This window comes from Pareuzebyella sediminis, from assembly GCF_008367235.1.
GTDB lineage: Bacteria > Bacteroidota > Bacteroidia > Flavobacteriales > Flavobacteriaceae > Pareuzebyella > Pareuzebyella sediminis.
On the sequence record NZ_VTZS01000006.1, the window covers coordinates 230,687 to 288,357 of the forward strand.

Annotated in this window: 51 protein-coding genes (1 of these 51 cut by a window edge); 18 read left to right on the forward strand and 33 right to left on the reverse strand. The window is 41.6% G+C overall.

Annotated elements, in window-relative coordinates; genetic code table 11:
* Positions 1 to 329, reverse strand: the 5' portion of a protein-coding gene (locus F2B13_RS18825) for a hypothetical protein (RefSeq protein WP_149275202.1). It extends 7 nt beyond the left edge of the window; 329 of the gene's 336 nt are visible here — the first part of the coding sequence; its start codon is at positions 327 to 329; the stop codon falls past the left edge of the window.
* A 199-nt stretch (positions 330 to 528) separates the two neighbouring features.
* Complete coding sequence (locus tag F2B13_RS18830) at positions 529 to 990, reverse strand: Lrp/AsnC family transcriptional regulator (protein ID WP_149275201.1); 462 nt, start codon at positions 988 to 990, stop codon at positions 529 to 531.
* 561 nt (positions 991 to 1,551) lie between these two features.
* On the opposite strand from F2B13_RS18830, the gene F2B13_RS18835 reads away from it, so the two are divergent.
* From F2B13_RS18835 to F2B13_RS18850, 4 genes are all read left to right on the forward strand, one after another.
* The gene (locus tag F2B13_RS18835; RefSeq protein WP_149275200.1) at positions 1,552 to 4,497 is read left to right on the forward strand and encodes a TonB-dependent receptor; all 2,946 of its coding nucleotides are present in this window, start codon (positions 1,552 to 1,554) and stop codon (positions 4,495 to 4,497) included.
* 29 nt (positions 4,498 to 4,526) lie between these two features.
* The gene (locus tag F2B13_RS18840; protein ID WP_149275199.1) at positions 4,527 to 5,030 is read left to right on the forward strand and encodes a hypothetical protein; all 504 of its coding nucleotides are present in this window, start codon (positions 4,527 to 4,529) and stop codon (positions 5,028 to 5,030) included.
* Positions 5,031 to 5,059: 29 nt separating this feature from the next.
* Positions 5,060 to 6,250: a pyridoxal phosphate-dependent aminotransferase gene (locus F2B13_RS18845; protein ID WP_149275198.1), complete on the forward strand. Its 1,191-nt coding sequence runs from the start codon at positions 5,060 to 5,062 to the stop codon at positions 6,248 to 6,250.
* Positions 6,251 to 6,365: 115 nt separating this feature from the next.
* Entirely contained in the window at positions 6,366 to 7,526 is a 1,161-nt protein-coding gene (locus F2B13_RS18850) for an AEC family transporter (RefSeq protein WP_198440164.1), read from the forward strand.
* A gap of 77 nt (positions 7,527 to 7,603) precedes the next feature.
* Here the strand turns inward: F2B13_RS18850 and F2B13_RS18855 are convergent, their stop codons facing one another.
* The 3 genes from F2B13_RS18855 to F2B13_RS18865 form a co-directional block, all read right to left on the reverse strand.
* A complete protein-coding gene (locus tag F2B13_RS18855; protein ID WP_149304839.1) occupies positions 7,604 to 7,945 on the reverse strand; it encodes a hypothetical protein in 342 nt (113 codons plus the stop codon).
* Between the two features lie 283 nt (positions 7,946 to 8,228).
* On the reverse strand, positions 8,229 to 9,422 hold the full coding sequence (gene sucC / locus F2B13_RS18860) for an ADP-forming succinate--CoA ligase subunit beta (protein ID WP_149275196.1): 1,194 nt from the start codon (positions 9,420 to 9,422) through the stop codon (positions 8,229 to 8,231).
* 277 nt (positions 9,423 to 9,699) lie between these two features.
* A complete protein-coding gene (locus F2B13_RS18865) occupies positions 9,700 to 10,338 on the reverse strand; it encodes an LON peptidase substrate-binding domain-containing protein (protein WP_149275195.1) in 639 nt (212 codons plus the stop codon).
* Between the two features lie 167 nt (positions 10,339 to 10,505).
* Between F2B13_RS18865 and lysA the strand changes: the two genes are divergently transcribed.
* Together lysA and F2B13_RS18875 are read left to right on the forward strand one after the other, a co-directional pair.
* Positions 10,506 to 11,753 (forward strand): diaminopimelate decarboxylase, encoded by a 1,248-nt coding sequence (gene lysA / locus F2B13_RS18870; protein WP_149275194.1) that lies wholly within the window; start codon positions 10,506 to 10,508, stop codon positions 11,751 to 11,753.
* A gap of 57 nt (positions 11,754 to 11,810) precedes the next feature.
* Positions 11,811 to 12,332 (forward strand): thioredoxin family protein, encoded by a 522-nt coding sequence (locus F2B13_RS18875; RefSeq protein WP_149275193.1) that lies wholly within the window; start codon positions 11,811 to 11,813, stop codon positions 12,330 to 12,332.
* Position 12,333: 1 nt separating this feature from the next.
* Here the strand turns inward: F2B13_RS18875 and F2B13_RS18880 are convergent, their stop codons facing one another.
* The 8 genes from F2B13_RS18880 to F2B13_RS18915 all read right to left on the reverse strand — a co-directional run bounded on the left by F2B13_RS18880 (position 12,334) and on the right by F2B13_RS18915 (position 23,699).
* Positions 12,334 to 12,750: a hypothetical protein gene (locus F2B13_RS18880; RefSeq protein WP_149304840.1), complete on the reverse strand. Its 417-nt coding sequence runs from the start codon at positions 12,748 to 12,750 to the stop codon at positions 12,334 to 12,336.
* Between the two features lie 58 nt (positions 12,751 to 12,808).
* Positions 12,809 to 14,281: an IMP dehydrogenase gene (guaB, locus tag F2B13_RS18885; RefSeq protein ID WP_149275191.1), complete on the reverse strand. Its 1,473-nt coding sequence runs from the start codon at positions 14,279 to 14,281 to the stop codon at positions 12,809 to 12,811.
* Positions 14,282 to 14,506: 225 nt separating this feature from the next.
* Positions 14,507 to 16,978, reverse strand: coding sequence for a TonB-dependent receptor (locus tag F2B13_RS18890; protein ID WP_149304841.1), 2,472 nt, complete (start codon positions 16,976 to 16,978; stop codon positions 14,507 to 14,509).
* Entirely contained in the window at positions 16,959 to 18,326 is a 1,368-nt protein-coding gene (locus F2B13_RS18895; protein ID WP_149304842.1) for an HTTM domain-containing protein, read from the reverse strand. The genes F2B13_RS18890 and F2B13_RS18895 overlap by 20 nt, the downstream gene beginning before the upstream one ends.
* Before the next feature lie 3 nt (positions 18,327 to 18,329).
* Positions 18,330 to 19,460 carry an imelysin family protein gene (locus tag F2B13_RS18900; RefSeq protein WP_149304843.1) on the reverse strand — a complete coding sequence of 377 codons (1,131 nt, stop codon included), beginning with the start codon at positions 19,458 to 19,460 and terminating at the stop codon, positions 18,330 to 18,332.
* 90 nt (positions 19,461 to 19,550) lie between these two features.
* On the reverse strand, positions 19,551 to 20,852 hold the full coding sequence (locus tag F2B13_RS18905; protein ID WP_232622954.1) for a DUF4856 domain-containing protein: 1,302 nt from the start codon (positions 20,850 to 20,852) through the stop codon (positions 19,551 to 19,553).
* Positions 20,853 to 21,174: 322 nt separating this feature from the next.
* Positions 21,175 to 22,746, reverse strand: a complete 1,572-nt coding sequence (locus F2B13_RS18910) for a cupin domain-containing protein (protein ID WP_149304844.1) — start codon at positions 22,744 to 22,746, stop codon at positions 21,175 to 21,177.
* A gap of 86 nt (positions 22,747 to 22,832) precedes the next feature.
* Positions 22,833 to 23,699, reverse strand: a complete 867-nt coding sequence (locus F2B13_RS18915; RefSeq protein WP_149304845.1) for a hydroxymethylglutaryl-CoA lyase — start codon at positions 23,697 to 23,699, stop codon at positions 22,833 to 22,835.
* A gap of 223 nt (positions 23,700 to 23,922) precedes the next feature.
* Between F2B13_RS18915 and F2B13_RS18920 the strand changes: the two genes are divergently transcribed.
* Complete coding sequence (locus F2B13_RS18920; protein WP_149275185.1) at positions 23,923 to 24,345, forward strand: Dabb family protein; 423 nt, start codon at positions 23,923 to 23,925, stop codon at positions 24,343 to 24,345.
* Positions 24,346 to 24,352: 7 nt separating this feature from the next.
* Here the strand turns inward: F2B13_RS18920 and F2B13_RS18925 are convergent, their stop codons facing one another.
* From F2B13_RS18925 to F2B13_RS18935, 3 genes are all read right to left on the reverse strand, one after another.
* Positions 24,353 to 25,411 carry a quinone-dependent dihydroorotate dehydrogenase gene (locus tag F2B13_RS18925; RefSeq protein WP_149304846.1) on the reverse strand — a complete coding sequence of 353 codons (1,059 nt, stop codon included), beginning with the start codon at positions 25,409 to 25,411 and terminating at the stop codon, positions 24,353 to 24,355.
* A 116-nt stretch (positions 25,412 to 25,527) separates the two neighbouring features.
* A complete protein-coding gene (locus tag F2B13_RS18930; protein WP_149275183.1) occupies positions 25,528 to 25,965 on the reverse strand; it encodes a hypothetical protein in 438 nt (145 codons plus the stop codon).
* Positions 25,966 to 26,105: 140 nt separating this feature from the next.
* Positions 26,106 to 28,961, reverse strand: a complete 2,856-nt coding sequence (locus tag F2B13_RS18935; RefSeq protein WP_149304847.1) for a TonB-dependent receptor — start codon at positions 28,959 to 28,961, stop codon at positions 26,106 to 26,108.
* Positions 28,962 to 29,105: 144 nt separating this feature from the next.
* Between F2B13_RS18935 and pepT the strand changes: the two genes are divergently transcribed.
* Complete coding sequence (gene pepT, locus F2B13_RS18940) at positions 29,106 to 30,338, forward strand: peptidase T (RefSeq protein WP_149304848.1); 1,233 nt, start codon at positions 29,106 to 29,108, stop codon at positions 30,336 to 30,338.
* Between the two features lie 78 nt (positions 30,339 to 30,416).
* Positions 30,417 to 31,016: a YdeI/OmpD-associated family protein gene (locus tag F2B13_RS18945; protein ID WP_149275180.1), complete on the forward strand. Its 600-nt coding sequence runs from the start codon at positions 30,417 to 30,419 to the stop codon at positions 31,014 to 31,016.
* A gap of 73 nt (positions 31,017 to 31,089) precedes the next feature.
* Here the strand turns inward: F2B13_RS18945 and F2B13_RS18950 are convergent, their stop codons facing one another.
* The 4 genes from F2B13_RS18950 to nusB form a co-directional block, all read right to left on the reverse strand.
* Positions 31,090 to 32,439: a Gfo/Idh/MocA family protein gene (locus F2B13_RS18950; RefSeq protein ID WP_149304849.1), complete on the reverse strand. Its 1,350-nt coding sequence runs from the start codon at positions 32,437 to 32,439 to the stop codon at positions 31,090 to 31,092.
* 158 nt (positions 32,440 to 32,597) lie between these two features.
* Positions 32,598 to 32,885, reverse strand: a complete 288-nt coding sequence (yajC, locus tag F2B13_RS18955) for a preprotein translocase subunit YajC (RefSeq protein WP_149275178.1) — start codon at positions 32,883 to 32,885, stop codon at positions 32,598 to 32,600.
* Between the two features lie 38 nt (positions 32,886 to 32,923).
* Positions 32,924 to 33,397, reverse strand: a complete 474-nt coding sequence (locus F2B13_RS18960) for a DUF1573 domain-containing protein (protein WP_149275177.1) — start codon at positions 33,395 to 33,397, stop codon at positions 32,924 to 32,926.
* 113 nt (positions 33,398 to 33,510) lie between these two features.
* Positions 33,511 to 34,458, reverse strand: a complete 948-nt coding sequence (nusB, locus tag F2B13_RS18965) for a transcription antitermination factor NusB (RefSeq protein ID WP_149275176.1) — start codon at positions 34,456 to 34,458, stop codon at positions 33,511 to 33,513.
* A gap of 185 nt (positions 34,459 to 34,643) precedes the next feature.
* On the opposite strand from nusB, the gene F2B13_RS18970 reads away from it, so the two are divergent.
* The 3 genes from F2B13_RS18970 (at position 34,644) to F2B13_RS18980 (ending at position 39,511) form a co-directional block, all read left to right on the forward strand.
* On the forward strand, positions 34,644 to 36,398 hold the full coding sequence (locus tag F2B13_RS18970) for an ABC transporter ATP-binding protein (RefSeq protein WP_149275175.1): 1,755 nt from the start codon (positions 34,644 to 34,646) through the stop codon (positions 36,396 to 36,398).
* A gap of 71 nt (positions 36,399 to 36,469) precedes the next feature.
* The gene (locus tag F2B13_RS18975; RefSeq protein WP_149304850.1) at positions 36,470 to 36,844 is read left to right on the forward strand and encodes a PUR family DNA/RNA-binding protein; all 375 of its coding nucleotides are present in this window, start codon (positions 36,470 to 36,472) and stop codon (positions 36,842 to 36,844) included.
* A 144-nt stretch (positions 36,845 to 36,988) separates the two neighbouring features.
* On the forward strand, positions 36,989 to 39,511 hold the full coding sequence (locus F2B13_RS18980) for a M14 family metallopeptidase (protein ID WP_149275173.1): 2,523 nt from the start codon (positions 36,989 to 36,991) through the stop codon (positions 39,509 to 39,511).
* 19 nt (positions 39,512 to 39,530) lie between these two features.
* Here F2B13_RS18980 and F2B13_RS18985 read toward each other — a convergent pair whose 3' ends face one another.
* Both F2B13_RS18985 and F2B13_RS18990 read right to left on the reverse strand, forming a co-directional pair.
* On the reverse strand, positions 39,531 to 40,577 hold the full coding sequence (locus tag F2B13_RS18985) for a 1-acyl-sn-glycerol-3-phosphate acyltransferase (RefSeq protein ID WP_149275172.1): 1,047 nt from the start codon (positions 40,575 to 40,577) through the stop codon (positions 39,531 to 39,533).
* Positions 40,574 to 41,494, reverse strand: a complete 921-nt coding sequence (locus tag F2B13_RS18990) for a bile acid:sodium symporter family protein (protein WP_232625268.1) — start codon at positions 41,492 to 41,494, stop codon at positions 40,574 to 40,576. The genes F2B13_RS18985 and F2B13_RS18990 overlap by 4 nt, the downstream gene beginning before the upstream one ends.
* A gap of 298 nt (positions 41,495 to 41,792) precedes the next feature.
* On the opposite strand from F2B13_RS18990, the gene F2B13_RS18995 reads away from it, so the two are divergent.
* The gene (locus tag F2B13_RS18995; protein WP_149304852.1) at positions 41,793 to 42,353 is read left to right on the forward strand and encodes a thioredoxin family protein; all 561 of its coding nucleotides are present in this window, start codon (positions 41,793 to 41,795) and stop codon (positions 42,351 to 42,353) included.
* A 44-nt stretch (positions 42,354 to 42,397) separates the two neighbouring features.
* Here F2B13_RS18995 and F2B13_RS19000 read toward each other — a convergent pair whose 3' ends face one another.
* Positions 42,398 to 42,943 (reverse strand): YfiT family bacillithiol transferase, encoded by a 546-nt coding sequence (locus F2B13_RS19000; protein ID WP_149275169.1) that lies wholly within the window; start codon positions 42,941 to 42,943, stop codon positions 42,398 to 42,400.
* 109 nt (positions 42,944 to 43,052) lie between these two features.
* On the opposite strand from F2B13_RS19000, the gene F2B13_RS19005 reads away from it, so the two are divergent.
* The 4 genes from F2B13_RS19005 (at position 43,053) to F2B13_RS19020 (ending at position 45,398) form a co-directional block, all read left to right on the forward strand.
* The gene (locus F2B13_RS19005) at positions 43,053 to 43,691 is read left to right on the forward strand and encodes a peroxiredoxin (RefSeq protein ID WP_149275168.1); all 639 of its coding nucleotides are present in this window, start codon (positions 43,053 to 43,055) and stop codon (positions 43,689 to 43,691) included.
* A 141-nt stretch (positions 43,692 to 43,832) separates the two neighbouring features.
* Entirely contained in the window at positions 43,833 to 44,684 is an 852-nt protein-coding gene (locus tag F2B13_RS19010; protein WP_149275167.1) for a hypothetical protein, read from the forward strand.
* A 5-nt stretch (positions 44,685 to 44,689) separates the two neighbouring features.
* Positions 44,690 to 45,070 (forward strand): hypothetical protein, encoded by a 381-nt coding sequence (locus F2B13_RS19015; RefSeq protein WP_149304853.1) that lies wholly within the window; start codon positions 44,690 to 44,692, stop codon positions 45,068 to 45,070.
* 133 nt (positions 45,071 to 45,203) lie between these two features.
* Complete coding sequence (locus F2B13_RS19020; RefSeq protein ID WP_149275165.1) at positions 45,204 to 45,398, forward strand: cold-shock protein; 195 nt, start codon at positions 45,204 to 45,206, stop codon at positions 45,396 to 45,398.
* A gap of 523 nt (positions 45,399 to 45,921) precedes the next feature.
* Here the strand turns inward: F2B13_RS19020 and F2B13_RS19025 are convergent.
* From F2B13_RS19025 to F2B13_RS19035, 3 genes are all read right to left on the reverse strand, one after another.
* A complete protein-coding gene (locus F2B13_RS19025; RefSeq protein ID WP_149304854.1) occupies positions 45,922 to 46,854 on the reverse strand; it encodes a peptidylprolyl isomerase in 933 nt (310 codons plus the stop codon).
* Between the two features lie 156 nt (positions 46,855 to 47,010).
* Positions 47,011 to 48,381, reverse strand: coding sequence for a M28 family peptidase (locus F2B13_RS19030; protein ID WP_149304855.1), 1,371 nt, complete (start codon positions 48,379 to 48,381; stop codon positions 47,011 to 47,013).
* A complete protein-coding gene (locus tag F2B13_RS19035; protein ID WP_149275162.1) occupies positions 48,378 to 49,262 on the reverse strand; it encodes a PPK2 family polyphosphate kinase in 885 nt (294 codons plus the stop codon). The genes F2B13_RS19030 and F2B13_RS19035 overlap by 4 nt, the downstream gene beginning before the upstream one ends.
* 195 nt (positions 49,263 to 49,457) lie before the next feature.
* On the opposite strand from F2B13_RS19035, the gene F2B13_RS19040 reads away from it, so the two are divergent.
* A complete protein-coding gene (locus tag F2B13_RS19040) occupies positions 49,458 to 50,147 on the forward strand; it encodes a hypothetical protein (protein ID WP_149304856.1) in 690 nt (229 codons plus the stop codon).
* A 4-nt stretch (positions 50,148 to 50,151) separates the two neighbouring features.
* On the opposite strand, the gene F2B13_RS19045 is transcribed toward F2B13_RS19040, so the two are convergent.
* The 7 genes from F2B13_RS19045 to F2B13_RS19075 all read right to left on the reverse strand — a co-directional run bounded on the left by F2B13_RS19045 (position 50,152) and on the right by F2B13_RS19075 (position 57,399).
* Entirely contained in the window at positions 50,152 to 51,315 is a 1,164-nt protein-coding gene (locus F2B13_RS19045; protein WP_149275160.1) for a sigma-54-dependent transcriptional regulator, read from the reverse strand.
* A gap of 78 nt (positions 51,316 to 51,393) precedes the next feature.
* Positions 51,394 to 52,275 (reverse strand): DUF6268 family outer membrane beta-barrel protein, encoded by an 882-nt coding sequence (locus F2B13_RS19050; protein ID WP_149275159.1) that lies wholly within the window; start codon positions 52,273 to 52,275, stop codon positions 51,394 to 51,396.
* Complete coding sequence (locus F2B13_RS19055) at positions 52,265 to 53,200, reverse strand: mechanosensitive ion channel family protein (RefSeq protein ID WP_149304857.1); 936 nt, start codon at positions 53,198 to 53,200, stop codon at positions 52,265 to 52,267. Before F2B13_RS19055 ends, F2B13_RS19050 begins: the two co-directional genes overlap by 11 nt.
* Positions 53,201 to 53,202: 2 nt before the next feature.
* On the reverse strand, positions 53,203 to 54,546 hold the full coding sequence (locus F2B13_RS19060; protein WP_149304858.1) for an ABC transporter permease: 1,344 nt from the start codon (positions 54,544 to 54,546) through the stop codon (positions 53,203 to 53,205).
* Positions 54,539 to 55,474 (reverse strand): ABC transporter ATP-binding protein, encoded by a 936-nt coding sequence (locus F2B13_RS19065; protein WP_149275156.1) that lies wholly within the window; start codon positions 55,472 to 55,474, stop codon positions 54,539 to 54,541. Before F2B13_RS19065 ends, F2B13_RS19060 begins: the two co-directional genes overlap by 8 nt.
* 248 nt (positions 55,475 to 55,722) lie before the next feature.
* Positions 55,723 to 56,832, reverse strand: a complete 1,110-nt coding sequence (dnaJ, locus tag F2B13_RS19070; RefSeq protein ID WP_149304859.1) for a molecular chaperone DnaJ — start codon at positions 56,830 to 56,832, stop codon at positions 55,723 to 55,725.
* A gap of 9 nt (positions 56,833 to 56,841) precedes the next feature.
* Positions 56,842 to 57,399, reverse strand: coding sequence for a nucleotide exchange factor GrpE (locus tag F2B13_RS19075; protein WP_149275154.1), 558 nt, complete (start codon positions 57,397 to 57,399; stop codon positions 56,842 to 56,844).
* Between the last annotated feature and the right edge of the window lie 272 nt (positions 57,400 to 57,671).

Here is a 57,671-nt window from a genome sequence, read left to right on the forward strand (position 1 = left end):
ACTATACGAACAGGTACAGTGTATACTTTACCTTCAATGTATTTTTCAAGGTTGACTTTTTTGTAGTTCAACTTTGCCTTTACGAAACCTTCTAGCAAACTATCAGGCGTATCAACCGATAGTACTACGATTTCCTTTTCATTGTTCAGGGTAAATCTTACCTGCGCGGTCATATCTACCTTGTCTATGGTGAATGAATTGTCACTCAACATCTGGGCAATTTGTACTGACAATTTTTTTGAAGGATTAACGCTATCGACATCATTTGCCAATAAACTTCCTGAAGATAGTAGCATTGCAGCTACCAAAACTAAACTAAATTTTCTCATGACTTTGTTTTTAAGACTTGTCCGTTTCCGAACAAGTGATTGATGAATTGATGAATAAATTAATTGATTACTTAAAAGACGACCGAGAAAGAAAGTTGTTACGACAAAACCAAGGTTTAACATAATTTTAAGAAAAAGCGGATGGCATCTTTAGTTGTATCATTGAACGCTTAGCGAATTCAACATTATGAAAGTAAGGCTAAGAATCAAAACTAATATGTCTACTGGCTCTTTCCTCCAATGAGATGAACGACTCTACCCCTTGTATACCCTCTATAGTAAGAATAGACTCTTGATAAAGTTGCCGGTAATGAATGCTATCCTTGGCGTGAACTTTTATAAAAACATCATATTTACCCGTACTATGGTGCACCTTGACCACCTCGGGCACCTCAAGTAATTTTTCGATGACTTTTTCATACAATGAAGCTTCTCTCAGATAAATCCCTAGAAAAACAGTTAGCTTCCAACCCATTTTGCTATAATCCAACGTTAAGGTAGCCCCCCTTATGACACCTAGGTTCCTCATCTTTCGCATACGCATGTGAACGGTTCCGGGCGAAATTCCGGCGCGCTTGGCGACCTCCGTATAGTTCATCTGGGCATCCTCAGTCAACAAAGTCAATATTCGATGGTCGACTGTATCAAGTCTATCCTTCATCTGTTATCTATTTTAAGTTCAAGCTGCCTCGTATAATCGGAAAATGGCGGCACCTTTCTCATATTATCAAATCTTCATAAAAATTAGCACAAATGAAGATTTTTGTAAATATAATTTAAGGTTTTAAAAAAAATGGATATAATATCATAATATAATTAGCTTTTTATTGAATTTTATCTAAAATAGAAAGAGGCAAATTTTGAATACAATAAAAATGAATTTTCATCTGTTTTTTTAATAATCGAGAGTTTTTGACCTCCTTTCGGATACAATACTGTTGAATCGTTAAAAAAAAACTTAAATATTTTTTTTTCGTCACGTTAATTCAATATAACTACCATAATTTCAGCTATTTACGAGCTCTTCTAATTTTTATATATCAAAAACTCCCCCTAATATTGTGGCTGTTGTTTAGCCTAAAAATCACTGTTAAATAACATAGAAAGTATCCGGAACTTTTCTTTTGAAATGCATTTGCCCCACCAACCTCGAGTAAAGGATAACCTTGATCATGTGGATGGTACAACGGGCAGTATTAGTATCAACTAAACCTTAACTCTTATGAAGAAAGCTCTATTACTATCTGTTGTTCTTTTAAATACGTTGTGCATCGCTTATGCACAGGAAATCATGATAACCGGAAAGGTTATTGATGACCAGGGCGTAGTATTGCCAGGTACGGACGTTATTATAAAAGGAACCACCAAAGGGGCTACCACTAATTTTGACGGGGAATATACTATTGATGCCCCTGCCGATGCAGTGCTAGTCTTCTCCTCCCTGGGATTTGGCTCAAAAGAAATTCCGGTTAATGGACAGAAAACGGTCGATGTCATTCTTATACCTGCTGCCGAGCAATTGCTTGAAACCATTGTTATCGGTTCAAGAGGGCAACCCAGAACCAAATTGGAGACCCCTGTGCCAGTTGATGTCATAAATGTCAGCCAGCAGGCGATTAATATGCCTCAAACTGATTTAGGTGACGTATTAAGGGCCTCGGCACCCTCCTTCAATGCGTTTCAGTCACAAGCCGGAGATTTGTCGTCGCACGTCGTTCCTCCTACATTAAGAGGTCTGGCACCCAATCAAATGCTAGTTTTGATTAACGGCAAAAGAAGACACTCTTCTGCCTTATTGTTAGGCAACCAAACGGGTTCGAGTTCAAATGCCACCGATATGAGTTTTATACCCACTGCTGCTGTAGAACAAGTAGAAATTTTGAGGGATGGGGCTTCGGCACAATATGGATCCGACGCCATCGCCGGTGTGATGAACATTATAATGAAGAAAGGAACCGATAAACTTACCGCCATGTTAAGCATGGGGGGATATCCAGGATTAGAACCTGATATGAGCGATCAGTTGACCCCTGAAGAAAACATACTTTCAAGGGATTTCGACGCAGATGGGTTCAATTATCAATTTGATGGCAACTACGGAGTAGGCTTTGATAACGGAGGTTATCTTAACGTTACAGGCACGCTGAGACAGGCCAAAAGAAGTATAAGGCCCTCAGTTTTAGGAATTGACAGGTCCCCGCTTTATAGTAGTGATTATCTCAACAATGAGACTACCGACTTAAATGGTAATCCTGTCATTACCAATCCAGAGCTGGTCAATGCCTTGGCCGCTGGCAATACGGCCCTAGCCGGAGAATTGACAACAATAGAAGGATTGATGGACGCTCGCGGCATTGAACAACGGGACGTAGCCTCTTACGCAGGTAATCCTGCCATAAACTTGGGTGTATTAGCGTACAATTTTTCCATGCCCTTAACAGAAAACGTAGATCTCTATTCTTTTGGCGATATCGGGTTCAAATATGTTGAAGGCTTTAGTTGCTTTTATCGAAGAGCGGCTCAAGCAGATCGAACGAGTTATGCGCTTTACCCTAACGGCTTCAGGCCCCAAATGTACTCCAATCAGTTCAATACCAGCTTTGCTGCCGGGGTTTCCGGTACTCTGGGCGAGTTCAAATTTGACCTGAGCAATACCTTTGGCGCCAATAAAATGGCGATAGGAATGTTCAATACCTGGAACGCCAGTATCGGGGAATCCTCACCTACCGATATGTATCTTGGAACCCATAATTATTTACAGAATACTACGAATTTGGATATCAGCCGATATTATGATGATATCCTTTCAGGACTTAACATTGCAGGTGGCGTAGAATATCGCGTTGAAAGATATCAAATAGAAGAAGGTCAAAGAGAAGGATGGACTGCCGGAACAGCCGGTATATATACGGCGACCGAAGATAATGAAGCCTTGGTTGGCCCTGATGGCCTTCCATTGGAAGATTTGAGTGGCACACCCATTGTGGATGGGAATGGAAATGCCGTCGTACTACCGTATGCGGGTTACAGCGCCGAACTCGTTAAAGGATACGCTTTGAACTGTCAGTGCTTTCGCGGATTCGGACCGGACAATGCCAGCCGAAACTATAGGTCGGTCATTGGTGCCTATCTCGACGTAGAAATGGATTTTACCGATAATTTCTTCATGGGTTTGGCTGTTCGATCGGAAGCCTACTCGGATTTCGGAAAGGTCTTGACCGGAAAAGTAACTTCAAGACTCTCGCTTTCGGACAATTTCGCGATTCGGGGCTCCTTCAGTAACGGCTTCAGGGCACCATCGTTACAGGAATTGAACTATTCACATAGCTACACGTTCTTCGTCAATCTGGTACCCTTCGATGGTACGTTATACCGCAATAGCAGTGCCGCTGCCCGAGCCATCGGAGTGACACAACTTCAAGAAGAAAGATCGACTAACTTCAGTTTTGGTTTCACCACCAAATTATTCGACAAATTAGAGTTGACGGTCGATGCCTATAAAATTGATATAACAGACCGCATCTTTCAGACTTCCGAATTCGATGCCACCGAAGCACCGGCTCTTGGTCCGGTCATCGGATCTGGTCTAGCCAGTTTTAGAATAAACGGAGGTGATGTCAGCACAAAAGGAATCGAGGTGGTCGCGAACTATACAACTTTTTTTGGACAGAACAAGTTTAATGCTACCCTTTCAGGTACGTTCCGTGAAAATAAATTCGATCAGGTCGTAGTACCCGAACTCAATACTTCTTTGACCGATGATGAAGTGGCCGCGAAATATGTAGACAGGGCCTCCATAGGACAATTTGAAACAGGTACGCCCAGTTCTACGGTAATCGGTGCACTAAATTATTCTTTCGGAAAATTTAGCACCATGATCAGAGGTACGCGTTATGGGTCTGTCGTCAACTTGGCGGCACGCGAGCAGAATCTCTACGGTGGTGGTTTTGGATATCCCGACCAAACCTTTACCCCTGAATTCGTAGTCGACTTGGGCATCACTTATGCCTTTAACGACATGTTGAGTCTCACTATCGGTGGGAACAATATATTCAATGAATATCCCGAGATACACCGTTATGAAAACCGTAGTTTCAGCCTGTTTTCAAACTATCAGCAAGGATCTAATGGATCATATTATTTCGGACGTCTAACACTCACGCTATAATGAAAGCATCAACAATAAACAGCACAACGATGAAAAAAATAATCGCACATATTTCTTCTTCCGTACTCATACTCTTGATTTTGGTTTCATGTGATCAAGAACGTCTAGAACCTGTATTAACCGCGGCGGACGGTGGAGGTAAAATGACTTCTTTCATGGCTTATACCATTGGTACGGAGTCCGATAGTGATGTCTATGGCAGGGTGGTTTTCTGGAAAGATGCCATCGGACGAACGCAAGTTCAAGTATCCGTATATAATACGGAAGTAGGCGCTACATATCCTGTAAGCTTGGTCAACGGAAGTGTGGCAACAGCCGGTAGCGAATTAATGGCGATATATGATCTTATAGGGAAAGAAACAAATGGTTTGGTATTCGGGGAACTTGGAGAAAATAAGTTCTTTACAATTACCGATACGGCTTTTTATGATGCTCTTCCGGCACTTGATGCCCACATCAGTATTTATTCAAACGGTGGCGTAATTGCCTCCGGTGATATCGGGGCGAATGCGACACCAATTGAAATGAATTAGAACTTTTAACAACTTAAATATTTAGCACTATGAAAACAACAGTAAACAGAAGAGATTGGCTCAAAAGAGGCGTTCTCACCGCTGCGGGAGTAATGGCAGCACCTTATTTGACCTACGGGGCATTTCCATCGCAACCTATTAAAGTAGATGCACAGGGAAATATTCCGTACACTCCATTTTTCAAGGAGTATTTACCTTACGCACCTACACAACCGATTGAACTGGCGGCAAAAATCAATGCCAACGAAAACCCTTATGGCCCATCTCCAATGGCCGTAGATGCCATGCAGAAATACGCACCAAAGGGCAACCGCTATGCTTGGAAGGAACTATACGAGTTGATGGATAAAATAGCTTTGGAAGAAGGCGTAAAGCAAGAAAATATCATGATGGGTCCTGGATCTTCTGATCTTTTGGAGAAAACGGCCATGGTATTCTTTAAGGAAGGTGGAAACATCGTCTCTGCCGATCCAGCCTATATGTCATTGATTAAAGTTGCCGAAGCGACCGGTGCAACCTGGAAGCCTATTCCACTTAAAAAGGATTGGTCACATGATTTAGCGGCGATGGAAGCTGCGGTTGATGCAGATACCAAATTAGTGTATATCTGTAACCCGAACAATCCTACGGGCAGTATGACCGATCATGATGAATTGATCGATTTCTGTTCCAGGGTTTCTGAGAAGACGCCTATTTTCGTCGATGAAGCCTATTTAGGTTTCTTGGAAGACGGTGCTAAAAAGAGTATGGTTTCCTTAATCAATAAGGGGAAAAATGTCATCATAGCCAGAACATTTTCCAAAATACAGGGTATGGCCGGCCTTCGTGTTGGTTATATAGTGGCCCAACCTGACACTTTGGAGGTCATTCAAAAGGTCACACGCGGTGGAATGGGAATCACCTTGCCATCCGTATACGCCGCCATGGCAAGTATGGACGATGTTGCCTTCAAAAACAAATCAAGAACACTGAATAAGGAATGTAGAGAGTATGTCTACGAAAACTTGGAGCGTATGGGCTTTGATTACGTACCGTCTTCTACGAGCTTTATACTCTTCCCTATAGAAATGGAGGGCAAATCATTCTTGGAAAAAATGACCGCAGAAGGTGTTGGCGTCAGAGCCTTTGACATCTATGGCCGAAACTGGTGTCGTGTAAGCATGGGCACCATGGACGAAATGAAAATTTTTACTTCGGCCTTACAGAAAGTGCTAGTTTAAGTTGAGTTAGCCCAAAGAGCCGGATTGGAGAGAAATTGCCTTGATATTCTTATAGGTCCGGCTCTCTCTGGGTTATTTTCTAGTATAGATTAACGCTAAAATTTCTAAATACTTTATGAACTTCGCACTTCAAAATACGCTGGAACTTCTATTGATAATAGGTCTAGGCTTGCTTTTACAAAAAAAAGTGGCCAAACAAGATTTAAAGGGAGTTAAAACGATTATTCTTAGTGTGGCATTACCATCCGTAATTTTTGTGGCACTCTTAAAAATTAAGTTGGAAAGCTCGCTATTGGTATTTCCTTTATTGGCACTTTCCTTTAACTTGATTATGCTCGCCGCTTCAAAATATATTTTGGGTGCCTCCCTTCCTAAAAATGACGATTCTAAAAAAAGAACGGTCATGATGTTACTGCCCTCTTTGGCCCCAGGCCTTTCTTGTTTTCCCTTCATCGTGGTTTATCTCGGGGACGACTCCTTGGCATTGGCGGCACTAGCTGATGTCGGAAACAAAATTTTTGGGCTTATTCTTTTGTATATGCTGGCCATGCACTGGTACCATCTTCGATCGATCAAGAACCTCAAGGCCTCAACAGGCAGCAAACTTCGCAGTTTGGCCCTTGCTTTGGTAAAGGAGCCCATTAATATGGTCATTATTGTGGGATTGGTCTTATTGACCGTCGGTCTCAATATGGAATCACTTCCTCTGTTCATGCAGAATACCATACAAAGTCTGAAAATCTTGATGACGCCGTTAGTGTTATTGTTTATCGGAATGGCGGTACGGATCAAATCAGGTGAATTTGGAGTAATACTTTCCCTCTTGGCAAGAAGAGCCGGTATTACTTTCTGCCTTTCTGCCATATTCGCTTTTCTCTTTCCTGCACTTACGCCCGCCTTAATATTGCTCTTAGTGGTTTTTCCTCAAAGCGCCTGTAGTTTTTGGCCCTTTGCACATATGAGTGCTGTAAGTGCCCTCGAAGAAAATGACGAACAAAAAATCCCAACGTTCGACATTAACTTTGCGGTTAATATCTTGGCCTGTTCCCTACCATTTTCAACCATCTTGATCATTAGTGTTTTCTCATTAAGTGAATTCTTTGTCAACCCCACAGTCATCCTCACTACGGGCATAAGTATGATAACTCTATCATTCATACCCTATTTTATTAAACGTCTCGGAAAATCAAAATCGGAAGAGGTAAAATCCGGGAGGGCTACCTATAACGAATATGCGGGCTTTAACACTTCGGCCCAATCGTCGGAAGAAAGTTAGTAAAGGAAAAACTATTTCAAACAAAAAAGGCCCGTTACCGGGCCTTTTTATATAGCTAATTCTAGGATATTATTTCCTTATTTTTTAACCTCTATAGGTATACGGTATACGATTCCTTTTTCATAGGTTCCTTTACCCAGTTTTTGAAAATCGATGCTACTTCGCACAAAATCTTCCATAGCTTCATTTTCTGTATCGACCGAAAGTATTCTCAAATGGTTTCCACGATCTACGGCTACGCGAACTTCAGCTTTAGAACCACGTATCTCATCGGGAATATTATTCTCTCCGAGCATCTCGTAAATTTGAGATGCAATGGCTTTGGCGGGATTCGGAAACGCCGGCTTCGCATCGGCGGCCACCACATAACCCACATTAAATGCCATCGCGATTACCAATGTTAGTAAAGTCTTTTTCATATCATCATCATTTTACTCTGTTATTATCTTAAATTTTGCATAAAGATAACGCAAAATAACCTAATTAAATTATGTATTTACTAAAATTTAACGTTGATAAATAAGAATATCGAAAAAATAACAAAAAAACTAATGAATCATTATTTTTTTGGATTTAAACTATCGAAATGATTTTATCTGGATATTGAAACGTAAAAGGACGACCCTAAAAACCGGGGAAGCCACAAAAAAACCTCCAAAAACTGAGGAGGTCTTTCATTGACTTATAGTTGGAGCGGATTGTTTAGCCCAACACTTCTTTTACCTTATCTGCGGCTTCTTGGAACTGTACTGCAGAATGTACTGCTAGTCCGGAATTATCGATAATCTCTTTTGCCAATTCAGCATTGGTGCCCTGCAATCGCACAATGATAGGAACGTTGATGGCATCGCCCATATTTTTATATGCATCCACAACACCTTGAGCAACCCGGTCACAACGTACGATACCTCCAAAAATATTGATAAGAATCGCTTTGACCCCCGAGTCTTTGAGAATAATACGAAAAGCCTCTTCTACCCTTTTGGCATCTGCCGTTCCTCCTACGTCCAAAAAGTTCGCTGGTTCTCCACCAGCCATCTTAATAAGATCCATAGTAGCCATGGCCAAACCAGCCCCATTTACCATACAACCTACATTACCATCCAAGTCCACATAATTAAGGCCAACGGCTCTCGCCTCGACTTCGATGGGATTTTCTTCCCGAATATCACGCATCTCTGCATATTGTTTTCTGCGGAAAAGGGCATTATCATCAATAGATACCTTGGCATCTACAGCCATAATTTTATCATCTGAAGTTTTTAGAACAGGGTTGATTTCAAATAGGCTCGCATCACTCTGTTCGTAGGCCTTATAAAGTGAAGTAACAAACTTTGTCATTTCTTTAAAGGCAGTTCCGGAAAGACCCAGATTAAAAGCTATTTTTCGTGCCTGAAAAGGCAACAAACCTGTAGCGGGATCGATTTCTTCGGTAAATATCAAGTGCGGGGTTTTATCGGCAACTTCCTCAATATCCATACCTCCCTCTGTCGAGTACATGATCATGTTTCTCGCTTTACCCCTGTTCAATAAGACAGACATGTAGAACTCGCTGGTTTCGCTATCACCTGGATAATAGACATCCTCGGCAACCAACACCTTGTTCACTTTCTTTCCCTCAGCTGAAGTTTGGGGAGTTACCAAATTCATACCGATAATTTTACTGGAAAGCTCCTCAACTTCTTTGAGGTTTTTGGCCAATTTTACACCACCGCCTTTGCCCCGACCTCCCGCATGCACTTGCGCTTTTATTACGTGCCACCCAGTACCGGTCTCGGCGGTCAACTGTTTTGCCGCATCGACAGCTTCATTGGCATTGTGGGCCACTATTCCGCGTTGAATGCGTACGCCGAAACTAGATAAGATTTCCTTTCCTTGGTACTCGTGAAGATTCATATGACAGGTGTTTAATGTTCGCTTGCAAAAATAGGAAACAACAATGATTTTGACTAATGAAAATAGGAGTTAGTTTTAAGTACAGGTCAAATCCAAAGAGACCATACGGAATGAGGCTTGTAATGGCATCTGTATTTTTTCAAACTTTTATCGGATTCGTGACCGATATGGCAATTTGTAGAATTACTTATGAGTTAAACTAGATTTCATCATGAATTTTGACAAAATAGATGTAATCAGGGCACAAACACTAAGAGGTCACGGGGCTGTAGAGGACTTACATGTTGAAATCTTTAAAATCAAGGGGGTCAAAATTTCTGAAATCTCCATTCATTTTAATGGTTTTTTTAGTTCTGTCGACCTCTTTAAGCACTGCAATGGTTGCTAATAAATGGGCTTTGATAAACGCCAATCGCTCACTTTCCTTTGACAATTGCAACAATTGGTACTCCTGCTCGAAAGACAGTCCCATTTTATGGGCCAGTACATAACTGTGAAACTTTTCGACCGGTAAAGGTGAGAAAGGTACTTCCATCAGCTCATAAAGTTCATAGATCTTATCGAGCACCTCTCTTTTCATCGCCTTATCGGCATCATTGATATTATCAATAAATTCGACCTCTCCACCGGCATAGAGCTTGCCTTCCATTTCATTATCGAAACTGGTAATCTTAAAGACTTGCCGCCCCACACAGGTTACATCCATCTCTCCACTATCATAGGTGTTTACAATTTCTACGAGTTGTACCTCTGTACCATAGGTAACACTATTGTAAATATAAACGGGTATTCCAAAGGTTATGGCCTCCTTTCTGCAATCACGTATAAGCTGTTTGTAGCGTTCTTCAAAAATATGCAGGGGTACCGTTTCCCCGGGATAAAATATCGTTTGCAAAGGAAATAAGGGCAATTTCATAAGGATTCATCTTTGGGCTAAAAGTACAACTCAAAACTATTCTGACAAATTTAGAAACCTCAATATAAATGTTTTAAATATAACAATTTGTTGTATTTATAATATTTGTAAAGCTTTTTTTGTTCATGAACAATTAAGAGCTTAGTTTTGCCGCAAACACATTAGCTATGAACTACTCCGATTTAACAAAGGTTGTAGAAACCTATGGAGATCCCGTCTATGTTTATGATTCAAGCAAAATAGTTACGCAATTCGAAAGGCTTACCCAAGCTTTTGGAAGTGTAAAGAATCTGAAGCTCAATTATGCAGCCAAGGCCCTCTCTAATATATCCATACTTAAATTAATGAATAGTTTAGGTAGCGGACTTGATACTGTTTCCATCCAAGAGGTTCAATTAGGTCTCTTGGCCGGTTTTAAACCGGAGTCCATTATTTTTACACCAAACGGTGTTTCTTTGGAGGAGATTGAGGAAGCCGCAAAACTCGGTGTCCGAATTAATATCGACAACCTCTCTATTTTAGAACAATTCGGTACCAAACATCCAAATATTCCTGTTTGTGTCCGAATAAATCCACACGTAATGGCCGGTGGCAATTCTAAAATATCGGTGGGCCATATTGACTCAAAATTCGGCATTAGTATTCATCAAATACCGCATTTGCTCCGAATAGTAGAGGTTACTAACATGAATATCAATGGTATTCATATGCATACCGGTAGTGATATTCTAGACATTGACGTATTTCTTTACGCTTCGGAAATACTTTTCGAGACGGCCAAAAACTTTAAGAACCTAGATTTCATAGATTTTGGCAGTGGTTTTAAAGTACCTTATAAAGAGGGTGATATTCAGACGAATGTAGACGAGCTAGGCAAAAAATTGGGAAGCCGGTTCAACGAATTTTGCGAAGAATACGGTAAAGATTTGACATTAGCTTTCGAACCAGGAAAGTTTTTGGTGAGTGAAGCCGGGTATTTTCTAGCTCGTGTCAATGTGGTCAAGCAAACAACCTCCACAGTTTTCGCCAGCATAGATACTGGGTTCAATCACCTCATACGACCCATGTTCTACGGAGCGACCCATCAAATCGTCAATATATCGAACCCAGAAGGTAGGGAACGTTATTATTCCGTAGTGGGTTACATTTGCGAAACAGATACTTTTGCTAGTAATAAGCGAATCAATGAAATTTCTGAAGGGGATATTCTTTGCTTCAAAAATGCAGGAGCCTATTGTTTTACCATGTCCAGCAATTACAACTCGCGCTTCAGGCCTCCTGAAGTACTTTGGCACAATGGCGAAGCCATTCTTATTCGGGAACGGGAAACCTTTGAAGATCTAATTAAGCACCAAATTGATGTCAAAGATCTTTTTACCGCCAAGAAAAAAGAGGAGAAAGTGATGGTAAAATAAACACCGGTTATTTTCGTTAGCTTTGGTATACTTATTGGACTAACATAGAAAAAAGTGATGAAAATAAGCTACAAGCATATACTGCTCCTTCTGATAGGGTTCGTTTCCCTTTCCATAAACGCCCAAGAGGTCAAGTGGTTGACGTGGAACGAGGCCGCCGAACTTGCTGCCACTGAAAAAAATCCGAAGAAAATTTTTATAGACGTATATACAGACTGGTGCGGTTGGTGCAAGAAGATGGACAAAGATACCTTCCAAAATCCGACTGTGGCGCAATACATGTCTGAAAACTTCTATATGGTCAAATTGGACGGTGAAGGCAAAGATCCTATAGATTTCAAAGGAAAAACCTATAAATTTGTGCCTTCTGGGCGAAAAGGATATCATGAATTTGCCGCTGCTTTATTACAGGGCAGATTGAGTTATCCAACTACCGTTTTTCTAGATGAGGAAATGAATATGCTATCACCCGTACCGGGCTACCAAAAACCAGAACCTTTTTTAAATATTGCCAAATACTTTGGTGATGATATTTACAAAGAGAAGGATTGGAAAACATATACTGGAGAAGCAAAATAGACTATTGTTTTCTATACTTCTGCCCACATCCTTCGATACAGGGATAGGATAGAACTAGGTGTTGTCCTTCCAAATGGAAAAAAATCTTATAATTATCACAATCTTCAGGAAGTATGTAATTGTCGATGGAGAATTTGTTCAATGAATCATTAACGACATACGTGCCATAAGTCTTATCCCCTGAAGCACTTTGTAGGCCGCATAGCTCACCATTGGAACTAAGGATTCCGTCCTCAAAAAACTCAATAATTTTATCGCTATCTACCTTTTTGAAATCTCCGCTTCCGTCACCAGGATCCGCATATTGTTCAACCAATTCCCAAACGCCCTCTAATTGTGGGGCAGGGCCCTGTGCTACGTCGTCTCCGTCGGAACATGAAACCATCAACACCAAATAAATCACAACCCATCTTCGCATCTCCATTTTTTTTTTACAAGATGAAAAAAAACAAAATGGTTGCTTTAAACTGACATGCTTACCTACTGTAGTTTGGTGATTCCTTGGTGATGGTCACATCGTGCGGGTGGCTCTCGTTGATACCACTTGAAGTAATCTTTACGAAACGGCCATTCTCTTTTAGGCTGGCAATATCTTTTGCTCCACAATATCCCATACCTGCCCTTAGGCCCCCGATAAACTGATGGATGCTTTCATAAAGTTCTCCTTTATAGGGAACGCGCCCTACAATGCCTTCTGGAACCAGTTTTTTGATATCGTCTTCTACATCTTGAAAATAACGGTCTTTGCTACCCTCTTTCATAGCCTCTACGGAGCCCATACCCCTGTAAGACTTGAATTTACGACCTTCATAGATTATGGTTTCACCGGGGGATTCTTTTGTCCCAGCCAATAGCGAGCCGAGCATTACCGTATCGGCACCTGCAGCGATCGCTTTTGGAATATCACCCGTGTATCGGATACCTCCATCGGCAATCACCGGAACTCCACTACCTTTTAAAGCCGCCGCAACCTCCAATACCGCCGAAAATTGTGGAAAACCAACGCCTGCCACCACTCGGGTTGTACAAATAGATCCCGGACCAATACCTACTTTTACCGCATCGGCCCCCGCTTCGGCCAAATATTTGGCCGCTTCTGCAGTAGCTATATTTCCAACGATTACATCCAGTTCAGGGAACTTGGCCTTAACTTCCTTTAAGACATTGACCACCCCTTTTGTATGCCCATGGGCCGTATCGATTACGACAGCATCCACACCAGCATCGACCAGCGCCTGTGCACGCTCAACGGCATCATAAGTTACACCAATGGCCGCGGCCACCCGTAATCGGCCATAAGAATCTTTATTGGCAATAGGTTTTTGTGTTAGTTTCGTAATATCCCTAAACGTAATAAGCCCAACAAGTTTATTATGCTCATCGACAACAGGAAGTTTTTCAATTTTGTTTTCTTGTAGGATGTCTTCGGCCTCCGCCAAGGAAGTACCTTGACCAACGGTAACCAAATTCTCGGAAGTCATGACCTCGGAGATAGGTCGATCATTATTTTTTTCAAACCGCAGATCACGGTTGGTAACGATACCAATCAGTTTTCCATCATCGTCAACAATAGGTATACCACCAATACTGAATTCTTTCATATTTGCTTTGGCATCGCGTACCAAAGAATCCAAGGGCAGCGTTACCGGGTCGAGGATCATACCGCTTTCGGCGCGCTTTACTTTTCTCACTTTAATAGCTTGCTGTTCGATCGACATGTTCTTATGCAACACACCAATACCTCCTTCCCTCGCCATAGCTATCGCCATTTGCGATTCCGTCACCGTATCCATAGCCGCGGAAACCACGGGGACATTAATCGGTATGTTTCGGGTAAATTTAGACTGAATGTTGACTTCCCTAGGAAGTACTTCCGAGAAAGCCGGAACGAGAAGTACGTCATCGTACGTAAGCCCTTCCCCTAAAATTTTGTCGTGATGCGCTTGCATTGCAATTAGAGATTTAATTGCGTGCAAATGTAATTAAAAAAGCGCAAAGACGACCTAGAATAGCACGGTAAGTTTTCATGTGGTTCCATGGCCCGAACCAACTACGGTTTCATATGGAATTCTCCTCTACATGATGTTGCAAGCGTGATCCGAAGCCGTCTAAAAACGTCCCTATGCGTGCAGAAGCATGATAAGGGAATGTACCCGCCTATTGGCGTTGTTCCTTTATAACTGTAACTGCAAGGTGGTGTAGAATGTTCTCGGTTGGGCGGGAATGATTCCGGGTCCGGGGTACCCCGTAGCCCTCCGGGTAAAATAATTGGCATCCAGTAGATTATTGATACCCGTTTCCAGTTTCCATTTTTTATAGGAATAGGACAAGGAAAAATCCATAATCCCATAGGCGGGAATTGCACCTTCAATGCCCCTTTGGTTATCACTACGATCTTGTGGTGCATTGGTGGCATCGGTATATTGTTCTGACAGATAGGTATACTGCAGGCTTCCCAAAAGATTCCGGTATCCGAAATTCAAACCTGTTTTCAGGTTAATATCTGGAATAAATTCTACTTGTTTGCCTTCGACATTGTTCTCTTCGGATGAAAGGTATTCTGATTGGGTCCATGCGAGGTTCAAAAAATAATTCAGTCTTACTTTTTCCGAGGACGGAAAGAAGGTTTCCTTAATGCTCCAACTACCAAAACTTTCCAGGCCGTACATAAATGCGGTACCGATATTCCCCCTGTAGCGTACAACACCACCGGTTTCAATTTCATTTCCGTTTTCATCGGTGCGGGTGGCCGATTTAAGAATCTCACCTAACCGATTATCATACAAGAGTGCGAAACCACTGATATCGAACGACAATATGTCATTATACGTTCCCCGAAAACCTAAATCTGCGGTAAAACCATCCTCATCCGAAATATTTTGATCTATTTGGAACGAGGGATTCACCACTCGAATGTCGCTAAAGGTTACCGACCGATAGTTCTGTGAGAAATTGCCATAGATCTCCGAAGTTGGTGCAACACTATAGGTCGCCCCGACACCCAAAAGTAAAAATGTACGTTCAAAGGTTCTATTGTCAGGGATTTCCTCGTTCAACAACGGGTTTCCGGCTAGATCAAGCACAACGTTCTTATAGCTGCCTTTGCTTTCCGTTTTAATATGTTCCAAACGAAACCCGGGCGTCACACTTATTTTTTCGCTTAGATTAAAAATATTCTCGCCGAAAAAAGCAAGGTTGCGATTGGGAAAATCAAAACGTGATTGCCTTTCATAATTTGGAAAGGCAGTATCGGCAAAATTAAAATTGGCATCTTTGGCGACCGTACCCGGCCCTTGTCTTTGGTCATTCCAAGTTTGATATAATTTAGAGCCCAATAGTAATGCCGATTCTGAATCCCAAATAGTATATCGGGTAAGTAGACGGGCTTCGGCTCCCCAATTATTAAAATTATCGATTAAAAGCTCTCTGGGCTCCTCCAGATCATCGGCTTGTGATACCCGGTTCGTTCGAAACCCCAGCGCCTTTCTTGACGCATCTAGCCCGAATAGATTTAAGCTAAAATTGGTCTTCGCCGAAAATCGATGATCCAATCGCAACGAATACAGTTTCCAATCCACGGAAAACCAGTTTCGCTCTCGATTACTGAAGGTAGGATCTTGTGTAAATTGCATGTCCGTAAGACCACCAGGTTGTTGGGCCAAGTAATTCAAAAAGGTGGTTTCTAGGGTCAACTTCGTTCTATCCGAGAATTGATAGCCGACATGGGCAAAATAATTTTTACTATCGAACCCGGAGTTAGGTCGAAAGCCATTGCCCTTTTTATAATTGAAATAGGAATAGTAACTGAGTTTCCCAACAGTGCCTTCGAGACTGTTGAAGCTGGTGAACAATCCGTAAGAACCGACCGTCTGACGGGTGACCAGTGCTATCCTTTTGTTCGGGTCGGGCTTTTTGAACTTAAAATTGACCAGACCGCCGAACTGTGTGCCGAACTGCAAGGAGGCCGCACCACGAACGACCTGAATTTCTTCCAAAGCTTCGGCTGGAGGGGTATAATAGCTTTCGGGATACCCAAGCACATCGGCGCTGATATCGTAACCATTTTGACGGGTATTGAAATTTGCAGTGCGATTCGGATCCAAGCCCCTACCCCCGATATTCAGCTGTAATCCCGCATCACCATTGTCGTAAATATTGAGGCCCACTACTTGACCGTAAACCTGTCTCGCATTATTGGCGGCAAGGTTTCCGGTAATGGCATCCAATAGAACGACCTCGCTTTTTTTACCTGCATAGATTGCCGTACCCTCCACTTTTCTCAATTGTTTTAAGGCAAAGATTCGCTCGCGCCGTTGGGTCAAAACGACTTCGGAAAGTTCTTCGGCGCGAAGTGGTTCCAATCGGATATCGATAAAAAATGGCCCATCGAGTGTGAACTCTTTCTCAAAGACCTCGTATTCAAAGGCAAAAACGACCATGGTATATGCTCCTTGCGCTACCTGGGAAAATTTGAAATTTCCATCCTGATCGGTAACTTCCAAACGTTGGGATTCCTTCAAATAAACCTCAACATCAGCCAATGGACGCCCTTCAGTATCCATTACCTTTCCGGATACGGTCAACTGACCAAATAATGGGAAGGTACCGAGCAAAAGGAACAATGTACTATAAACCTGTAATTTCATCGTTGAAAGGAAGTATCCACGTTTTATGTTCGAATGATTCGTTTTCTTGCGTAAGGTCGATTTTTGGATCGATGTAAGGTTTACTTAAACGACCATTAAGGGTTACCATGCTGTTTACGTATACCGCAACTTTTTGATGCCCGTCGTGCTCAAAATGGTCTTTTAAAAAATGAGCATATTCCAATATAAAATCTGGCTGAAAGGCCATCTGTTTTTCCTGAAAGGAAGTTAGAAAATCAGAATTATCAACATAAAACCATTTGCCGCTTTTGCCGTCTACTATCTTGAACTGGGCATACCCCGATTTCTCGATTAACATTACCCGCCAAGAGAAACGGTACCCCTCCTCCGTCCAAAATAGTTCGCCAGGATAGGCCAAGTACCGAAAGGGGAACAAGAACTGTACTGCAAAAAATAGTATGATAACGCTAAATTTCAAGTAATTGCGTGTTGTATTTAAGGAAATTAGACTTCTATTATTATCAAAACGATGTTTCCCAATTTTTAGGATTTTATCCAAGAAGTTCAAAATTTTATGATGCACAGGAGCATTGAAAAATATCAAAGTAGAGACAATCATGATGTAGGGAAACATTCCAATAGGAAATAACACCCTTGTCAACACATGAAAAATGACAACAGTAAAAAAGGCATAAGGTCGGGTCTTGCCATACATCAGTAAAAAAGGTATGGTAAGATCATATAACGCTCCTCCCCAGCTAAAGGCATACTGCACCCATTCTAAATGTAGAAGACTGCCCAATACGGGCAGGTCGAACTTGGAGGGTAGCCAAATTTTTAGTGGCATGGCATGAAGCAACCAGTCGGAATTCAGCTTGGCCAGACCGGCATACACATATACAATGCCTAACAGTAACTTGAGACTGCCAATGGTCCAGGCCGGAATCTTTTGAAACGCATTTTTAGGGTTCTTGAGGGCATCTAATGAATAGTACGCGTTTGCAGGAAGAAATATCATTAAAAAAGCGAGGATACTAATAAAGTAATAATGATTTAGATAAGTCGTTTTGTCCATAAGTTCGATATACGTAAAACTCAGGAAGAAAACGATAATTGCCATTCTGTACTTATACCCGATGGCAATCATCACAGCTGCGATGGCACAGACCCCAAAGAGCAGATAGGTATAATTTCCCAGAGGCTTGATCCATTCAAAACCATAATAAGAGAAGAAAAATTTGGGTGTTATATAAAATTTATCAATCCAGCCGTACCAAGCAAAACGAATCAGGCCGAAGAACATCATCATGCCGAACAAAATGCGAAAGACCGCTAACGGAGCGGCCTCCACGGCTTTAAAAAGGTATTTGTGCTGAAACAATGTCATTATCTAATCGCCATCCGCATCGACAAAATCGATACTGATACTCATGGCGGAGACCATATCGACTTTCAATAGTGGTACAACCCGTTGAACTTCGTCATAGGCCAAAAGCATTTCAACTGGTGGAGTTTTGGTCGCTATTTCCTCCTTAAAGGTTGAAAGGCCTTCGACGAGCGTTCGAGCCGCATTGAACTGGTCATTGATCATTTTCTTCAAATCATCTCCTTCCTTAACCGTGTTCAATGCATCCAAATAGGACGCCAAGCTTTGACCAGTGCTGCTTTTGCCATAGTGTTTGCCATTAAAAAAATCCTGTACCGCATTCAACCCCTCCAAAAAGAGTTCTTTGGAAACATTGCCCTTGTGGTATGCCTCCACATTCCCAGGAAGGGGGCTACCAGAAAAAACACCGAGCGGAATCCCCATTTTTCCGGCCCTTACATACTTTTCGTAATACAAAATATAGTCATTGACAAAACGGTCTAGGGAAGCCGTGGAGGACGCTCCATCGGCGGCCACAAAATTATCACGATATCCTTCTTTCCACTCCGAAAGCACCTGAACGCTAAGCATGGTCATATCTGATAAAACCGCATCAAAGTAGGCTACTAATTCATCATTATCGGTCGTGTTAAACTTCGAAACGATAGCGGCATCGTTCTCGGCCAAACCATTGATGAGATAATCCAAGGCAGGAAATCCTTTGGCATCCCTATTGGAAGAAAGGGAAAGATCGTAACTGCCCGAGGCAATATGGCCTTCAATTTTTTCAGTATTGGAGGGATAAATGTTCATGTTCAAACGAAGACCTACGGCCTCGGCCGGCCCTATTTCAAACATAGATACATGTTGCCACACTTTGTATGCCGACAACCAGGAAGCCCTCAAAGCAAGCAAATTGGATTCGTTCGTATCTGCCTTAAAGGCGTCAAACGAAGCGTTCAGTGCTTCAAGCTGTATAGCAAACGATTCATAGGAAGGAATAATAATGTTATCCGCCCAATTCTCGAGTATGGGTCCTCTTTCGAAACTTGTAGGGGCCGGGTCAACGTCATCACTCATCGGACCACCGCCATTATCGGAACTACAAGCACCCAAAAGGATCGAAAAAAACAATACCGTTAAATGCTTCTTCATAATTTCATTCATTTGATTTCACTCAGTTAACTTTTTGATGAAACTTGACAACTTTATAGTATCGTTTCATCTCTCACTTACCTAATTAATCTATTCTGCGGCCTGCTGTACCGTAAAGTCAAATCGGCTTGCAATAGTTTCAGAAATTGTGTCCAAGGTTTCAGAAGTAACATCCCAGAATCCGTTTTCGCCGTCATCCATAAGGTCGGCCAATAGTGCTTCCGTTTCTTCTCTGGAAAAATAAGGTTCCTCAGTACCAGGCTTACGGGTGAACTGCAGACCGTAAATAAAACCATATGCTTCCGATAGGGCATGAAAAGCGCTCCCGTAATTTGGATTTTCCTCTGCCAAGGTTCTTTTCCCGGCCTGCAAATAATATATGGCCCTCACCGCAGGTATTTGTGAAATTTTTTCACGAATAATAGCGGCCTGTTCATCACGAACGCTATAGTTTTTTGCCACAATTGCTGCACGCCCCAATTTGAATGCCTGAAATATCTCATCTGCGATTCCGGCAAAATCGGGATCTGCTTCCAACCTTTCAATGTATTCATTCAAAAAACGGTCAGCTCCTAAATCTGCATTTGGGTCTGAAGAATCTTCATTCAATCCATACACATAACCGTATGCCTCATCCCATTTGTGCTCCATGGTAGTATAAGGCTTACCTTCTTCAGGGGTATTCGCATCATTATTAGCGCGATTATCACCCTCATCTAAAACGGCAGTACTCAAATAATTGTTCAAGGTCTGATCGGTCATCAAGGCACCGATCAATCCTTTGGCGAAGACTTGGTCATATTCCAGACCGAGTCCGCTTACATATCGTGTACGTTCACCATCGGCCAATTGACCAGCAGTGCCTGCCGCCGCGGCAATTTCCCAATTCGGAAAGACTTCTTCGACCTGTGCCTGAATCCAACGGTCAAAATCGGCTCGGATCAAAGCTTGGCCGGTGGCATTGGTGGAAAAATAATCTGCTGAGGCCGCAGTTTTCGAACGAATACTTTTATCAGAGGCATTCAATTCATCATTTTCGAAATCAACGCCACCCTCCTCATGAGCAAACATGCCTTCAAATATTTCTATGGTAGCGCCGTTGTCGCCGAATACCGCCAATAGTTCGTTCGCCATTTGAATGCGAATGGTCTGGCCACTAAAATTCACGGTAGACTCCCCATTTCTCTCAAATGTATAGTTCGTTGGGTTTTCAATAGCCGTTTCACAAGGAGTACAGCTTCCGCCGCAATCGATACCGGTTTCATTGCCATTCCTTTCTCCGTCATTACAGGTCGCTACAACAGGTAAATCATCTCCATTAGACTCTTCAGAGTCACAGGATGTGACCAAAAAAGCTCCTAGCGTAACGAAGGTGAAAACCATTTTTCTCATGTGTAAAATATTTTTATTTAGACTGGATTTAAATAATAGCGCAAATCTAATATATGGAATGGTTTATTCCAAAATTATTTATATTAAATCTAAATAAGTTTTGAGATTTAACAGATTCGTCTTGAAAGTACGGTTGTGGCCAAAGATGAATCCATAAAAAAATCGGATTCCTAAGAGGAAGCCGATTTTTAATCGATCAAATAATTATCCTTCTACACGCTTGCATTCTTTGGTGCCCATTGCGAATACCTTCTATCTGGAGCCGCTTTTTGTTGGGGTGGGTATGCAATCGTAACTTGTTCCACACCCATTAAAGAAGTGCTCAATACCATTGAAATGCAAAATACTGTGCCTGCGATTCTCCTATGTTTTTTATGGCATGCGGCACATTCGAGGGCAAATAGTACAAGTCTCCTGCCTTACCTTCGTACAGTGAGTTACCTATCTGCATTTCTGTACTACCGTCAATCATCAGTACGATTTCGGCAGCCTCATGAATATGGGGCTCATGGCTTTTGATACCCGGGTTCAAATTTGTGATATGCATTTCGTAATAGGGACACATCGCGGTAGAACGATTGAAATACTTTCGGATACCGCCTTTATCGTGTGCTTGAAAAGGAATCGATTGATAGTCAATTCGAGATGAGCCTCCCCCCTTTTTGCCCTGTTTGTGATCGACACCTTCCTTAGAAGTATACTCCATTACATAATACGAGGCATTTGAAGATAGACAGTCTACCTTTAGTTCATCACCGGGGAGAAGTACGACCACACTATTGGCACCTAGCGTGCTACTTTTTCCATTTACGGTAAAACGCAATTCTCCTTTTTTTACAATATAAAGGTGTTCCTTTTCCGATTTTTTAACGGTTAGCGCCGAAGACGAAGAGGTGAGGTGTTTCAACTTTATGTCCATGGAACTCAAATGGGCGGTTTCTCCGGCCAAAATTGGTGTATCTTTTTTTTCCGGGGATATTGTATAAACGCCTTCAGCAACCCTATTTTCTACCACATCGCCCCAAAGCCACGTTAAGGATTCGGGAAGAATGGCTCCGGCATGGTTTCCATTATGTCCACCTTCACCGGCAATAAACCTGTAGTTATATTCCTTAAATTTCAAAGCAGACTCCATTTGCAAATTGGCCAACCACCAATTCCCGTACACATTGTTCAAATCGTTGTTACCGTCTTGTAAAAAAACCTTGATATTCTTTTTGTCATTCTTTCGAATCATGGATGGATATGCATGACCGCCCCTGATATTGGTAAAACTTCCTATATGGCTCATCACCTTGCCAAATTGGTCAGGAAAGAACCATGCCGCGGTAAATGCACAGATTCCTCCCGAGGAGATACCGCCAATTGCCCGCATTTCAGGCCTATCGGATATGGCATACTTTTTCCTCAGTTCCGGAATCATTTCTTCCAACAAAAACTTGCCATAGCGATCTGAAATTTCATCATACTCAAAACTCCGGTTAGAAGACTTCCAAGGGGTTGTTGCTTGCACCGAATCGATGGAATGACCGGGATCTATAAAAAGTCCTATAGTTACCGGCATCTTGCCTTGTGCGATCAGATTGTCGAACACCACAGGCACCTCGAAATCCCCATCCTTTTTGACATAGGTATGGCCATCTTGAAAAATCATCAAGGCAGCGGTTTGCTTGGCCGTATATTGTTCTGGAACATATACATAATAATCCCTATTGGTATTTGGAAAGATGGTGCTTTTCCATGTATGCTTTGTCACCGTTCCTTTGGGTATGTCGCCATACGTATCGGAATTAGGTCCTTTTTCATACTCCTTTTGCGAAAATAACACCGAATTAAAAAAAACCACCGATATTAAAAATAAACTATATCGTAAAGGAGACAATGTTCGGTACATAACTGTTTGGTTTTGAAAAGAGAATTTAGTTGTTACAAGGTAAGTAGAAAACAGTTAATTTAATAACGTCGGTAACAGGCCGCGATTTACTGATAATTGGCGAACAGCTCGGTCGCCTTGTTAAATGCCGCTTCAAAAACCATCCAGTTCACGCCGGTTTCCACTTTTTCAGAGGTAAAATACGAAAGCATCTTCTCGGTGGGCATGTTTCCCGTTAACTCATCTTTTGCCATCGGGCAGCCGCCGAACCCTTGAACGGCACCGTCGAATCTTCTACACCCTGCGTTGTAGGCCGCATCTATCTTTTCGTGCCATTTCTTAGGGGTGGTGTGCAAGTGGGCCCCAAATTCAATTTCGGGATATGCCGGAATCAGTCTCGAAAACAAATAGGAAATGTTCTCCGGAGTTGAGCTTCCGACCGTATCGGAAAGGGAAAGCGTATTGACGCCCATAGCGGCGAGTTTTTCGGTCCATTCTCCCACAATGTCGACGTTCCATGGATCACCGTACGGATTTCCGAATCCCATGGATATATAGGTAACCACCTCTTTTCCCGTTACTTTAGCTATCGCCAATATCTCTCGAAGCGTCTCAACGGATTCAGCAATGGTCTTATGGGTATTCCGCATTTGAAAATTCTCCGATATTGAAAAAGGATAGCCTAGATAGCATATTTCTTCAAATTGGGAAGCATCCCTTGCCCCTCTTACATTGGCTACAATAGCCAAAAGTTTGCTTTGGGTCTTCGACAGCTCTAAATGCGAAAGTACCTCGGCCGTATCGACCATTTGCGGAATCGCTTTAGGGGAAACAAAACTTCCAAAATCTATCGTATCAAAACCGCATCCCAATAACGACTGAATATAACGCACCTTTTTCTCGGTCGGTATGAAGGTTTTAATGCCCTGCATGGCATCTCGCGGACATTCAATAATCTTTACTTTACCCTGCATTGCTTGCTGTTATACTTCTGATAAAATTACTATTTATTATAGTATGGCACTATCGACCTGTTGTTTTTGGCACTAAATACTTTTTCAATAGGCAAAGACTTTCCGCCCTCTGTACAGTGAAGTTCGGCCTGCTTGAAGACCCCATCGTAGTCGGACGCCCTCTAAAAGACTTTTCACTGCATTTAATTGTAGTTTTTTCATATCTTCCCAAAAATATTATATTATGAAATCGACTTATTTGGCCTCCGCACTTATTTTTGGCCTTCTTTCATTGACCTTGACTTCTTTCGGGGGCGAGGAAACTTCTCTTAAATCAGAAATTATCATGCAACAAGACAGCCTTCTACGTCACGTGGTTCTTTTTAAGTTTAAAGCCGGAACATCGGAAAAAGATATTACCAAGGTACGCGAAGCGTTTAGCGCACTACCCTCAAAAATTCCTCAAATCGTATCCTACGAATGGGGAACCAATAACAGCCCTGAAGGTTTGGACAAGGGCTTCACCCATGTGTTCTTTCTTACTTTCAAAAGCGAGGAAGACCGTGCTATTTATCTACCTCACCCAGACCACAAGGCCTTTGGCGATGTGTTAGGTCCACATTTAGATGATGTACTGGTAGTCGATTATTGGTCGAAAGACGAATAGATGTAAGCTAAGAAAATTGTTCTTGATGGTCCATTTTTTCTAGAATGGCCTTATTGATCCGTTTGATCAAGCTAGGGCCTTCATAGATAAAACCAGTATAGACCTGTACCAAATCGGCACCCGCATTTAATTTTTCAATGGCATCTTCGGGCGAATGAATTCCGCCCACCCCGATAATTGGAAAAGATTTGTTACTTCGCTCAGAAAGAAAACGGATGACTTCGGTGCTTCTAGTCGTTAAAGGTTTGCCGCTGAGACCTCCTATTTCCTCCACCAAGAAACAGTCCGATATTAGGTTCGACCTGCTAATGGTTGTATTGGTGGCAATCACACCATCGATTTTTGTGGTTTCAATAATCTGGATGATATCCAAAAGCTGCTCTTCGGTTAAATCTGGGGCAATTTTTAAAAGGATGGGCTTCTCTTCCACCGCTCCTTTGGTAGCCAACTCTGTGTTTTCAATTTTTAGTTCATTCAATAATGCTGTCAATGGTTCGCGATCCTGCAGCTCTCGTAAACCAGGAGTGTTGGGCGAACTTACATTGACTACAAAATAGTCGACATACGGAAAAAGGGTGTCAAAACAGATCAAGTAATCTTTGACCGCCTCTTCATTCGGAGTAACCTTGTTCTTTCCGATATTTCCCCCTATCAACACCTTGTGCGGTTTTTTCAAACGATCTACAGCATCAAATACTCCCTGATTATTGAAACCCATTCGATTGATAATAGCAGCATCGGGTTTTAATCGGAACAACCTTTTTTTAGGATTTCCTTTTTGAGGTTTTGGGGTAAGTGTACCTATTTCGATAAAGCCAAAACCAAAATCAGACAGCTCGTTGAACAACTTGGCATCTTTATCGAAACCTGCCGCAAGTCCCACCGGATTTTTGAACTTGATTCCGAAAACCTCTCTGGCCAAACGTTTATCTTCAATAGTATAAATCCCCTTAAAAATGTCAGAAAGACCTATTTTAGAAAGCAATCGAATGAGGGAGAAAGTCAAATGGTGGGCTCTTTCTGCATCGAATTGAAAGAGTAAGGGACGAATAAAAGTCTTGTACATCGACACGGAATACGGTTTCTGCAAAAGTACAAACTAGAGTTCCAGAATAAAGCACATAGGCATCAATTTTATCAACACGGGTATATCTCTAGGGGAAGGCCTATTGCTTATCGTGTTCATTCAGGATTTCCGGCTTGATCATAGGTTTTTGGAATAATCGCTATAGGTCTGCGAATAGCCTCCCTACACAACTCCAAATACCTGTCATATTGTTTCGTGTTGAAAGTGGCCAATAACGCTTTGTCGCATCGGTAAGAGGCATCGAGTATTTTTTGCCGCAACACCTTGTACTTATCCGCTAGCACAATCAGATCAGCATCTTTGCTCTGAGGATGTTCTGCCAATAACTTTTCAATCTGTTCATTGATCCCTTTTATCTCAATGTCGAGTTCTTCCTGCAACGTATTCATGGTAGTTCGCTGATTTTCGTTGAGTTGAAAGATATCTACGATGGTTTCCGCGTCATTTCCCCCAATTCCCAATAAGCAGTCTTGGGCTTCTGCATAAAAACAAAATAGAATAAGTAAGGCGACTATATAACGTTTACCGAACATGATTTTCCGTTGCTTTAAAATCTATCATTATAAACATCAATATTAACCAAAAATTATATTTTATTTTTTTAAGTACTAGGTTAAATATAATAAGACCGGCTTAAAGCCGGTCTTATTTAAAACGTACAAGGTTGAACTACCTATTTTAAGGAAAGATTTAATCTGGCGAATAAATATCTACCCCCAATACCGAACTGCTGTGCCCGACGAGACCAATCGAATCGACCGCCACTTCGGTTTCCGAACTGTTCTTCCGCCCTATCAGGGTATATATCGAATAAGTTGTTCGCCCCAATGGTTAGTGTAAGGGCATCGGATGCCTTGTAGCCGATAGATAAATCGGTTACCAACTTAGTACCAAAAACTTGTTGGTTTTCAACTACTGTAGTGGCTTCGGTAACTTCCCCAAAAAAAACATTTCTCAAAAAGACAATCCATCGATCTGAAGTCAGGCTATTTGAGAGGTTAATTTTCGTTCTTGGAACAGCCTCTTCGAGATACACCCTACTATCTTCTGGAAAGTAGGTATCTATCAAACCTGCATTTCGTAACACCTCGGAGGCATTAATATCTCCAATTTGATTGGTTTTTGATAGTGTACCCGCCAAATCGGACTTTAATCTCCAATTAGAACCTATAGTCGTATTATGCGTTATCACAATATCCAAACCTCTCGATTCTGTGTCAATGGCATTGGCAAAAAAGGAAGCAGCCGTAGCGTTCGCCTGTCTTAAAAGATTGTCGAGCTCTGTTCCCGTTCCCGGGCCTGAAAACTGGCCCGTGTATACGACCCTATCATTAATTTCGACGTAATAGCCGTCTACGGTGATTGTCAAATTCGCGTCGGGTATCTTCGCCGTCAACCCAAGACTGATACTTTGAGAAGTTTCCTCCTTCAACTCGGGAATACCCAAAAGTTTTGCTGCCCTGCTATCATTGGCAAAAGTACCCACCTCTTGCGGATTTCCGTTCTGATCAAAAATCGTAGACGTAGAATTGAAATTGATCTGATGAAGGGAAGGAGCGCGAAAACCTGTATTTGCCGCCCCTCGAATATTTAGATTATCGGAAACTTTATAGCGAGCGGCCAATTTAAAATTAATGGTAGAACCAAAGTCGCTATAATTCTCAAAACGGGTAGCAAAGCTCGCCAAAAATCGCTCTGAAAAATCAGCTTCAAGATCAACATAACCTGCAACGCTACTGCGCCCACGCGACAATTCATTGCTTGGGCTAAACCCGGGGAATACTTGAGACCCGCCCGGTCTTGCATTTCCAAAAAAGTCTTGGGCCGGTTGTTGTGACGCCAACGTTATTCGTTGTCCATTGGCTGTATATTGCGCATAAGAAGCTTCTTCACCGGCAACGATATCATAGTTCTCCACGCGGTATTCCGCTCCAAAGGCTATATTCAAACCGGCCATGACGTCGTCAAAAAATTGTGTAATATCCAGGTTCGATGTGTTTTGGGAAAATGAGAATCCCCCGGCGTCGAAAATCGTCGGCGAAGCGTTTTGCAAGGACGCATTAAAGGTATTTCCAATCGTATACAAAAAGGAGTTTCTTCCGTATGTGTTACTCAAATCGACATTCCATTCTCCTACTTTTCCCTTAATACCTACTGATAAGGACTGATCTTTAATATTGGAATTAATTTCTGGTAAAAAGCCGTTAATGTACGCAGGTGTAAACGTACGACTTTGGTTCGGAAGGCGATAAAAACCTGCTGAATTACCAGTTCTTGAACTAATCCCGGCAAAGGAATATATCTCGGTGCCCTCCCCATCAAGAGGAAGACTAAAATTGGCGAACAAACGGCCGCCACGCAAAGCCGACTGGCCCACACGCATATTATAATCGCTTCTTTGCTGCCCACGCGCCGCCAATTCCGCTTCGGTCGCATCCGTAGAAAGAATGGGTTGCAATTCTTCCTTGGTCGTCGCGCCATTAATGTCTATTCCCGCCTGACCGGCATATTGAATAACATCGGCAACATCGTCATCTAGTAACCCAGTAATATCGTAGCCCGCATCGTTCGCTACGCGTTCTATCACATTGTATTGGTTAAAAACTTCTCCTTCCCATTCTTTCATTCTACTATAATCTTGACGCACATCGAAATCACCTGAAAGCGTGAAAAATCCGCCATTATTTCCTAGTGGCAAACCATAACTTCCCGCAATATTGGTCGATTCCCCATCGACGCCCCCTGTTTGGTCATTCGCGTTTTTAGTAAAATTCGCCCCTGTAGTGACCGTGGTATTCAATTCGTTTACCGTCTTGTTCAACACGATGTTGATCACACCGGCGATAGCGTCAGAGCCATACTGGGCTGCCGCACCATCTCGTAAAACTTCGATACGCTGAATCGCAGCTGCAGGAATGGCGTTCAGGTCCGTACCCACACTACCTCGGCCAAATGTGCCGTTCACATTGATCAATGAAGAGGTATGCCTTCTTTTCCCATTAATCAAAACTAATACTTGATCTGGCCCAAGGCCTCGAAGTGATGCGGGGTCGATATGATCGGTTCCATCAGAAATGGTCTGCGTATTTGAGGTAAACGACGGCGCTACATAATTTAGTATTTGATTAAGGTTGACCTGCGGGGCAACATTGTTCAACTCTTTCATATCAATAACATCGACCGGTACGGTACTTTCCGTTGCTGTTCGATTAGGGTTTCTAGACCCCACTATGACTACTTCCGCTAGCGCTACACCCGATGTCAATTGTACTTTCATATCGTTGCTCGCGGTAACCTCTTGCGATTCAAAGCCAATATATGAAACCACTAAAGTATCACCGACTTCGGCGTTTATGGTAAAAACACCATCGAAGTCCGTAGTCGATCCCGTTGTTGTCCCTTTGATAACCACAGATGCTCCCGGCAAAGGAGAACCTTCGTCATCTACCACAGTCCCGTTTATTTGGGCATTTGAAAAACTGACCATAGCCAATAAAAAGACCATAGCTAAAAATTGTTGATTTTTCATAGTACACTAGTTTGAGTTTATAATCCTAGAAGTTAAGTAAATTTGACGGAGCCTGTAAGAAAATATGTAGAATATAATCTACACTAGAGATTTACGGCACTCGAATTCTTCCTATTTTGTACTTTTAAGGCAAATGAATTTTCTATGAAAAACCTCCTAGACCGCTTTTTGGGCTACGTTAAAATCGATACCCAAAGCGACCCAAGCTCAAAGACTACCCCCAGTAGTGAAAAACAATGGTATTTGGCCAACGAGCTTGCCGAAGAACTTGAGAATATTGGTATGGAGGAAGTCACCATAGATGACAACGCCTATATCATGGCGACGTTGCCCAGTAATTCCGACACTCCTGTTCCGACGATAGGTTTTATTTCGCATTTTGATACTTCTCCCGACTTTACCGGTACGGATGTAAACCCTCAGATCATAGAAGATTACGATGGAGGTGATATCGTGCTTAATGCTTTGGAAAACATAGTGTTATCACCAAGTTATTTCGATGACCTGTTACGTTATAAAGGGCAAACATTGATTACGACGGATGGAAATACACTTTTGGGCGCAGATGATAAGGCCGGAATCGCAGAAATAATCACGGCCATGGAGTATCTTATCGACCATCCTGAAATTAAACATGGTAAAATTAGGGTAGGATTTACACCAGATGAAGAAATCGGGCGGGGGGCCCACCAATTCAATGTGGAGAAATTCGGGGCCGATTGGGCCTATACCATAGATGGCAGCGAAGTGGGCGAACTGGAATATGAAAATTTTAATGCGGCCAAGGCCAAGGTATCGATCAAGGGCAAGAGCGTACATCCGGGATATGCAAAGAACAAAATGGTAAATGCCATTAGCATCGCCACTGAATTTCTAGGCATTCTACCGCCTGAAGAAACACCACAAAATACCGAAGGACGACAAGGTTTTTTTCATGTTCACCATCTCAAGGGAAGCATTGAAATGGCCGAATTCGAGCTTATAATAAGGGACCATGACAAAGTGCAATTTGAAGAGCGAAAAAAACTGTTGATTGCCATTGCCGATAAACTCAACCACTATTATAACAATTGCATCGATTTACAGATTACCGATCAATATTATAATATGAAAGCGAAGGTCGAACCGGTCTATCATATCGTAGAAATTGCCCGAGAGGCGATGGAAGCGGTCGGGGTAAAGCCCATCATTAAACCTATTCGAGGAGGCACGGACGGCTCTCAACTAAGTTATATGGGACTGCCCTGCCCCAATATTTTTGCCGGGGGCCATAATTTTCATGGAAAATATGAATATATTCCGTTGGAAAGCATGCAAAAGGCGGTCGATGTAATCGTCAAGATTTGTGAGCTGGTAGGTCAGAAAAGAAAGGAATGATGGCATCATACGGATTGCAAATATTTTAAGGATATCCTTCTAAAACAAATTCTTACACATTCTAACACTACTTAAAATATGGGTAGTTCGAACAAAGTGGAAGCCTATTACAATGAAGCACACCGATTCAGATCGGCTTTGGGCAAACTGCGTGAACTGGCTCTAAGTGCCGGCTTGGAAGAAACTTTTAAATGGAATTTTCCGACGTATACCCTAAAAGGAAAAAATGTATTATCAATCTGTAGATTCAAAAATCATTTCGGTATCTGGTTCTTTAACGGCGTATTTTTAGAAGATCCGAAAAAGGTGCTCAAAAATGCACAAAAAGGGAAGACCCAAGCCATGCGACATTGGAAATTCTCAGATGAAAAGGAAATTGATGTAAAAGCGGTTTACGGGTATATGCTCGAGGCCATCGAAAACCAGAAAAAGGGAATTCGGCTCAAACCAGCGCCAAAAGCCCATACTTACGACATCGAGATACCTGAATTATTGCAAAAAGCTTTTCAAGAAAATCCAAAGACAAAAAAAGCTTTTCAGAAGCTTACTCCTTATAAACAAAAGGAATACACCGAGTATATAGCGGATGCCAAACGCGAATCGACAAAACTGGCCAGACTTGAAAAGATTCTTCCGATGATCCTAGCAGAAAAAGGTCTCAACGATGCGTATCGTTAGTATTTGTTCACAATCAAAATTCATTATTTCCTTTTTGGAGATCCTGACATAGGATCTTCCTAAACAACGGTATTCAGACCATGGGTAACTTCCATCCGTTTTGATAATTGGCCATTAAGAATTTGTTGGCACCCTCTTGTGTAAAACCGCCCTTGGCCTCGTCCCAGTAAATGCGGTTTCCGCTTTTGAAGGCGACATTGCCCATATGGGAAACCAATGCCGCATTGTACCCCACCTCTATGGGCGCATTAAGTTGTGAGGCATCACGACTAGTAACGGTATCGATGAAATTTTTGGTATGTAAATCGAGCCCAACAGCATCGCCTTTACCCTTAGAAATGGCCTCCATTTTAGGTATACCGGGTTTGCCCCAACCCTGAAACTCCTCTTCGGGAATGACCTCCCAACCATTTCGATCGACGACCAAGGTACCCAAGTTTCCTATAAATGCGATACCATGATTTCTGCCGTAGTTTCCACCATCGATTCCGGTAGCATGCTCCCATAAGATTGAAAATCCATCGTACTCATATACGGTCTGAAGCGTATCAGGTGTTTCTGAAGCGTCATCGGGGTAGGCAAATTTTCCACCCAGAGCCATCACAGATTTAGGTGTGCCTGCCTTCATACCGTACAAGGCATAGTCTATAAGATGAACGCCCCAATCGGTCATCAGTCCGCCGGCGTAATCCCAGAACCATCTAAAGTTAAAATGAAAACGGTTGGGGTTGAAAGGGCGATCGGGAGCGGGTCCCAGCCACATTTTATAATCCACGCCTTCAGGTGCCTGAGCATCTGGGAGTACAGGAACAGGTTTCATCCATCCTTGATAGGCCCATGCTTTGGAGAGACGTATGTTACCCAGCTTACCTGAATGTACAAAATCAATGGCGTCAACAAAATGGGGTTGACTTCTTTGCCATTGACCTATCTGCACCATTCGATCACTGGCACCTACATAGTCTCGCATAATATTGGCCTCTTGAACCGAATTGGCAATGGGTTTCTCACAGTACACATCTTTTCCGGCCTGCAGGGCATCGGTCAATTGAAGGCAGTGCCAATGATCGGGGGTACCTATTATTACCACATCGATATCCTGGTTTTCGAGCATCTTACGGTAGTCTCTGTACCACATGGGCTTTTTGATGCCGGCTTTTTCCAAATCGGCCGTGCGTTTCTTCAATACATTTTCATCTACATCACACAGGCCAATTACATTGACTTCGCTTATCTTGAGCATTGAACTAAGGTCACTGAACCCCATTCCGTTACAACCAATGAGCCCTACATTGATACGATCATTGGCTCCTACTCGCTTTCGCATAATCGCCAATAGCTCCATTGGAAAAAAAAATGCGGCTCCTGAGCCCGCCAGAGCCAATGAACTTTTTCTTATAAAACCTCTTCTACTATGATACATGACGTTCTGTTTAACAATTATCCCAAGATACCAATTTTCATTTAAAAAAAGTAAGCCTTTGATCAGGGTTCGACCCTTTATACGATCTCAAAAATAAATCCAAAAAAAAAGCACCAGTACTAAAAGTATGGTGCTTATCTATTCAATTACCAAGGAGCCTATTTTTTATCGGGCGCCGAGAGCTTGCGACTCATCTCCATAGAAATGGCGGAACGATCGAACTTAAGCTTACCGGCCATCGTCTCTAGAATACAAGAGAAATCTTTATCGTTCAATTCTAAAATCTTACCATGAAGACCGCTTTTTGTTACGACCTTATCACCTCTTTTTAGTGCTGCTGCGAATTTCTTCTCATCTTTCTGACGCTTCATTTGTGGGCGTATCATAAAAAAATATGCCACCACAAAAATCAATATCATCGGAAGAAACTGTCCTATATCACCCATATTCTAATGTTCTAATGTTCTTGTTTTGAATGTAAGACTTACTTTGATGTTGGACCTACAGGAGCACTGCCTTTAGGATTGACGAAAGCTTTGATTCGCAACATCTCAGAACCTTTCTCGGTATTGGCGGTAACGGTAATGGTTTTTGTAACTTGATTTTGTCCAGAGCCATTAAACTTTACCAAAAGTTCACCAGATTCACCCGGAGCTATAGGATCTTTCGGGGGATCTGGAACCGTACAACCACAAGAGCTGGTTGCATTGGTAATAATTAAGGGGGCGTCACCTGTGTTGGTAAACTTAAAAATGGTTTCTTGGGGCGTACCTTGTTCAATTGTACCGAAATCATGTTCGGTTTCTTCGAATGCCATCACCGGGACCTGCTTACCAGCCTCGTCTCTTTCTGCCGCTTGGGCCACATTATCAGATTTTACTTTACTAGATGCATCTTCCTTACAAGAAACCAATGCTAGCACAGAAAATACACTTAAGGTCAAAAGTACTTTTTTCATCTGTTGAAATTTATTTGTTTTTAGTTTTCCAATCAATTTAGGAAAGGTACGAATACAAAATCCGCCGATTCCTATGCATTTCTTTATTTTGAACGCAAAATTAAGTAAATATATTATATCAAGCCCCTACCTACTTTATTTAGTTTTCCCTCAGCTTTGTATTCTTTCACTAACTTATCCAATATACCATTGATGAATATGCTGCTTTTTGGCGTAGAATACTCTTTGGCAATTTCAAGAAATTCATTGATAGTTACCTTTTCAGGTATCGAAGGAAAATTCAGTAATTCACAAATCGCCATTTTCAACAATATGGCATCAATATCTGCAATGCGATCTTTATCCCAATTTGGGGTTTTTGCTTCGATTTCTTTTGTCAGTTTATCGTCGTTGAGTAACGTTTTTGTCAATAGCTTCTGGGCAAAATCCATATCGGCATCATCCTTAAGTAATCTGGGCAAGAAGAATCGGTCAGGATGACTTTCTTTAGCCTTCTTAAACAACTTAAGAACAAAAGTGTTCACGAGAGGGATATCGTCGACCCAAGTGAGTTTATGATCTTCAAAATAATCGTAAATTTTCTCGTTGGGCGCTATGACCTCCTTGAACAAGGTGCTTAGAAATTCTTTATCTTCAACATAGGTGCTATCAGGTTTGGCCATGTAATCGGCATAACTACGATGTGATATGATATCTTTGAAAACAAGCCTTACATACTCATCGTTGAGATACCAGTTCTTCAGGTTTCTTTTTTTGAGTTCGGCCTTTAGCATTTCATTGTTCACAATTTGCAATAACAGCCCATTGTTGATGAATTTCTCTTTATTGGGATACGTATCCTCGGCAGTAGCCAAATACTTCTTTTTGGATAGCTTTACATTTTCGGCCGCTTTTTGATGAATTTCGACCAAAAGACTCATTACTAGCAAATAAAGCGAATACATGCTTTCGATACTAAAACGAAGAAATTTTTCCTGTTTTTGAAGAGAATCATCCTTTGATTGGGTCAAGGCATAAATACATTGCATCACTTTCACCCGAATATGCCTTCTTGTTAGCATGTTAAAGAACTTTTTTGAACAGGATTATTAATGATTTTCACGGGGCAAAAGTAACAATCTATTTTCAATAGCACATTCAAAAACCCAGTTTATCGTTCTTATACATTTTATAACATTCCTTTTTATGACAAACCGCTTATCTTTGGCAAATCGCTAATCGATTTTCGGTTTAGGCAAATACGTTGATGAAAGAACTTAAACACCTCAACAAATACTTCAAAAAATACTCGGTCAAATTATTGACCGGTCTTTTTATTACCATCATTGCCAAGGTGTTACAATTGGTAATGCCATCTTATGTCAACAAATCAATTTCGGTCGTCGAGCAATTCATGAATTCGGAAATTGCAGAATCGATCGCAAAGAACCAACTTCTTTACTATATACTCATTATCGTGGGTGCTGCGCTTCTTTCTGGCTTTTTCACCTTTCTAATGCGACAGACCATTATCAATGTTTCACGATATATTGAATACGATCTAAAAAACGAGGTATTCGACCATTACCAACTTTTGAGCCTTAACTTTTATAAAAAGAACAGAACAGGTGACCTTATGAACCGAATTAGTGAAGATGTAAGCCAAGTACGCATGTATGCGGGTCCTGCTCTCATGTATGGCATCAATACGGTTACCCTTTTTGCGTGCATAATTCCGATCATGTTCATAAAGGCCCCTACCCTTGCCATGTACTCTTTACTGCCGTTACCTATACTGTCGGTACTCATCTATCAGATCAGCAAGATCATTCACCAACGGAGCACCATTGTACAACAGTTTCTTTCAACCTTATCGACCTTTACGCAAGAGGTTTTCTCAGGAGTCTCGGTCATAAAAGCATACGCCCTAGAACCTAAAATCAACAAAGACCTTAATGTCTTGGCCATAGAGGGAAAGGATAAAAGTATGGATTTGGCCAAGGTAAATGCCTGGTTTTTTCCACTTATGGTTTTGCTAATTGGCATCAGTAATATTTTTGTGATCTACATCGGGGGGAAGCAATACTTGGATGGGGAAATAGAATCGGTAGGAGTGATAGCCGAGTTTATCCTATATGTCAATATGTTAACTTGGCCCGTCGCTATAGTCGGGTGGTTGACCTCGATCGTACAAAGGGCAGAGGCTTCGCAGAAGCGCATCAATGAATTCCTTAAAGAAACCCCTGACATCAAAAACTATGTTCTTGAAGACACGCCGATTAGGGGTAAAATTGAATTCAAAAATGTAACCTTTACCTATGAGGACACAGAGATAACGGCATTAAAAGACATTTCCTTTACCGTAAACGAGGGTGAGACCGTTGCCATTCTCGGAAAGACCGGTTCGGGAAAATCTACGATTCTTGATCTAGTCGCCCGCCTATACGATGTCACATCGGGGGAAGTTCTAATTGATGACGTACCTATAAAAGATATAAATATCGACAGTCTACGCAAATCCATTGGTGCGGTACCACAAGATGCCTTTTTATTTTCCGATTCGATAAAAAACAATATAAAATTCGGTAAAGCGACCGCTTCTGAAGAAGAGGTCATCGCGGCCGCAAAAAATGCCGTTGTACACCAAAACATCATGAACTTTTCGAAGGGGTACGAAACGGTTTTAGGAGAAAGGGGCATTACGCTAAGTGGGGGTCAAAAACAACGTGTTTCGATTGCCCGGGCATTGCTTAAAGATCCAAAGATCTACCTTTTCGACGATTGTCTTTCAGCGGTCGATACCGAAACTGAAGAGGAGATTTTATCGAATTTGAAAAAAGCCTCAGCACATAAAACTACCCTTATTGTAAGCCATCGTGTATCATCGGCCAAAAACGCCGATAAGGTGCTCGTATTAAAAGACGGGACGCTTTTACAAGAGGGTACCCACGAAGAACTGAACGAGCAAGAAGGTTATTACAAAGAACTTTATATTACCCAACTCTCAGAGAAAGAAAACTAGATTTTTTTTGCCGTATTGGCATTTTTTTCACATTTTTGAAAGATTAACTATTAACTAGACACTTAAGAGAGATGAGCGAAAAAGATTTAGTGGATCAGGAGGAAATTCATTCCAAAGTTTTAAGGGCAGGAAGGAGAACTTATTTTTTCGATGTGAGAAGTACCAAAGCTGGCGACTATTATCTCACAATTACGGAAAGTAAAAAATTCACGCATGATGATGGTTCATATCATTACAAAAAGCACAAAATCTACCTTTATAAAGAAGATTTTGAGGCTTTTAGAGAAAATGTAGAAGAGATGATGGATTTCATCATCGATGAAAAAGGTACTGAGGTTATTTCCGAACGCCATCAAAAGGATTTTAAGAAAGAAGATACACCTAGTGAAAATGGAGAAGCAAAATCCGCAGGTAGTTTTACCGACCTGAGTTTCGACGATATTTAAGAAAGTTATATCACTTTTATGGAAAGGCCCTATATTGTTAGGGTCTTTTTTTGTTGAAAGGTATCTATCGGCCGTCTTTTGTTTGCTTTGCATAGATTCGTACATTTAATAAAGTTTAGCACTTGGTAACCTATGAGTCAAAGTATGAGAACTATTGCTTGGTTTTTGATATTGGCATTTCTCAAAACCACAGCGGCCCAAGAAAAAGTTGACCTAGAATATTACCTGCCCTCTGACATATCCTATACAACTTCTATTCCGACTCCGAAAGAAATTCTCGGTCACGAAGTAGGTGAATGGCATGTAACCCATGATAAGCTCATCTACTATATGCAGCAGCTTGCCAATTCTAGTGACCGTATCAGTATCGAGAATAGAGGCGAAACTTTTGAGGGTAGACCCCTACTACTTCTTACCATCACTTCGCCAAAAAACCATGAGAATATCGATCGGATTCAAAAAGAGCATCTAGCACTTACAGAGGGCAACGGCAGTTCCATAAGTGTTGATGACAAACCTATTGTGGTCTATCAGGGGTTCTCGATTCATGGGAACGAACCTAGCGGGTCAAACGCAGCCCTTCTCTACGCCTACTACCTTGCTGCTGCCGAGGGCGAGAGAATCGATGAACTACTTGATAACGTTATCATCCTTCTAGACCCCTCTTTCAATCCTGACGGCCTGCAGCGTTTTGCCTACTGGGCGAATACGAACAAAAGCATAAATTTGAACCCGGACAATAACGAACGGGAATATCATGAAATTTGGCCAAGCGGCCGAACCAACCACTATTGGTTCGATTTGAACCGCGACTGGCTTCCCGTGCAGCTCCCTGAAAGTCGTGCCCGAATTGCCTCTTTTTATCAATGGATGCCGAATATATTGACCGATCATCATGAAATGGGTACCAATTCTACCTTCTTCTTTCAACCCGGAGAGCCGACTCGGGTTCATCCACTGACCCCTCTGGAAAACCAGACTTTAACCCGTGAAATCGGAGCCTATCACGCCAAGGCCCTGAACAAAATCGGGTCTCTCTACTACTCCGAGGAAAACTATGACGACTATTATTATGGAAAAGGTTCGACATTTCCAGATGTCACGGGCGGTATCGGTATTCTTTTCGAACAGGCCAGTTCACGGGGGCATGTACAATATTCAGACAATGGGTTGCTCACCTTTCCGTTTACGATACGCAATCAATTGACCACGGCCCTATCGACCATACGTGCGGCTCTGGAGCTACGGATTAAAATTTTGGCGTATCAACAAAAGTTTTATAAAAATATCCGCATCGAATCGGCCATTGGTCGAACTAAGGCTTTCGTTTTTGGAAATACAAAGGACGCGGCCAGAACCTGGCATCTAGCTGAGATATTGAAGCGTCATAAGGTCAAGGTTCACGAACTCTCCCAAGATACCCAGCTGAACGGAAATCCATATAAAAAAGGATATAGTTATGTAGTACCGTTGAATCAAAAGAATGATCGGCTGATAAAGGCTATGTTCGAGAAGCGAACAACCTTTTCAGATAGTATTTTCTATGATATCTCCGCTTGGACGTTTCCATTAGCGTTCAATTTAGACTATACCGAATTACGCGCTTTGGATTATGCCGGTACCGAAATAGATGAATTGTCATTTCCCTCGGGCAATGTCGACGCGAAAAGTAACTACGCATATCTTTTCGAATGGAACGAATACTATACTCCTAAGGCACTCAACAAGATATTGAATCATGGGATTCGAGCTAAAGTTGCCAAAGCGCCTTTCGGTTTGGGCAATCACCAATATGGATATGGCACCATAATGATTCCTGTTAAAAATCAGAACCTATCATCTGATCAATTGTACAGGTTTTTACAAGGTATCGCCAAAGAAAGTGCACTTCAGATTAGGGCAGCGAACGGTTCTTATGCTAAAGGTATCGATTTGGGCAGTAACGATTTTGACACGGTGAAAAAGCAAAAAGTCGCCCTTTTGGTAGGTGATGGAATACGATCGTACGATGCCGGTGAGATTTGGCATCTTTTCGATACCAGATATGCTATGGAATTAACGAAAATCGACCTCGATTACATAAATACCGCCGATTTGAGCAGTTATACCGATATTATCGTTCCAAGCGCTTCAGCGAAGGTGTTTACCAAAAGTATGTCAAATAAGTTGAAGCAGTGGGTGCGCGCCGGGGGCACCTTGATAGGTTATCGCAACACGGTAGCACTATTGGAAAAAAACGGTTTTATGGCCCTCGAATTTAAAACGGATACGCTCAGGGCAAAACATATTTCTTTTGCTGAAAAATCCGATTTTAAGGGGGCTCAGGAAATTGGGGGAGCTATCATTGAAGCACACATTGACCTATCCCACCCTATTAATTACGGGTATGACAATGTTACGTTGCCTCTATTTCGAAATACTACGACCTTTATCAAACCTGATAAAAACAGTTATAACAATCCGATTCAATATACCAGTACCCCTTTGATGAGCGGTTATATATCCGAAGAAAATCTGGAACTGCTCAAAAACAGCGTTCCCTTTCAGGCTCAGAGAATGGGAAAGGGATGGGTTATGGGCTTTACCGACAATACAAATTTTAGGGCCTTTTGGTATGGCACGAACAAACTATTGATGAATGCCATATTTTTTGGGGGAATGATGTAAGCACTCGACCTTCGCTTGCTCAAGGGCGCGCTTTCTTCACATAGCCCCAATTAAATAGGAAAAGAGCTAGTATCAATGCCAAACCGACCCCTAAATTCCAGACCAAAGAAGCCACACAGAACAATAACGCATAGTATAATGGATATACCAATAGGGCAAAACCAAATCGTAGAGTGGCCGTAAATTCCGGCTCCCAAACCCTAGGTTTTATCCATAAACGCCAAGGCAATACTATTGGAAAATTAACTACAGAAAAAAGCCATTTCCATAATCTGTTGCCACGCTCTCGAGATTCCTCGTAGAAATCACTTTTTAAATCGAAACCGATATTTATGCGCTCGTTTGTTTCAGCCGGATCTAGATAATCTACACCATTTGCATTCAATTGCCTAACTACATGACCGTAGTTTTCCTCCGAATCAATATGCGTTGTCAGTTTCTTCAATCTGTCGAAAACCAGCATCTTTAAACCGTTAGCTGTTTTTACTGTATGTTGGTCGACTTTCATCTGCGACATTTCGATACCTGTATCGAAATAAAGGGCAACCCTATCCGGGAAACCGGTATTCGAGATATAGTTAAAGCCGACAGGTAAGAGGCAAAGGTCAAGTTCTGGGTGCTTTTCCAGGGCATTGAATGAAATGCGTACAAAACCCTTACTCAACTTACGAACCCGACGTTTGATATTGTGGTTTGCCTCAGGGAACATCACCAAAGCATGACCTTGCCCGAACAAGTTGCCACAGCGGTCGAATATCTCTTGATTATATTTTAAGGACCCGCGCCCATCTCGTTGGCGATAGATTGGAATCATACGCAAAAAAGTAAAAATTTGTTTTAAAAAAGACCCTTTGAAGACATCGGACCTTGCAAGAAAAAAAGGCTTCCGACCGCAGTGTGTAGCGATTAAAAGTACATCCATTAAAGCCGCCTGATGGTTTGGAAGAAAAAATAAGGGCCCATTCTTTGGAATATTTTCTAAACCGAAGATTTTTATTTTACCGTAATAAAGCGATAATCCGGATTTGATCCAGAATTTAATAAGTCTATATATGAAATCTTTCAAATCAGTCTTTTACCCTTAATCGGTTTACGACCCCAAAAGCTTGCCAACAACAGACCGGAAACCAAATGCCAAATTCCCCAAAAAGCGGTCAGTAGGGCCATTCCGCCAAGCCCATCAAAAAAAGAAAAAATCAAGAGCAAGCCAAGACCAGAATTTTGTATACCCGTTTCAATGGTGATCGATCGAACATTTCGCTGCGACAACCCTATAACCCGGGCGAATGAATATCCTGTCATGAAAGCCATCAGATTATGGAGTACTACAATCCAAAATATATAAAGAATGTAGTTTATAAAGATATCGCGGTTGTTAAACAGTGCCAAGAAAATCAAAAGCACAAAAAACAACAAGGAGAGGGGTTTAAAGACTCTTGCAAGTCGTAAGGCCAGCTGGGGCCTACGATGGTTGATGTACATACCCAATACTAATGGAAGTCCGAGCAATAGCGCCACCAACTTGACCATTTGGGAGGGCGATAGCGACACCTCTTTAAGTATTTCTGCGGAAGGTGCATAGAGACCACCCCAAAAGGTAAGGTTCAATGGCGTCATCACCACGGCAAATACTGTTGTAAAAGCTGTTATGCTCACTGACAACGCCGTATTGCCCTTGGCCAAATTGGTGATAAAATTAGAGACGTTTCCACCTGGGCATGCCGCTACCATAAACATGCCCATGGCAATACTGGGTAGTGGTTCTATGGCCCACACCAATAAAAATGTAATCGCCGGAAGAAGTATAAACTGACTGAATACCCCTGCCATTATAGGCTTCGGTCTGTGATAAAGCCTTTTAAAATCCTCTATAGCTATTTCAAGAGATACGCCAAACATTACAAGTGCCAGCGCTATATTCAGTACCCATTGTGCTTGTGCATCAAAATTCAAGACCGCACTATCTAAAACACTATTTGACAAAAGTTGGTAAAATTTAAAAATCATTAGTATCAGATGCCCTTAACCCTTTGGCAAGACATCTTTGGTTGCTACAGCTTTCAAGATAAGACATTCGTACTTGAATATGGTAATTTGCCTTTATTGAAAATAGAAGTCCACACCAACTTGCGCGGCCAACAATCGTATGTAGATCCTCCTCGTTAGCTTGGATCGGCTTTAGGTTTGCCCACCCAAAATTTTAATGAAGTTAAAATAGACTTGATATGACCAAAGCGCCACGATTACTTTTTTTTAAATTTAAGGTCATAAACAAAAGAAAATGGCAAACACTCCAAGTACGATGTTACCTTTGGGCACTACGACCCCAGAGTTCAGTTTAAGGGATACCATCACCGGAAAAACATTTGATCTGCAAACTTTAAAAGGTACAAAGGGCACTTTGATCATGTTCATCTGCAACCATTGTCCATTTGTGAAACATGTCAATCCTGAACTCAAGCGATTGGGAGAAGAATATCAGGAAAAGGGCATTGGTATCGTAGCCATCTCAAGCAATGACGTGGCGAACTATCCACAAGACGGTCCGGATTTGATGAAGGAAACCGCTAAAAAAGAGGGATACAGTTTTCCGTACCTGTATGATAAGACACAGCAAGTGGCTGCCGATTATCAGGCAGCCTGCACCCCTGATTTCTTTCTGTTCGACCGTAAAATGAACTTAGTGTATCGCGGTCAACTTGATGATTCAAGACCGGGCAATGGCATAGCCCTTACGGGTAACGATATAAGAAATGCGTTGAATGCCTTATTGGAAGGCAACGAAATAGACCCACATCAAAAACCGAGTATCGGCTGTAATATAAAATGGAAAAAAGCCTGACCAAGGGTTTGACATTTTATCGGATATCCATTATTTGAGGCACATTAGAGCCACTTCCTACGTTGTATTAAATTTTGGATATGTGCATAGTGGTGATTGCTGTGCCAAGCATATCTACCGATGTTTTCATCCAAGGACGTTTCGATATGCCCATCAGGATGAACGAACTCTTTTTTCAAGCTCTCTTTGGAAAGTCCCTTGAGCAGATACACCAACTTCGCATGCACCGCCTGCAAATGGTCTAAAGAGAGGGCTATTGGTGCACTTTTAGAGTCAAAAAGAGCCGCCCAAGCTTTTTCATCATAGGGTTTAATAACCGGCTTATCTTCCGTCAAGGCCCACTTGAAACGCATATAACTGTTATGATGGCTATCAGAAATGTGGTGCACCGTCTGCCGAACCGACCAACCTCCAGGTCGGTAAGGAGTTTCCAATTGCTCTTCGGTCAATCCTTCTACCAAAACTCTCAATCTCTTTGGAAATTCTTCGAGCACCGTTATCCAGACCGACAAATCTTCCTCGGTGATACTTTTAGGAACTTGAAACTTTCCTATGGGATATTTCAAGGCTTCCAGTTCTGATTTTTCCATACCTTAAAAATAGGAAACTTTAATACATTTTTAACCATAAAATCATGGGGATGTTTGTTTAATCTACTAAATTTATAGGATTTTATTTTTAATCCTTAAAACACAATAAATGGCTACGATACGACTGGGCGACAAAGCCCCTGATTTTACAGCAGAAAGTTCCATGGGAACTATCAATCTTTACGATTATCTTGGGGATAGCTGGGGAATTCTTTTCTCTCATCCCGCTGATTTTACTCCGGTCTGTACTACCGAATTGGGTACGGCGGCAAAATTCAAGGATGAGTTCGACAAAAGGAACGTGAAAATGTTAGCTCTTAGTGTTGATGGCGCTGCATCACATGTAGAATGGATAAAAGACATCAATGAAGTACAGCAGACCACGGTCAACTTCCCGATTATTGCCGATGAAGATAAAAAGGTTTCCGACTTATATGATATGATACATCCGAATGCGGACAATAACTTAACCGTTCGCTCGGTTTTCATTATTGCACCCGACAAGACCGTGAAGCTTACCCTCACCTATCCTGCCTCGACCGGAAGAAACTTTTATGAATTATTAAGAGTGATAGATTCTTTACAGTTAACGGCTTATCACAAGGTTGCCACACCGGCGAACTGGGAGCATGGACAAGATGTAGTAGTAAGCCCTGCAATTTCTACTGAAGATGCGAAAACCATGTTTGAAAGAGGGGTAAAAGAAGTCAAACCTTACCTACGAATGACTCCTGATCCAACGGCATAGGCTTAGATCTTTTTATACCCTATTGGTAAAATATTTTTAAAGACCGTCTTGATCATCGATCATCTAGACGGTTTTTTTTGAAATCGTATTTTCCTTAAATTATTACATTCTTACTACCTTGTAATAAGAAATTTCATTCAAATGCCGTTGCTTTTCAAATCGTATGTCTTTCTTGGTATACTTGTCGCTTTGGTTTCATCTAGTTGTGTAAACCTTAAGCATATCGCGGAATTCTCAGAAACTTCGCTGGAGGGTATAGGACAATATGAACAGCTTGCCAGTAGTTTCCATCAGCGCTGCGAAGCGGATTGTGAACAGCAAAGTATTCGCAATCTTACGATTCATGATGTTACATGTAACTGTACCCCGGACAAAAAAGCAGATAGTATCACTACGATTATCTACAAAAGTATAAGCGGCTATTTATTTGGGCTTAAGACTATTAGTGCCAGCAAATTGACTCGTTATCAAACCCAAGATCTTACCGATGCCTTGACCACTGGAGATTTTGGTCCCATAAAATTGAACACAGATGATGTTAAGGCTTATTCAAACATATCCACTGTGATATTGAGGGCCTTTACCGACGGATACCGAAGAAGCAAAATCAAAAAGTATGTAAGTGAAGCCCATGAACCACTCACACAATTAGTACATTTTCTAAGACTAAATCTGGCCGGAAATTTAAACGGTAAACTAGAGGTACAAAAAAGTCTTTTGAAAAATTTCTATTTCGACCTTGTGGCAGACGAAAAATTGTCGGTTTATGAGCGTACGAAATTTGCCGAGGATTATTTTAACAGCCTAAAGGATATCGAAACAAAGCAGGAAGAACTCAAAAACTTTTCCAAAGCTTTGGAAAGTATATCAGAAGGCCATCAAGTGCTCTATACGCATATAAATAATTTGACCGATGATGAGGTAAAAACGAAACTTGGCGCCCTTAAAAATCGATGGAACAGCGCCATGCACACCTACTTTAAAACCAAATAGTTAGCATGGAAAATCTAACTTCGGAACAGGTTAAGGATTTAGCCGATAATCTTTTGAGGATGACCAATGCCTTGGGGGATTTCAGGTATGAGCATTTTCAACATCTTTCAGAAGAGGAAAATATGCGCCTAAAAGAATTACACAGCCAACAATTGGAATTTACCACTGAAGTCTATACCAGGGCGGCCTTATTGGTGATGACCGATGCCAAAGGCAGTCTTGAACAAATAAACACCATTACCAAGGAAACACAACGGTTATACAAAAATTTGAACGACGTTCAAAAAGTGTTGGAGAGGGCAAGCGCCGTATTGACGTTGGCAAGTGCTATCATTAGTCTAGATACAAAAGGTATCGCGAACTCCATAAACGGCCTGCTGATGTGATATAGTCAATCAAATAGCTGCTGTTACGATTGTATTATCTGTTGCTTAAACAAAAGATAACTCTCAAAAAATCACTTGATTAAAAATATTAATCCTATCTTCGCGCTTTAATTTAATTTTTTAATTTTTTATTATGGGTAAAGGAACAGTAAAATTCTTCAATGATTCCAAAGGTTATGGTTTTATCACTGAAGATGGTTCAAGCGAAGATCACTTTGTACACATTTCTGGTTTAATCGATGAAATTCGTGAAGGTGACGTTGTAGAATTTGAACTACAACAAGGTAAAAAAGGACTAAACGCGGTAAATGTGAAAGTAATAGACTAAGATACGCATAAACTTTTTTAATACTAAATCCCTGTTTATCAACTGATAGACAGGGATTTTTGCTTTTAGAAATACCTTAAAATAAATTAGTAATATTTTTCATACATTTGCCGAAGTTTTTGACGCAACCTTTTTCATTACTGCGAATCTAGTAGTAAAGACTATTATCCCCACGTAATCAAATTATAAACTATGATTACTTTTTTCGGAATTCTCTTATTTCTACTCATTATAAACATTGTATTGTTTTTATTGAGTGCAAGCGTAAAAAACCCTAAATAACAAAATAGTTGTTAGCCCAAGGGTCAGATGTTGACAGGTAGCTGCCATGCACTTACCTGAAAGCCTTTCCATCCTCCAGAAATTCCATTTGTCGAGTGACCTTCCTTTTTAAAGAAGGTAAGAAATCAAGTTTTAATGTACCAAGTCATATCGTTACCATCAGGCGTCAAAACAGACAGCCCCGGCAAAAATGTCGGGGCTGCTAACTTGTTGGTAATCTCAACGTATATGACTCTCTATTTTATTTGACTCCCATAAGCTCTACCTCAAAAATAAGAACTGCATTCGGCGGAATGACCCCTCCGGCTCCCGCCGATCCATAGGCTAAATCGGGAGGAATTACGAGGCGGGCCTTATCCCCTACCTTCAATAGGCCGATACCCTCATCCCAACCAGGAATTACTTGGCCTACGCCTAATTTAAAATCGATCGGCTGCTTACGTTTATATGAAGAATCAAATACTTGTCCGTCTAAAAGCGAACCTTCATAGTGCACGGAAACCGTCTGTCCTTTTTCGGCTTTCGCGCCATCTCCTTCTTTAAGCATTTTATAGCGAATACCACTATCGGTGCTCTCGTAGCCGGCCGTAATCTTATCGAGTTCTGCTTTTTGTTGTGCTTTTTGTTCGGCCAGTCTTTTTTCCCTAGAACCTTTGAACGTTTCAAAGGCTTCGACTGCGTTCCAGTTTTTGGCTTTGTCCCCTACTCGAATAATCTCTAAACTCTCAATAACATCTCCTTGGGCAATACGGTCTACCGTCTCTTGTCCGTTTTGAACAAATCCGAACACCGTATGCTTATTATCTAGCCATGGCGTAGGAACGTGGGTAATAAAAAACTGACTACCGTTCGTTCCAGGGCCCGCATTCGCCATCGAAAGTACACCTGCCTTAGAATGTTTCAGGTCTGGATGGAATTCATCATCAAACTTATAGCCGGCATCTGCGGTTCCTGTTCCCAATGGGCATCCTCCCTGAATCATAAAATCAGGTATAACACGATGGAATTTTAACCCGTCGTAATAGGGTTCCCCTTTGCCCTTTATTGTATTCTTCTGGTCGCCCTCGGCAAGGGCGACAAAGTTACCGACCGTACCGGGTGTCTTTTCGTGAGTAAGTTTGACCAATACTTCCCCTTTTGAGGTATTAAATTTTGCGTAGATTCCGTCTTGCATCGTAATTTTTTTTAAATAAGCTGCAAAGGTAAGGAAAATGTTTGGCCCAAAGATTCTTATCCCTTGGCAACGAAGGCCATTTGCCCCGAAGAGGACTACCTATGATCAATGCATACCCGATCTACGCAGATTCGATCAAATTATCACCTTCAACGACTAAAATCCATAGGTATCTACAAGGTAGATCAAACTCGCCATACTAGCGGCCCCTAGTTCAAGCTCACGCCGATTCACGTGTTCGAAAGTGTCGTTTTCGGCATGATGGTGCACAAAATAGCGCTGCGAATCAGGTTCAAGACCGGCCAAAACAATCTTATCGTTTTTTAGAGGCCCAATATCGGCACCACTATAGCCTTTGTCAAAAAGGTGTAACAAATAAGGTTCGAAGAGCTTTTTCCACCCCTGGACTTTGGTCAAGTTTTCTGCTGAACAGTCAAATGAAAAACCTCTCGGCGTAAAGCCCCCGGAATCACTTTCCAGTGCAAATATGTGTTCTTCTTTGTTCTTCTTCGCAACTGCAGCATATTCATTTCCCCCTCTAAGGCCATTCTCCTCGTTCATGAACAGTACCACGCGCAATGTCCTTTTTGGTTTGTAACCCGTAAGTTTTAGCAGACGAAGTACATCCATACTTTGCACACATCCAGCACCATCATCGTGCGATCCATCCCCCAGATCCCATGAGTCAAGATGACCACCCACCACCATTATTTCATTAGGATATTGAGTTCCCTTAATCTCACCTATCACGTTGTACGATTGCACATCATCGAACTGCTTACAACTCTGCTTGAAATAAAAACGTGTATCCGAATTTAGTTTTAGGGTTGTACTCAGAAGGTTGGCACCTAGGGTACTGATGGCCGCTGCCGGAATTCGTTCCGCTACAGGCGTATCGCCATAGCCCATAGATCCAGTATGTGGGTAATCATCTAAATTCAGGTTCATCGATCTCACAATCACCCCAATTGCCCCATACTTGGCCGCTTCTGCAGCCCCCGAATACCGTTGGTCGACACAGCCCGAGTATGCCTCAAAAGTTGAAATCAATTTAGGGTCCATAGGTCGATTGTAAAATACTATTTTCCCTTCAAGCTGCTCCCTCCCTAATTGTTCGAGCTCTTCAATACCCTTTACCTCGACCACTTGAGCTTTTAGTCCTCCAGGAGGTGTTGCGACGGATCCACCCAAGGCACAGATCGGAACGTTGATAGAATTACCGGGCGATGTCTCGAAATAGGCAAACTCAGGAGTTCCCCTGACCCACTTGGGCACCATTACCGGCTGTAGCCATACGCGGTCCAAATTCAAAGAATCCAACTGCGCTTTGGTATAATCAACGGCTTGCTGTGCTTGAATAGAGCCGGAAAGCCGACCTCCAATCTGGTTCGAAAGATAATTTAGCCAATCATAGGCCTTACCTTGGGTAAGTGCGGCATCAAATATCGCTCGTATTTGTTTTTCATCTTCGTTTTGGGCATAAACCTGAAAAACAAATAAGAGCAGTACACACGTTAATCTCTTCATTTTTTCTCTTTTTCTAATTTCTCTTTGTACAACGCAATATTCGCCTCGACCTTTTCATCGAGCTCCGGTTCCTTGATATCATCATATTTTTTGAGTTCTTCCCATAAAATCGAGGCCACGATTAAACGCGAAGCTTTTTTGCTATCGGAGGGAATAATATACCACGGCGCGTGGGCCTTGGAAGTCTGATTGATTGCATCTTCGTAACAATCCTGATAATCGTTCCATAATTCCCGCTCGTCAAGGTCGCCCGGAGAAAACTTCCAATTTTTTCGCTTCAGTGCCAACCTTCGAAGTAATCTTTGTCGTTGCTCTTCCTTGGATAGATGAAGGAAGAATTTAAAGATAATCGTTCCGTTCTGGGCAAGATGTTGCTCAAAATTATTAATCTCAGCGAAGCGTCGGCTCCAAAATTTTTCATCTATGTCTTCGATAGAATCAATATTTGGGAGACGTTCTCCCAATATGTATTCGGGATGAACCCTTGTTACCAGCACATTTTCATAATGGGTACGGTTGAAGACTCCGAATTTTCCTCTTGCCGGAAGTGCGATATAATGCCTCCATAAGTAATCGTGTTTGAGCTCAATTTCAGTCGGCACCTTAAAACTATGCACCACAACACCTCGTACGTTGAAATCTTTAAAAACCTCTCGTATGAGACTATCTTTTCCCGCAGTATCCATACCCTGAATACAAATTAAAACACTGTATTTGGCATGGGCGTATAACGTATCCTGAAAGTCTCCGAGTTTCTCTCGAAGCTTTTCCAACTCTTTTTTCAATTCTTTTTCCGAGGCATCAAAATCTTCATAAGTCGCACACTCTGATAGCTTTACCCCTCCACTCGCCTTATAGACGTCGGTATCGATTTTCTTCATACATGGAATATAAAGTATTTTATCGTTGAACAGTAGTACTTGTTAAAAAAAATAACCATTCAGCAAAAGAAGCGAACGGTTCGTCCAAAAAACGTGAATTCCGGTGTTGTCTGTCGAAAATAATATTTGTAAAACGCTGATATAATTATCTTTACATACTAATAGACCCAGATTTTACGTTTAATACCTATTGCTATGAAGCTTACCTACCGTATTTTTATTTGTGCGATTTTCTTTGGTTTTCTCTCTTCATTTAAACCAAATCAAGCCTGCCAGTATGCGGAATCCAATATGGGGTATGTAAAATCTGAAACTGAAAAGGCCATAGGAGAAATCGATATTCAATTGACCCGTTTTCATACCTATAAGGCTATAAACGCCATAGAAAAAACAAAAAGTCAGCTTAATGAATGTGGATGCGAACAAGCAGTGGAGATTATTACAGAGAGTTCCGAACAACTGAAAATGGCCGCGAAAGCGGTAACTTTGGCGGCTACCCAGATGCTTCTTGAAAAGGCAAAACAAAGTATTATCGAAAGCATCACGCTACTCAAAGAACACGACGGACACCAAAGTTTTTTTGGCAATGACGTATTAAACATAAACACTACCGACATACAAGGCCTAACGCCTAGAAAACCTAGTACGGAAGCCTTTGCACACCAAAAAATAGACTCTTCTTTAGCCCATTATAAGGTTTCATTGGATAAAGTTATTGCCAATGTGAACTGCAAACAGGCCAAGGCCTTCGCCAACAGAATTTATAATCAATGTGAACAGGAACTCTTGAAACCCAACCTATCGGAGAATAAAAAATACTACAATTTGAAGACCAAGGAAATAACTGCCGCTGCCATCGAAAAATTGGGCCAATGTGAGCGCTAATGTTTTACTTGCTTGCAAAAAGTTTTACATCTTCTTCGGTAACCTCTTTACCTCCCAAAATAATCAATCGTTCCACCACATTTCTTAATTCCCTGATATTGCCCGTCCAGTCAAAACCTTTCAATAGTTTGATGGCCTTATCGGAGAAAGTTTTTGGTGAAATACCCTGTTCGGAGGTTATTTTATCCGAAAAATATTCTATTAATAGCGGAATATCGTCACGACGATCGTTCAAAGCCGGAACCTCAATAAGTATTACGGCAAGCCTATGATACAAATCTTCACGAAACCTTCCCTCTTCAATCTCTTTTTTTAGGTTTTTGTTGGTTGCCGCTACTACCCTGACATCTACCTTTATATCTTTATCGGTACCCACCCTTGAAATTTTATTCTCTTGCAAAGCACGCAAGACCTTCGCTTGGGCCGAAAGGCTCATATCACCAATTTCATCCAAAAAAATGGTGCCTTTGTTTGCCGCTTCGAATTTTCCCGCTCTATCTCTCACAGCGGAGGTAAATGCCCCTTTCACATGGCCGAAAAGTTCACTTTCAATAAGTTCTGAGGGTATGGCCGCGCAGTTCACTTCTACAAATGATTCACCACTTCGCTGGCTCTTCTCATGAATCCAATGGGCGACAAGTTCCTTTCCCGTTCCGTTTGAACCCGTTATCAATACCCTGGCATCCGTTGGGGCCACTTTTTCAATCATATCCTTAATAAGGGAAATTTCTTTACTATGGCCGATCATCTCATAGTTCTTGCTTACCTTCTTCTTTAGTTTCTTATTTTCGACGACCAATTCTTTTCTATCCAACGCATTTCGTACGGTAGTCAAAAGCCTATTCAAATCTGGTGGTTTGGATATGTAGTCGAAAGCTCCCAAGCGCATCGTATTAACCGCAGTATCGAGGTCACCATGACCTGATATCATGATTAATGGGATTTCGGGCTTTATTTTCCGTGCCGCTTCGAGCACCTCGACCCCATCCATTTTGGGCATTTTAATATCGCAAAGCACCAAGTCAAAATCGTTGTTCTTTATAGCCTCTAAACCTTTGAGTCCATCTTCCGCTTCTTCTAGGATATACGTGTCATTTTCCTCCGATAGTATTTTGACCAAAACCCTTCGAATGGCCGATTCATCTTCAATTACAAGTATCTTAGGCATTTTTTGTGATTTTTTCTTTTATAAATTAGACATACGTTTTGAATAGTACCAAAATTAGGCCAAAACCTTATAATCTGTTCAAAGACCGATTCGAAATCCAGAACGAATGTAAAAACTTGGCTCTTTGTTAAGCGTAAAAATATCGTTTCTATCCTCATCTCTCAAAACGCTATCCTGAAATAAGGTATGCCCTAAATAACCATAAATGAACATATCTTTGAATACTTTAAATTGGTAGCCCAATGTGACCAAGGCTGCCGAAGACGACACGGACGAGGCCGAAATCGTATTCGGCAACACAATGTTATTTTGAAGGTTAACATAATAGCCATCCACTATAAATTCAGTTTGAAACATATGTCTTTCACCTAAATGATATTTCATACCAGTTTTAGGAACTCCTATTACGTAGGACCAATTTGGATGGAATCGTTTTTCAAAGTAGATAATTGGCAGAGGAACACGAAGTGCTACCGTTGAATTATAGGCTATGCCCAAAACAAGGCGGGTAGGTCTTTTAATCGTTTTATTTTCCCTGAAAGCTCCCAAGGTAGCATTGACCGAAAAGTCTCCATTCTCGATAGGATTTGTTAAAGTCGATGCCAATCGAGGAGTCAGCACACCGATAAATCTCCAGTAGGGGTCATACCTATATACATAGGCCACGTTAAAATCGATAACATGAAACTGTTTAAGGCCACTCTCGTTAACCGATAGATCTTGCTTAAGGTCGTATGCAAAACGATTGTATTCTCCGCCAATAACAATATTATTGGAGTCTTTGACCGAAATAGGGAAATTGACTACTAATTTTACTCTTGAAAGTTGCGCATCGGCCTTATTTTTAGGCATAATCATATACTCGGCCCTGAACACATCAGGTGTCTGTGCGAAACCTAAACTTGCCCATAACAACACGATAACCAAATGGTCAAATCTTGCCGTTGTTCTATGATTCATGACCGGCATCGAGTTTACCAACCTCACTATGTTGAATCGGGGTTTTTTGAAAAATATGTACGTCTCTCTGCGGAAAGGGTATGGTAACGTTATTCTTCCTGAATTCTGCGTCGATCCGGTATCTCATCTCACTTTTTATCCTTGGATCGTTGTAGCTATCACTTAAAAAAAAATTAAGCGAGAAAAGTAGGGCTGAATCTCCAAAATCATCAAAGAGAACAAAAGGTTTCGGGTTTTTTAAAATACCTTTTTGCGTTGTCGCAATTTTCTCAAGAATTTTCGTTACCAGCTCCACATCACTTCCATAAGCAACCCCCACAGACACCTTTTCACGGGTCATTTTATGATTCTGGGTATAGTTATAAATGATGTCGCTGATAAAATGGTGATTTGGTATGATAATTACCTTATCGTCGCGGGTTATGGCCCTGGTCGTCCTCAATTTGATTTCGAAGACCTTGCCCACCTTTCCATCTAGCTCGATAATATCGCCCACATGCAGTGATTTGTCAAGAATTATAAAAATGCCCCCGATGATATCTTGAAAAAGGTCTTGAAGGGCAAGACCTAGGCCTACAAAGAGAGCCGCAGAAGCCGTGAGCAATAAGGTAATATCGATACCTGCAGCACTCATCGTCAGTAAAATGACGATAACATAAATTACATATCTTGTGAACTTGAAGACCCCAAAAAACTTTAATTTGTCATCTCCCTCCATTTTTCTGGTCAACAAGCGACGCAACCAGTTCAGTACAAAAGTTGTGATAATCAGGGCGATACTTAAAAGTAAGAGCAAGCCGATGGTAATTTGAATCTTCTTGTCACCATCTCCGAAAGAGACCCCAAAATTCATAAACTCCTTTATCGAGCCCCAAATATCCTGCTCAATTATTTCTTTTACCTTACTCGCTTCGTCTTGAACCATAGTCAATATTTTAACCACTTGAACAGTTCCCTATATGTCGGCCTTTTACCGTACATTAATATACCAACGCGATATATTTTAGCGGCCAACCATACGATACCTATAAAAGTAATGATTAAAAGAAGTATGGAAGTTACCAATTCCCAGATAGGTACTCCACCGGTTCCAATTCCACTTGGTAATCGCATAAGCATAACAATAGGTGATGTCAGGGGAAAAAGCGAAAATCCCACTGCAATTGGGCCATGCGGATTACTGAATACCGAAAAAAACCCGACATAAATAGCCAACATTAACGGCAAAATAATAGGGAAGATAAACTGTTGCGTATCTGTTTCATTATCGACGGCCGCGCCGATTGCGGCGTAAATAGAGCTGTAAATCAGATAGCCGAGCAGAAAGTAAACAAGAAAAAAAGAAATGAGCATTAACCAAGGAATCTGAAATAATTCTTGCGCATATATCTGTAGGGTCTGATCGCCCATAGGTACTGGTGGAGCCATATGGGACCCGACACCGGGTACCGAAGCAGTACCTGATCCATTTAATGCGTCAAGGTCTATATTTAAAATCGAGAATGCAATCAACAACAAAACTCCGGCCGAGACGATCCAGATAGCGAATTGGGTTATGCCTGCCAAAGACGTACCGATAATCTTGCCCAGCATCAATTGAAACGGTTTCACGGAAGAAATGATCACCTCGATTATCCTGCTGGTTTTTTCCTCAATTACACTGCGCATAACAAAACCGCCATAAATGATAATGAACATCATGATCAAATATCCAAAACCTCCACCTATCACTGCTTTGATTTCATTAATGCCTTTAATATTCTGTTGTCCAGCAAAAGTGGCCGTATTAATATCAAAACTCTCATCAATAGACGCGAACTCTGCCGCGGAAACCCCCATCTCACTCAAACGTTCTTGCCGTAACCTTTCCTCAAAAATTGCCTCGAGCTTTTCTAACACCAAAGTACTTGGCACCTCTTTGGTAAATAAATACGAATTGGCACTAACCATTTCTAAATTGGTTCCAGAGGGTATATATAGTAACCCATAATATCCCATGCTTGCGGTAGAATCTTTCGCTTGACGTAATGATATATTCTTGAAATCGACATAGGAGGTACTTCCGGTATTCAAAAATACATTCGAAAAGTAATCACTTTCATTTAGTATGCAGATGACATGTTTTTCATTGTCATTTATTTTGGTAAGATATGCGATAAGCACTATCATACCCACCATAAGAATAGGACTTAGAAAGGTCATAATTACGAAGGACTTATTGCGCACTTTGGCCAAATATTCCCTTTTTATGATCAGTGGTAATTTATTCACGTGAACCTTTATTTTGGATCGTCTTAATAAAAATGTCGTTGGCGGAGGGTATGGTTTCCACAAAATTATTGATATTGCCCTTGGTCGAAAGATAAGATAGAATGTTTTTAGAATCACTTGACGGAAGCTTTATCGTAAGGTCAAGCTGGCCTTCGCCTCCGTCGTATGTTGAGGAGGCTATCTCAAACTTGTCGGCAAGCTCCTTTAGCAGAATATCCGCATTTCTGGTCTCCAATCCAATTTTGAACACATTGTTTTTATATGCTTTTTTGATATCGGACAATCGCCCATCCAATATTTTTTCCGATTGATGTATGAGGGCAATATATTCGCAGAGTTCTTCTACCGATTCCATTCTATGGGTCGAGAAGATAATTGAAGTACCCTGTTCCTTTAATTGTAAAATTTCATCTTTGATAATATTGGCATTGATCGGATCAAACCCGCTAAAAGGTTCGTCAAAAATAAGCAGTTTGGGCCTGTGCAATACAGTAACGATAAACTGTATCTTTTGGGCCATACCCTTAGAAAGTTCTTGAATTTTTTTATTCCACCAATCGCCAATTTCAAGTCTTTCGAACCAAAATTTTAACCGTTTCTTCGCTTCGGCCTTGGTCATCCCTTTTAATTGGGCAAGATAAAGTGCCTGCTCGCCTACTTTCATACTCTTGTATAGGCCTCTTTCCTCCGGTAAATAGCCGATGTGGGCGATATGTTTTTGCTTCAAGCTTTCACCATCAAAAATAACCTCACCATCATCAGGAAATGTGATTTGGTTGATGATGCGGATCAAGGTGGTCTTTCCTGCCCCATTGGGGCCTAAAAGGCCATAAATACTATTCTTTGGAATTTCTAGGGAAACCTTGTTTAGAGCGGTATGCTTCCCATAATGTTTGGTAACCTCTTTAGTAACCAAAATGTGGTTCATGCAAACAATTTTTTCAAAGATAGCTAATTGTTCATAGCGAACAATGCATCAGTTTATCCAATCATTTTTTTCGGGACACATTCTTGTTACATGTTGTAGCGGCTTTTTAGAAAAGCCCCTAAAAAACAAAACCCACCCTTAATAACATTAAGGATGGGAAAAAAATTGCTATGAAAAAGAAAATTAATATTGGTTACCCAATATCAAATCAAATATACGTTTTTTATTTAAATCTCAAAGGATTTGAACTAAGAGAACATATCTTTTACCTTTTCAAAGAAAGATTTATCCGATTTTTCAGGTCTGGGCTCAAAATTGTCGTTACCCTGCATTCTTTCGAAGAAATCCCGTTGCTCCTTATTCAACTCCTTAGGGGTCCATACATTCACATGCACTAGTAAATCGCCACTACCATAACCGTTTATACTGGAAATACCTTTACCCCTTAAGCGCAAAATTTTACCCGATTGAATGCCCGGTTCAAGTTTGATTCGCACTTTTCCACCTACGGCATCGATTTCCTTAGAAGTACCGAGTACAGCTTCGGATATACTGACATATAGATCGTAATGAAGATTATCGCCTTCCCGTTTAAGCGTTTCATGGTCCTGGGTTTCAATAGCCACCAAGAGGTCGCCCGGAACGCCGTTCCCAGGAGCTTCATTGCCCTTTCCGGGAACTTTGAGTTGCATACCCTCTTCAACACCTGCGGGAATCTTGATTGCCACAGTTTCCTCTTCTATCTTTAGACCTTGTGCATCGGCATCATGGGGCTTCTTATCTAAAATTTGGCCGCTCCCCCCACACGTGCTACATGTGGTCGCGGTCTGCATTCTACCGAGTATGGTATTGGTAATCTTGGTCACCTGGCCTCTTCCACCACAAGTGGTGCACGTTTGATACGTTACCCCCGCAGCTTGTTTCTTTCTTCTGACCTTGACTTTCTTCTCGACACCGTTGGCAACTTCTTCCAAGGTTAATTTTACACGAATGCGAAGGTTGCTACCTTTCACCCTTCTTTGGCCTCCACCGCCAAAACCGCCGAAACCACCGCCGAAAGCACTACCAAATATATCACCAAATTGGCTGAAGATGTCATCCATATTCATGCCCCCTCCTCCAAAACCACCTGCACCGTCGAAAGCTGCATGGCCGAACTGGTCATATCTGGCACGTTTGTCTGGATTGCTCAGTACTTCGTAGGCTTCCGCAGCCTTTTTGAACATCTCTTCAGCCTTTGTATCTCCGGGGTTCTTGTCCGGGTGATATTCCAAGGCTTTTTTTCGGTATGCCTTTTTAATTTCCGCCGTACTGGCACCTTTACTTATGCCTAAAATTTCGTAATAATCTTGCTTCATTCCTTTATTTTAGTTTCCAACGACCACCTTAGGGTGACGAATAATCCGATCACCAAGTTTAAATCCGCGCTCTACCACATCGACGATCTTACCTTTTAGTTTTTTATCCGGGGCAGGAATCTGGGTTATGGCATCATGTAATTCCGCATCGAAAACGTCGCCTTGCTGTGCACTTACTTCCTCAAGCCCTTTAGATTTTAGGGTCTCCCTTAGTTTGACCCTTATTAGCTCAACCCCCTTGAACATCTCTTTATCCTCGGACTTTGCAAGTTCTTTTAGGGCTCGGTCAAAATCGTCCATTACCGGCAACAACGCCAGCATAATCTCTTGACCTGCAGTTTTGAAAAGATCTACACGTTCTTTTGACGTTCTCTTTTTAAAATTCTCGAACTCAGCAAAAAGACGCAAAAATTTATCCTTTTCCTTGGCCAAATCCTCTCTCAGTTGGTCTTCTACAGAAAGTTCATCTTTCTCCTCTTGCTCGCTATCATTTTCCTCGGACACTTCTGGTTCATTTTGGTCCTTCACCTCATCGAATTCTTCTGTGGTCGTATCTTTATCGCTCATGTAACGCTTTGTTTTATTCTTTCTTCAAGGAGGCAAAAGTACTGCCAATTCTTTAAAAATGTCAAAATGTCATTAAAAAGTTTGTAGCTGCTAAACGAACCATCGCATCTTATACAAGGTGGGGAAACCGCGGATTTTATGCGGATGCAACAAATGGCACCAGAGACCCTTCGAAGACCGCCCTTTCGATAACAACATAGCCTATCCTAAAAAACACATCTTTGCTCGGAAAAGGTATTTGGTATACGCCCTGGTTCTCGTGGAGTGCTTCC

What these genes read in the sequence shown, in the direction of transcription:
- F2B13_RS18865 (WP_149275195.1), bottom strand. Translation starts at nt 10,338, where the DNA reads ATGAAATTGCCCTTATTTCCTTTGCAAACGATATTTTATCCCGGGGAA.
- F2B13_RS18835 (WP_149275200.1), top strand. Translation starts at nt 1,552, where the DNA reads ATGAAGAAAGCTCTATTACTATCTGTTGTTCTTTTAAATACGTTGTGC.
- F2B13_RS18960 (WP_149275177.1), bottom strand. Translation starts at nt 33,397, where the DNA reads ATGAAAAAAGTACTTTTGACCTTAAGTGTATTTTCTGTGCTAGCATTG.
- F2B13_RS18850 (WP_198440164.1), top strand. Translation starts at nt 6,366, where the DNA reads ATGAACTTCGCACTTCAAAATACGCTGGAACTTCTATTGATAATAGGT.
- F2B13_RS18895 (WP_149304842.1), bottom strand. Translation starts at nt 18,326, where the DNA reads ATGACATTGTTTCAGCACAAATACCTTTTTAAAGCCGTGGAGGCCGCT.
- pepT (WP_149304848.1), top strand. Translation starts at nt 29,106, where the DNA reads ATGAAAAACCTCCTAGACCGCTTTTTGGGCTACGTTAAAATCGATACC.
- F2B13_RS18920 (WP_149275185.1), top strand. Translation starts at nt 23,923, where the DNA reads ATGAAATCGACTTATTTGGCCTCCGCACTTATTTTTGGCCTTCTTTCA.
- F2B13_RS18980 (WP_149275173.1), top strand. Translation starts at nt 36,989, where the DNA reads ATGAGAACTATTGCTTGGTTTTTGATATTGGCATTTCTCAAAACCACA.
- F2B13_RS18925 (WP_149304846.1), bottom strand. Translation starts at nt 25,411, where the DNA reads ATGTACAAGACTTTTATTCGTCCCTTACTCTTTCAATTCGATGCAGAA.
- F2B13_RS19040 (WP_149304856.1), top strand. Translation starts at nt 49,458, where the DNA reads ATGAAGCTTACCTACCGTATTTTTATTTGTGCGATTTTCTTTGGTTTT.
- F2B13_RS19065 (WP_149275156.1), bottom strand. Translation starts at nt 55,474, where the DNA reads ATGAACCACATTTTGGTTACTAAAGAGGTTACCAAACATTATGGGAAG.
- F2B13_RS18950 (WP_149304849.1), bottom strand. Translation starts at nt 32,439, where the DNA reads ATGTATCATAGTAGAAGAGGTTTTATAAGAAAAAGTTCATTGGCTCTG.
- F2B13_RS18855 (WP_149304839.1), bottom strand. Translation starts at nt 7,945, where the DNA reads ATGAAAAAGACTTTACTAACATTGGTAATCGCGATGGCATTTAATGTG.
- sucC (WP_149275196.1), bottom strand. Translation starts at nt 9,422, where the DNA reads ATGAATCTTCACGAGTACCAAGGAAAGGAAATCTTATCTAGTTTCGGC.
- F2B13_RS18935 (WP_149304847.1), bottom strand. Translation starts at nt 28,961, where the DNA reads ATGAAAAATCAACAATTTTTAGCTATGGTCTTTTTATTGGCTATGGTC.
- F2B13_RS18970 (WP_149275175.1), top strand. Translation starts at nt 34,644, where the DNA reads ATGAAAGAACTTAAACACCTCAACAAATACTTCAAAAAATACTCGGTC.
- yajC (WP_149275178.1), bottom strand. Translation starts at nt 32,885, where the DNA reads ATGGGTGATATAGGACAGTTTCTTCCGATGATATTGATTTTTGTGGTG.
- F2B13_RS18840 (WP_149275199.1), top strand. Translation starts at nt 4,527, where the DNA reads ATGAAAAAAATAATCGCACATATTTCTTCTTCCGTACTCATACTCTTG.
- F2B13_RS18975 (WP_149304850.1), top strand. Translation starts at nt 36,470, where the DNA reads ATGAGCGAAAAAGATTTAGTGGATCAGGAGGAAATTCATTCCAAAGTT.
- F2B13_RS19015 (WP_149304853.1), top strand. Translation starts at nt 44,690, where the DNA reads ATGGAAAATCTAACTTCGGAACAGGTTAAGGATTTAGCCGATAATCTT.
- F2B13_RS18875 (WP_149275193.1), top strand. Translation starts at nt 11,811, where the DNA reads ATGAAAATAAGCTACAAGCATATACTGCTCCTTCTGATAGGGTTCGTT.
- F2B13_RS19005 (WP_149275168.1), top strand. Translation starts at nt 43,053, where the DNA reads ATGGCTACGATACGACTGGGCGACAAAGCCCCTGATTTTACAGCAGAA.
- F2B13_RS19075 (WP_149275154.1), bottom strand. Translation starts at nt 57,399, where the DNA reads ATGAGCGATAAAGATACGACCACAGAAGAATTCGATGAGGTGAAGGAC.
- F2B13_RS19020 (WP_149275165.1), top strand. Translation starts at nt 45,204, where the DNA reads ATGGGTAAAGGAACAGTAAAATTCTTCAATGATTCCAAAGGTTATGGT.
- F2B13_RS18915 (WP_149304845.1), bottom strand. Translation starts at nt 23,699, where the DNA reads ATGCAGGGTAAAGTAAAGATTATTGAATGTCCGCGAGATGCCATGCAG.
- F2B13_RS18905 (WP_232622954.1), bottom strand. Translation starts at nt 20,852, where the DNA reads ATGAGAAAAATGGTTTTCACCTTCGTTACGCTAGGAGCTTTTTTGGTC.
- nusB (WP_149275176.1), bottom strand. Translation starts at nt 34,458, where the DNA reads ATGCTAACAAGAAGGCATATTCGGGTGAAAGTGATGCAATGTATTTAT.
- F2B13_RS19055 (WP_149304857.1), bottom strand. Translation starts at nt 53,200, where the DNA reads ATGGTTCAAGACGAAGCGAGTAAGGTAAAAGAAATAATTGAGCAGGAT.
- F2B13_RS18945 (WP_149275180.1), top strand. Translation starts at nt 30,417, where the DNA reads ATGGGTAGTTCGAACAAAGTGGAAGCCTATTACAATGAAGCACACCGA.
- guaB (WP_149275191.1), bottom strand. Translation starts at nt 14,281, where the DNA reads ATGCAAGCGCATCACGACAAAATTTTAGGGGAAGGGCTTACGTACGAT.
- F2B13_RS18930 (WP_149275183.1), bottom strand. Translation starts at nt 25,965, where the DNA reads ATGTTCGGTAAACGTTATATAGTCGCCTTACTTATTCTATTTTGTTTT.
- F2B13_RS18830 (WP_149275201.1), bottom strand. Translation starts at nt 990, where the DNA reads ATGAAGGATAGACTTGATACAGTCGACCATCGAATATTGACTTTGTTG.
- F2B13_RS19030 (WP_149304855.1), bottom strand. Translation starts at nt 48,381, where the DNA reads ATGAAGAGATTAACGTGTGTACTGCTCTTATTTGTTTTTCAGGTTTAT.
- F2B13_RS19045 (WP_149275160.1), bottom strand. Translation starts at nt 51,315, where the DNA reads ATGCCTAAGATACTTGTAATTGAAGATGAATCGGCCATTCGAAGGGTT.
- dnaJ (WP_149304859.1), bottom strand. Translation starts at nt 56,832, where the DNA reads ATGAAGCAAGATTATTACGAAATTTTAGGCATAAGTAAAGGTGCCAGT.
- F2B13_RS18995 (WP_149304852.1), top strand. Translation starts at nt 41,793, where the DNA reads ATGGCAAACACTCCAAGTACGATGTTACCTTTGGGCACTACGACCCCA.
- F2B13_RS18910 (WP_149304844.1), bottom strand. Translation starts at nt 22,746, where the DNA reads ATGTACCGAACATTGTCTCCTTTACGATATAGTTTATTTTTAATATCG.
- F2B13_RS19050 (WP_149275159.1), bottom strand. Translation starts at nt 52,275, where the DNA reads ATGAATCATAGAACAACGGCAAGATTTGACCATTTGGTTATCGTGTTG.
- F2B13_RS19010 (WP_149275167.1), top strand. Translation starts at nt 43,833, where the DNA reads ATGCCGTTGCTTTTCAAATCGTATGTCTTTCTTGGTATACTTGTCGCT.
- F2B13_RS18845 (WP_149275198.1), top strand. Translation starts at nt 5,060, where the DNA reads ATGAAAACAACAGTAAACAGAAGAGATTGGCTCAAAAGAGGCGTTCTC.
- lysA (WP_149275194.1), top strand. Translation starts at nt 10,506, where the DNA reads ATGAACTACTCCGATTTAACAAAGGTTGTAGAAACCTATGGAGATCCC.
- F2B13_RS19035 (WP_149275162.1), bottom strand. Translation starts at nt 49,262, where the DNA reads ATGAAGAAAATCGATACCGACGTCTATAAGGCGAGTGGAGGGGTAAAG.
- F2B13_RS18900 (WP_149304843.1), bottom strand. Translation starts at nt 19,460, where the DNA reads ATGAAGAAGCATTTAACGGTATTGTTTTTTTCGATCCTTTTGGGTGCT.
- F2B13_RS19000 (WP_149275169.1), bottom strand. Translation starts at nt 42,943, where the DNA reads ATGGAAAAATCAGAACTGGAAGCCTTGAAATATCCCATAGGAAAGTTT.
- F2B13_RS19025 (WP_149304854.1), bottom strand. Translation starts at nt 46,854, where the DNA reads ATGCAAGACGGAATCTACGCAAAATTTAATACCTCAAAAGGGGAAGTA.
- F2B13_RS18880 (WP_149304840.1), bottom strand. Translation starts at nt 12,750, where the DNA reads ATGCGAAGATGGGTTGTGATTTATTTGGTGTTGATGGTTTCATGTTCC.
- F2B13_RS18890 (WP_149304841.1), bottom strand. Translation starts at nt 16,978, where the DNA reads ATGAAATTACAGGTTTATAGTACATTGTTCCTTTTGCTCGGTACCTTC.